The sequence below is a fragment of the Streptacidiphilus monticola genome (assembly GCF_042658505.1).
Classification (GTDB): domain Bacteria; phylum Actinomycetota; class Actinomycetes; order Streptomycetales; family Streptomycetaceae; genus Streptacidiphilus; species Streptacidiphilus monticola.
In genome coordinates this window covers 1-55,524 of the sequence record NZ_JBHSQJ010000064.1, presented here as the reverse complement: position 1 = coordinate 55,524, position 55,524 = coordinate 1, and the positions used below count along the sequence as shown (strand labels likewise).

General features: G+C 71.1%; 49 protein-coding genes and 4 pseudogenes (1 of these 53 only partly in view). 32 read left to right on the top strand and 21 right to left on the bottom strand.

Going from position 1 to position 55,524, the window contains the following annotated elements:
* A protein-coding gene (locus tag ACFP3V_RS15820) for a helix-turn-helix domain-containing protein (RefSeq protein ID WP_380583787.1) crosses the window boundary here: on the top strand, positions 1-865 show its 3' portion. 338 nt of this gene lie to the left of the window's left edge; 865 of the gene's 1,203 nt are visible here — the last part of the coding sequence; its start codon lies off the left edge, out of view; its stop codon occupies positions 863-865.
* Between the two features lie 474 nt (positions 866-1,339).
* Here ACFP3V_RS15820 and ACFP3V_RS15815 read toward each other — a convergent pair whose 3' ends face one another.
* Positions 1,340-2,218: an alpha/beta fold hydrolase gene (locus ACFP3V_RS15815; RefSeq protein WP_380583785.1), complete on the bottom strand. Its 879-nt coding sequence runs from the start codon at positions 2,216-2,218 to the stop codon at positions 1,340-1,342.
* A gap of 136 nt (positions 2,219-2,354) precedes the next feature.
* Here ACFP3V_RS15815 and ACFP3V_RS15810 point away from each other — a divergent pair, with 136 nt between their 5' ends.
* Positions 2,355-4,289: a BTAD domain-containing putative transcriptional regulator gene (locus ACFP3V_RS15810; RefSeq protein WP_380583783.1), complete on the top strand. Its 1,935-nt coding sequence runs from the start codon at positions 2,355-2,357 to the stop codon at positions 4,287-4,289.
* A 369-nt stretch (positions 4,290-4,658) separates the two neighbouring features.
* Positions 4,659-4,848 (top strand): annotated as a pseudogene (locus tag ACFP3V_RS15805) (hypothetical protein).
* A 201-nt stretch (positions 4,849-5,049) separates the two neighbouring features.
* Here the strand turns inward: ACFP3V_RS15805 and ACFP3V_RS15800 are convergent.
* Complete coding sequence (locus tag ACFP3V_RS15800) at positions 5,050-5,346, bottom strand: DUF1330 domain-containing protein (RefSeq protein WP_380583782.1); 297 nt, start codon at positions 5,344-5,346, stop codon at positions 5,050-5,052.
* Between the two features lie 143 nt (positions 5,347-5,489).
* Positions 5,490-6,050, bottom strand: a pseudogene (locus tag ACFP3V_RS15795) (carboxymuconolactone decarboxylase family protein).
* 131 nt (positions 6,051-6,181) lie between these two features.
* On the opposite strand from ACFP3V_RS15795, the gene ACFP3V_RS15790 reads away from it, so the two are divergent.
* The gene (locus ACFP3V_RS15790; RefSeq protein ID WP_465270100.1) at positions 6,182-6,475 is read left to right on the top strand and encodes a winged helix-turn-helix transcriptional regulator; all 294 of its coding nucleotides are present in this window, start codon (positions 6,182-6,184) and stop codon (positions 6,473-6,475) included.
* A 269-nt stretch (positions 6,476-6,744) separates the two neighbouring features.
* Here the strand turns inward: ACFP3V_RS15790 and ACFP3V_RS15785 are convergent, their stop codons facing one another.
* Positions 6,745-7,344 carry a TetR/AcrR family transcriptional regulator gene (locus ACFP3V_RS15785; RefSeq protein ID WP_380583778.1) on the bottom strand — a complete coding sequence of 200 codons (600 nt, stop codon included), beginning with the start codon at positions 7,342-7,344 and terminating at the stop codon, positions 6,745-6,747.
* 97 nt (positions 7,345-7,441) lie between these two features.
* Between ACFP3V_RS15785 and ACFP3V_RS15780 the strand changes: the two genes are divergently transcribed.
* Positions 7,442-8,605, top strand: coding sequence for an epoxide hydrolase family protein (locus tag ACFP3V_RS15780; RefSeq protein WP_380583776.1), 1,164 nt, complete (start codon positions 7,442-7,444; stop codon positions 8,603-8,605).
* Positions 8,606-8,842: 237 nt separating this feature from the next.
* The gene (locus tag ACFP3V_RS15775; RefSeq protein ID WP_380583774.1) at positions 8,843-10,573 is read left to right on the top strand and encodes a cation:proton antiporter; all 1,731 of its coding nucleotides are present in this window, start codon (positions 8,843-8,845) and stop codon (positions 10,571-10,573) included.
* A 91-nt stretch (positions 10,574-10,664) separates the two neighbouring features.
* Here ACFP3V_RS15775 and sigJ read toward each other — a convergent pair whose 3' ends face one another.
* Positions 10,665-11,597: an RNA polymerase sigma factor SigJ gene (gene sigJ / locus ACFP3V_RS15770; RefSeq protein WP_380583772.1), complete on the bottom strand. Its 933-nt coding sequence runs from the start codon at positions 11,595-11,597 to the stop codon at positions 10,665-10,667.
* Positions 11,598-11,759: 162 nt separating this feature from the next.
* Here sigJ and ACFP3V_RS15765 point away from each other — a divergent pair, with 162 nt between their 5' ends.
* From ACFP3V_RS15765 to ACFP3V_RS15755, 3 genes and pseudogenes are all read left to right on the top strand, one after another.
* The gene (locus ACFP3V_RS15765; RefSeq protein WP_380583770.1) at positions 11,760-12,389 is read left to right on the top strand and encodes an LUD domain-containing protein; all 630 of its coding nucleotides are present in this window, start codon (positions 11,760-11,762) and stop codon (positions 12,387-12,389) included.
* 108 nt (positions 12,390-12,497) lie between these two features.
* Positions 12,498-13,373, top strand: coding sequence for a ribonuclease BN (locus tag ACFP3V_RS15760; RefSeq protein ID WP_380583769.1), 876 nt, complete (start codon positions 12,498-12,500; stop codon positions 13,371-13,373).
* A gap of 57 nt (positions 13,374-13,430) precedes the next feature.
* A pseudogene (locus tag ACFP3V_RS15755) lies at positions 13,431-13,625 on the top strand (cupin domain-containing protein); the annotation flags it as partial.
* A 177-nt stretch (positions 13,626-13,802) separates the two neighbouring features.
* Here the strand turns inward: ACFP3V_RS15755 and ACFP3V_RS15750 are convergent.
* The 4 genes from ACFP3V_RS15750 to tnpA form a co-directional block, all read right to left on the bottom strand.
* Positions 13,803-14,258, bottom strand: a complete 456-nt coding sequence (locus ACFP3V_RS15750) for a hypothetical protein (protein ID WP_380583767.1) — start codon at positions 14,256-14,258, stop codon at positions 13,803-13,805.
* 69 nt (positions 14,259-14,327) lie between these two features.
* A complete protein-coding gene (locus ACFP3V_RS15745) occupies positions 14,328-15,899 on the bottom strand; it encodes a TROVE domain-containing protein (RefSeq protein WP_380583765.1) in 1,572 nt (523 codons plus the stop codon).
* 801 nt (positions 15,900-16,700) lie between these two features.
* A complete protein-coding gene (locus ACFP3V_RS15740; RefSeq protein ID WP_380583763.1) occupies positions 16,701-18,077 on the bottom strand; it encodes an IS1380 family transposase in 1,377 nt (458 codons plus the stop codon).
* 214 nt (positions 18,078-18,291) lie between these two features.
* A complete protein-coding gene (gene tnpA / locus ACFP3V_RS15735; RefSeq protein ID WP_380583761.1) occupies positions 18,292-18,720 on the bottom strand; it encodes an IS200/IS605 family transposase in 429 nt (142 codons plus the stop codon).
* A gap of 26 nt (positions 18,721-18,746) precedes the next feature.
* Here tnpA and ACFP3V_RS15730 point away from each other — a divergent pair, with 26 nt between their 5' ends.
* Together ACFP3V_RS15730 and ACFP3V_RS15725 are read left to right on the top strand one after the other, a co-directional pair.
* Entirely contained in the window at positions 18,747-19,904 is a 1,158-nt protein-coding gene (locus tag ACFP3V_RS15730; protein ID WP_380583759.1) for an RNA-guided endonuclease InsQ/TnpB family protein, read from the top strand.
* 223 nt (positions 19,905-20,127) lie between these two features.
* The gene (locus ACFP3V_RS15725) at positions 20,128-21,492 is read left to right on the top strand and encodes a nucleobase:cation symporter-2 family protein (RefSeq protein ID WP_380583757.1); all 1,365 of its coding nucleotides are present in this window, start codon (positions 20,128-20,130) and stop codon (positions 21,490-21,492) included.
* A 262-nt stretch (positions 21,493-21,754) separates the two neighbouring features.
* Here the strand turns inward: ACFP3V_RS15725 and ACFP3V_RS15720 are convergent, their stop codons facing one another.
* Positions 21,755-22,666 (bottom strand): helix-turn-helix domain-containing protein, encoded by a 912-nt coding sequence (locus ACFP3V_RS15720; RefSeq protein ID WP_380583755.1) that lies wholly within the window; start codon positions 22,664-22,666, stop codon positions 21,755-21,757.
* A gap of 222 nt (positions 22,667-22,888) precedes the next feature.
* Between ACFP3V_RS15720 and ACFP3V_RS15715 the strand changes: the two genes are divergently transcribed.
* The 4 genes from ACFP3V_RS15715 (at position 22,889) to ACFP3V_RS15700 (ending at position 25,917) form a co-directional block, all read left to right on the top strand.
* Positions 22,889-23,209: a carboxymuconolactone decarboxylase family protein gene (locus tag ACFP3V_RS15715; RefSeq protein ID WP_380583753.1), complete on the top strand. Its 321-nt coding sequence runs from the start codon at positions 22,889-22,891 to the stop codon at positions 23,207-23,209.
* Positions 23,210-23,536: 327 nt separating this feature from the next.
* Entirely contained in the window at positions 23,537-24,523 is a 987-nt protein-coding gene (locus tag ACFP3V_RS15710) for an aldo/keto reductase (RefSeq protein ID WP_380583751.1), read from the top strand.
* A 105-nt stretch (positions 24,524-24,628) separates the two neighbouring features.
* Complete coding sequence (locus tag ACFP3V_RS15705; protein ID WP_380583749.1) at positions 24,629-25,063, top strand: cupin domain-containing protein; 435 nt, start codon at positions 24,629-24,631, stop codon at positions 25,061-25,063.
* Positions 25,060-25,917 carry an aldo/keto reductase gene (locus ACFP3V_RS15700; RefSeq protein ID WP_380583747.1) on the top strand — a complete coding sequence of 286 codons (858 nt, stop codon included), beginning with the start codon at positions 25,060-25,062 and terminating at the stop codon, positions 25,915-25,917. Before ACFP3V_RS15705 ends, ACFP3V_RS15700 begins: the two co-directional genes overlap by 4 nt.
* Positions 25,918-26,334: 417 nt before the next feature.
* On the opposite strand, the gene ACFP3V_RS15695 is transcribed toward ACFP3V_RS15700, so the two are convergent.
* A complete protein-coding gene (locus tag ACFP3V_RS15695; protein WP_380583745.1) occupies positions 26,335-26,781 on the bottom strand; it encodes a MarR family winged helix-turn-helix transcriptional regulator in 447 nt (148 codons plus the stop codon).
* A 59-nt stretch (positions 26,782-26,840) separates the two neighbouring features.
* Between ACFP3V_RS15695 and ACFP3V_RS15690 the strand changes: the two genes are divergently transcribed.
* The 3 genes from ACFP3V_RS15690 (at position 26,841) to ACFP3V_RS15680 (ending at position 28,981) form a co-directional block, all read left to right on the top strand.
* Positions 26,841-27,191, top strand: coding sequence for a hypothetical protein (locus ACFP3V_RS15690; RefSeq protein WP_380583743.1), 351 nt, complete (start codon positions 26,841-26,843; stop codon positions 27,189-27,191).
* The gene (locus tag ACFP3V_RS15685; protein WP_380583741.1) at positions 27,188-27,460 is read left to right on the top strand and encodes a DUF2568 domain-containing protein; all 273 of its coding nucleotides are present in this window, start codon (positions 27,188-27,190) and stop codon (positions 27,458-27,460) included. The genes ACFP3V_RS15690 and ACFP3V_RS15685 overlap by 4 nt, the downstream gene beginning before the upstream one ends.
* A 240-nt stretch (positions 27,461-27,700) precedes the next feature.
* The gene (locus ACFP3V_RS15680) at positions 27,701-28,981 is read left to right on the top strand and encodes a low temperature requirement protein A (RefSeq protein WP_380583739.1); all 1,281 of its coding nucleotides are present in this window, start codon (positions 27,701-27,703) and stop codon (positions 28,979-28,981) included.
* Positions 28,982-29,458: 477 nt separating this feature from the next.
* Here ACFP3V_RS15680 and ACFP3V_RS15675 read toward each other — a convergent pair whose 3' ends face one another.
* Complete coding sequence (locus ACFP3V_RS15675) at positions 29,459-30,718, bottom strand: MFS transporter (protein ID WP_380583737.1); 1,260 nt, start codon at positions 30,716-30,718, stop codon at positions 29,459-29,461.
* A gap of 127 nt (positions 30,719-30,845) precedes the next feature.
* Between ACFP3V_RS15675 and ACFP3V_RS15670 the strand changes: the two genes are divergently transcribed.
* On the top strand, positions 30,846-31,454 hold the full coding sequence (locus tag ACFP3V_RS15670) for a CGNR zinc finger domain-containing protein (RefSeq protein ID WP_380583735.1): 609 nt from the start codon (positions 30,846-30,848) through the stop codon (positions 31,452-31,454).
* Positions 31,455-31,915: 461 nt separating this feature from the next.
* Here the strand turns inward: ACFP3V_RS15670 and ACFP3V_RS15665 are convergent, their stop codons facing one another.
* Complete coding sequence (locus ACFP3V_RS15665; protein WP_380583733.1) at positions 31,916-32,371, bottom strand: MarR family winged helix-turn-helix transcriptional regulator; 456 nt, start codon at positions 32,369-32,371, stop codon at positions 31,916-31,918.
* An 84-nt stretch (positions 32,372-32,455) separates the two neighbouring features.
* Between ACFP3V_RS15665 and ACFP3V_RS15660 the strand changes: the two genes are divergently transcribed.
* Entirely contained in the window at positions 32,456-33,022 is a 567-nt protein-coding gene (locus tag ACFP3V_RS15660; RefSeq protein ID WP_380583731.1) for a YbhB/YbcL family Raf kinase inhibitor-like protein, read from the top strand.
* A gap of 651 nt (positions 33,023-33,673) precedes the next feature.
* A pseudogene (locus ACFP3V_RS15655) lies at positions 33,674-35,146 on the top strand (glycoside hydrolase family 10 protein); the annotation flags it as partial.
* A gap of 307 nt (positions 35,147-35,453) precedes the next feature.
* On the opposite strand, the gene ACFP3V_RS15650 reads toward ACFP3V_RS15655, so the two are convergent.
* Positions 35,454-37,424, bottom strand: a complete 1,971-nt coding sequence (locus ACFP3V_RS15650) for a M13 family metallopeptidase (RefSeq protein WP_380583729.1) — start codon at positions 37,422-37,424, stop codon at positions 35,454-35,456.
* A 690-nt stretch (positions 37,425-38,114) separates the two neighbouring features.
* Here ACFP3V_RS15650 and ACFP3V_RS15645 point away from each other — a divergent pair.
* The 4 genes from ACFP3V_RS15645 (at position 38,115) to ACFP3V_RS15630 (ending at position 42,082) form a co-directional block, all read left to right on the top strand.
* Entirely contained in the window at positions 38,115-39,092 is a 978-nt protein-coding gene (locus ACFP3V_RS15645) for a heavy metal-binding domain-containing protein (RefSeq protein WP_380583727.1), read from the top strand.
* Between the two features lie 88 nt (positions 39,093-39,180).
* On the top strand, positions 39,181-40,011 hold the full coding sequence (locus ACFP3V_RS15640; RefSeq protein WP_380583725.1) for a heavy metal-binding domain-containing protein: 831 nt from the start codon (positions 39,181-39,183) through the stop codon (positions 40,009-40,011).
* Positions 40,012-40,499: 488 nt separating this feature from the next.
* On the top strand, positions 40,500-41,495 hold the full coding sequence (locus ACFP3V_RS15635) for a quinone oxidoreductase family protein (protein WP_380583723.1): 996 nt from the start codon (positions 40,500-40,502) through the stop codon (positions 41,493-41,495).
* 236 nt (positions 41,496-41,731) lie between these two features.
* Positions 41,732-42,082, top strand: coding sequence for a hypothetical protein (locus ACFP3V_RS15630; RefSeq protein WP_380583721.1), 351 nt, complete (start codon positions 41,732-41,734; stop codon positions 42,080-42,082).
* Between the two features lie 894 nt (positions 42,083-42,976).
* On the opposite strand, the gene ACFP3V_RS15625 is transcribed toward ACFP3V_RS15630, so the two are convergent.
* A complete protein-coding gene (locus ACFP3V_RS15625; protein ID WP_380583719.1) occupies positions 42,977-44,431 on the bottom strand; it encodes an MFS transporter in 1,455 nt (484 codons plus the stop codon).
* A gap of 329 nt (positions 44,432-44,760) precedes the next feature.
* On the opposite strand from ACFP3V_RS15625, the gene ACFP3V_RS15620 reads away from it, so the two are divergent.
* Positions 44,761-45,669, top strand: coding sequence for a helix-turn-helix transcriptional regulator (locus ACFP3V_RS15620; protein WP_380583717.1), 909 nt, complete (start codon positions 44,761-44,763; stop codon positions 45,667-45,669).
* Positions 45,670-45,871: 202 nt separating this feature from the next.
* On the opposite strand, the gene ACFP3V_RS15615 is transcribed toward ACFP3V_RS15620, so the two are convergent.
* Together ACFP3V_RS15615 and ACFP3V_RS15610 are read right to left on the bottom strand one after the other, a co-directional pair.
* A complete protein-coding gene (locus tag ACFP3V_RS15615; RefSeq protein WP_380583715.1) occupies positions 45,872-46,438 on the bottom strand; it encodes a CYTH domain-containing protein in 567 nt (188 codons plus the stop codon).
* A gap of 225 nt (positions 46,439-46,663) precedes the next feature.
* Positions 46,664-46,903, bottom strand: coding sequence for a hypothetical protein (locus ACFP3V_RS15610; RefSeq protein ID WP_380583714.1), 240 nt, complete (start codon positions 46,901-46,903; stop codon positions 46,664-46,666).
* A gap of 381 nt (positions 46,904-47,284) precedes the next feature.
* Between ACFP3V_RS15610 and ACFP3V_RS15605 the strand changes: the two genes are divergently transcribed.
* Positions 47,285-47,875 (top strand): hypothetical protein, encoded by a 591-nt coding sequence (locus ACFP3V_RS15605; RefSeq protein WP_380583713.1) that lies wholly within the window; start codon positions 47,285-47,287, stop codon positions 47,873-47,875.
* A gap of 216 nt (positions 47,876-48,091) precedes the next feature.
* Here ACFP3V_RS15605 and ACFP3V_RS15600 read toward each other — a convergent pair whose 3' ends face one another.
* The gene (locus ACFP3V_RS15600) at positions 48,092-48,970 is read right to left on the bottom strand and encodes a sigma-70 family RNA polymerase sigma factor (RefSeq protein ID WP_380583712.1); all 879 of its coding nucleotides are present in this window, start codon (positions 48,968-48,970) and stop codon (positions 48,092-48,094) included.
* Between the two features lie 83 nt (positions 48,971-49,053).
* On the opposite strand from ACFP3V_RS15600, the gene ACFP3V_RS15595 reads away from it, so the two are divergent.
* A complete protein-coding gene (locus ACFP3V_RS15595) occupies positions 49,054-49,503 on the top strand; it encodes a carboxymuconolactone decarboxylase family protein (RefSeq protein WP_380583710.1) in 450 nt (149 codons plus the stop codon).
* A gap of 516 nt (positions 49,504-50,019) precedes the next feature.
* Here the strand turns inward: ACFP3V_RS15595 and ACFP3V_RS15590 are convergent.
* A complete protein-coding gene (locus ACFP3V_RS15590) occupies positions 50,020-50,580 on the bottom strand; it encodes a hypothetical protein (protein ID WP_380583709.1) in 561 nt (186 codons plus the stop codon).
* 144 nt (positions 50,581-50,724) lie between these two features.
* Between ACFP3V_RS15590 and ACFP3V_RS15585 the strand changes: the two genes are divergently transcribed.
* Positions 50,725-51,249: a hypothetical protein gene (locus ACFP3V_RS15585; protein WP_380583708.1), complete on the top strand. Its 525-nt coding sequence runs from the start codon at positions 50,725-50,727 to the stop codon at positions 51,247-51,249.
* An 18-nt stretch (positions 51,250-51,267) separates the two neighbouring features.
* On the opposite strand, the gene ACFP3V_RS15580 is transcribed toward ACFP3V_RS15585, so the two are convergent.
* Both ACFP3V_RS15580 and ACFP3V_RS15575 read right to left on the bottom strand, forming a co-directional pair.
* Positions 51,268-51,651, bottom strand: a complete 384-nt coding sequence (locus ACFP3V_RS15580; RefSeq protein ID WP_380583707.1) for a LexA family protein — start codon at positions 51,649-51,651, stop codon at positions 51,268-51,270.
* 511 nt (positions 51,652-52,162) lie between these two features.
* Positions 52,163-53,134: a LuxR C-terminal-related transcriptional regulator gene (locus ACFP3V_RS15575; protein ID WP_380583705.1), complete on the bottom strand. Its 972-nt coding sequence runs from the start codon at positions 53,132-53,134 to the stop codon at positions 52,163-52,165.
* Positions 53,135-53,546: 412 nt separating this feature from the next.
* Here ACFP3V_RS15575 and ACFP3V_RS15570 point away from each other — a divergent pair, with 412 nt between their 5' ends.
* The 3 genes from ACFP3V_RS15570 to ACFP3V_RS15560 all read left to right on the top strand — a co-directional run.
* A complete protein-coding gene (locus ACFP3V_RS15570) occupies positions 53,547-53,735 on the top strand; it encodes a hypothetical protein (RefSeq protein WP_380583703.1) in 189 nt (62 codons plus the stop codon).
* Between the two features lie 8 nt (positions 53,736-53,743).
* The gene (locus ACFP3V_RS15565; protein ID WP_380583701.1) at positions 53,744-54,046 is read left to right on the top strand and encodes a hypothetical protein; all 303 of its coding nucleotides are present in this window, start codon (positions 53,744-53,746) and stop codon (positions 54,044-54,046) included.
* Between the two features lie 236 nt (positions 54,047-54,282).
* Positions 54,283-55,524 (top strand): CHAP domain-containing protein (locus ACFP3V_RS15560; protein ID WP_380583699.1); only part of this gene is annotated, 1,242 nt, incomplete at its 3' end.

Below are 55,524 nucleotides of genomic sequence, written 5' to 3'. Positions count from 1 at the left end.
TGCCGAGTGGCGCCGGCGGCGCCGGGAGTTCACCGAGCAGCGCGAGGCCCTGGACGAACTGGCCGCTCTCAGCGCCGCCGTCGGCCTGCCCGAACTCCAGGTCAGGACGCTGGCCGAACTGGCCCGGTGCATGCGCAACATGGGCCAGATCCACGACGCGGTGGCCACCGCGACCCGCGCCTACGAGCTGGCCACGAGCGAGAACCTGCCCGCACGGGTGCTGACCTCCGCGCTGCTGGCACTGGTCTCCGCCCTCGCCGAGAGCGGCCGCCTTCCCGACGCCGACCGCTACGCCGACGAACTCCTCGCCCTCGTCGAGGGGCAGTCCGGGGTCCGCTGGGCCGAGGCCCTGTGGACCGCCGCGGCCGTCCGCACCCGCCAGGGGGACCCGGAGGGCGCCGCGGTGCTCCTCGACCGCGCCATCGACGGCCTGAGCGGCCGTGACGACCTCACCCTGTGGATGCGCCTGCGCGTCAGCGCCGCCTGGACCGCGCTGCTGCGCACACCGCCTAGGACGGACGAGGTCGAGCAGCGCATCGAGGAACTGCAGGCCTGCATGTCCTTCGCCGGAACCCCGAGCCTGGAGCAGGAACTGCTGGCCCTGCGCGCCCGCGTGGCCGTCCTGCAGGAGCGCCCGGCCCAGGCGCGGGCGCTGCTGGAGCAGCTCGAGGAGTACGAGGCGCTGACGCCCTATCAGGAACGCCTCAGGCTCGACATGCTGCGCAACAAGGTCCGGCTCATGGAGGGCGAGCGCGAAGCGGCCGTCGCCGCGCTGCGGGCACTGGCCGAGGAGGCACAGGCCAGCGGCAACATGGACCTGGCCGCCGAGATCTGGCGCATGGTCGCCGACGCCGTGACACAGTGAGCCCGGCGGGGCTCAGGCCCCCTTGGCGGCTGACGGCCCGGGGCTCCGGCATCTCGGCACCCGGATCCCGCTGCCCCAGCCTGCGCGGGCCCGGGCATCGGTGCCTGGATCCCGCTGCACCAGCCTGCGCGAGCCCGGGGCTCGGGCTGCACGTGATCGCGCGGGGCGTCGGCACTGGCTGCTCCGGCGCCCGGCGGCCCCGACGCCCAGGGGAGCCGGCTGCCACCTTCGCCGCCGCCTCGCGGTAGCCAAGCACCAGCGGTGGCTGACCAGCCACCGCTGGGACAAGACCGCCGCTGTTCCTGCCCCGCACGCCCCCTCGGTGGCCCTGCTGGCGCCCGTGACGACCGGTCTGCCCGCTGGACGCCGTACCTGCTCCCGCCCGCCCCGGCCAGGGGCCGCGGGCCGGCGGGAGGGCCAGGTCGGCGGTTGCGATCGGCCGGGCCCGGTTCGCCCGCGGGTCGGTGGAGAGGTTCAGCGGCGCAGGAGGTCGCGGATCGCGCCGGTGATCTCGTCGGGTGCCTCCTCGGCCATGAAGTGCCCTGCCCGGGTCAGCCGGTGGTCCAGGTCCGGCGCCCACGCCTGCCACAACGCGGCCGCGTCGTAGCCCAGTTGAGCACCCCAGTCCTGCTGGACGACCGTCACCGGCATGGCGAGCTGGGATCCGGCATCCAGGTCCGCCTGGTCGTGGGTGACGTCGATGCCGGCCGAGGCGCGGTAGTCCGCGACGATCGACGGCACGGCGGCGGCGCTCGCTCGCAGGTACGCGGTCCGGACCGGTTCCGATACGGCGGCCGTGTCGCCAGCCCAGGCGTCGAGGAAGGAGCCGAAGAAGGCGTCCGCGCTGTTGGCGATCATCGTCTCGGGCAGCCCCGGCGGCTGGGCCATGAGCAAGAGGTGGTAGCCGACCGCCGCCGACACGCCGCGCAGGACGTTCCACATGTCCAGGGTCGGCACGATGTCGAGGATGCCCAGGTGGGTGAGCGTCTCGGGATGGTCCAGCCCCGCCCGGAAGGCGACCAGGGCTCCCCGGTCGTGGCCGACCAGGGCGAAGCGCTCGTGGCCGAGCGCCGCCGCCACGGCGACGACATCGGCGGCCATGGTGCGCTTGGAGTACACCTCGGGGCCGGTGGCGGCGGGCTTGTCGCTGGCGCCGTAGCCGCGCAGGTCAGGACAGATCACCGTGTGCTCGCCGGCGAGCCGCTCGGCGACGTGCCGCCACATCAGATGTGTCTGCGGAAAGCCGTGCAGCAGCACGATGGGGCTGCCGCTGCCGCCGACGGCGGCAGCCAGCTCCACCCCCTCCGCGCCGGGCAGGCGCACGAAGTCGAAACCAGGGATCGCGAGGGTCATGAGGGTTCCTTCCGGGGATCGGGGGACCGGCGAGCAGTGTGCTCCCAGGTCTGACGCGACCAGCGTCGGCGGCGGCGATCAGCAGCCGATCAGTACGCTTCGACGCCACCGCGCCGCGGCACGGAGGATGGAGGACATGCGCATCGACGTGCTCGGTCCCGTGCGGGCCCTCCGTGACGACGGCACCCCGGTCGACCTGGGCGGGCCCCGCCATCGCGAGGTGCTCGCCCGCCTCGTCGCCGCCGGTGGACGCATGGTCCCCACCGACACCCTCGTGGACGACCTGTGGGCGGCGCCGCCGGAGCGCGCGGTCGGTGCGCTGCGCACGTTCGTCGCCGCACTGCGCCGGTCCCTCGAACCCGACCGGCCGCCGCGCACCCCGCCGCGCGTCCTGGTCACCGAGGGCCCCGGTTACGCACTGCGACTGCCGCGCGAGAGCGTGGACGCGCACCGGTTCGAAGACGTGCTGGCCCGTGCCCGGCGCGCCTCACGTGCCCCGGCCGACCTCGACGCGGCCCTGGCGTCCTGGCGCGGCCCCGCCTACGCCGACGTCACCGGCTCGACCTGGGCCCAGCGCGAGCGGGCCCGCCTGGAGGAACTGCGGCTGGAGGCTGTGGAGTTGCGTGCCCGCCTCCTGCTGGACGCCGGCTCCGGAGCCGAGCTCGTGGCCGAACTGGGCGCGCACGTCACCGAGCACCCGTGGCGCGAGCCCGCCTGGGGGCTGCTGGCCCGCGCCCTGCACCGGGCCGGCCGCCAGGCAGACGCGCTGGCCACCCTCCGCCGCGCGCGCACGATGCTCGTGGACCAGCTCGGACTCGACCCCGGTGCCGAACTTCAGCGCCTGGAGCGGGACATCCTCCAGGGAGCCGTGACGCCGAGGCCGACGCGGACGCTGTGGACCGCCGGCGAGCGACTCGGCCCGCGCACCACCGTCGCGCTGGCCCGCACCCTCGCCCTGGCGGGCGGCGACGCTCTCACGCACTCACGACGCGACCGCCTGGCCGCCGCACAGGCGGCAGAGCGCACCGGTGACGTCACCCTGACCGCCCGCGTCATCGGCGCCTACGACGTACCCGCCCTGTGGAGCCGGGCCGACGATCCCGAGCAGTCCCGCGCCGTCGTCGCGGCGGCTGAGCGGACGCTCACCGCCCTCGGCCCCCAGGGCTCCGGCGAACTGCGCGCCCGCCTGCTGGCCACCGTCGCCGTCGAGAGCCGAAGCGCCGACCTGTCCGCCGACGAACACCATCGGGCGCGAGGGGCCGCCCGAGAGGCCGACGCGCTGGCCCGGGAGCTGGGCGATCCCGCCCTTCTGGTGTTCGCCCTGAACGCCGTGTTCCTCCACTCCTTCACGCGGCCCGGCCTGGCGGCGGCAAGGGACCTGATCGGCGCCGAGATCATCGACCTGGCCACCCGACACGAGCTGCCGGACTTCGCCGTGCTCGGCCGGCTCATCCGCCTTCAGTCCGCCTCCGCCCGCGGCGACCTCGCGGCCGCGACCGCACACGCCCGGACCGCCGAGCAACTCGCCGTCAGCACCGAGGCCTCCCTCGTCCCGGTCCTCACCAGCTGGTTCGGGGCGCGGGCCGCAGCCGCCCGCAGCACCGAGGTGGGTGGACCGTCCGCCGCGACAGCCGCCGCACGCTACCGCGCTGCCGAGAACGCCCTCGCCGAAGCCGGAATGCCGGGGCTGCACCGGGGCCTGTTCGCCCTCGCCCTCCTGGGCCTGCGCCGCCTGCACGGCCGTCCCGCGCCCACCGACCCCGCTCTCGACTGGGGCCCGTACCGTCCCTGGACGCAGCCCTTGGTGCTGCTCGCCCAGAACCGCATCGAACAGGCCCGCACCGCCCTGGCCCTGGCGCCCGAGCCACCCCTCGACCACATGCAGGAGGCACTGTGGTGCCTCACCGCCGACGCAGCCGCCCAGCTTGGCGAACGCGCGATCGCCGCCCGCGCCGCGACGGCGCTGCGCCTGGCCGCTGCGGAAGACGCGGGCGGCGCGAGCGGGATGCTGACGCTGGGGCCGGTGGCACGGTACCTGGCGCAGGCCGAGGCGTGCGCCGGCGCGCGATGACCGCGGTCCTCCGCCGACCCGCCCCTCCGGTGCCCCCGACCCGCCCCGGCTCAGGCGTCCGCACGGCCCACAGACGGCCCGACCATTGTCATGGAGGTGGTTTGCCGCCATCGTGATCGCCATGCCTGGACAGCGGAAAGGAAAGCGACAGCAACACCGGCCGGCAGAGCCATCGGCAGGTCATTGGCAGGTGATCTTCGAGACGCAGGACTACGAGGCATGGCGGAGCGGTCTCCGAAGGTATCGCTCTGAGAACCGGGGCATCGACTCGGCTCGACTGCGGATGGACACCTTGTGCGGGCGACTCGTGCAGCCCACCACCTATCGGCTGTCACTGTTCATTGCTGAGCAGACGTCAGATGGCCTGCTGTGAGCCGGCGGCGTTACGTAGCCAGGGGTGTCCCCTGGTGGCTACCGGATCTGGGACAACAAGGGCCGCCGGTGGTGGGGTGACCACTACGAACTCTGCCCCGATGGACTCGTGGCCGCGCTGAACGCCAAGGCGAGCTATGAGAGGATCACCGCACTCCTCAAGGAGCACAGAGCCACGAAGCGGTAGACACCGGACGTCCCACGGCCTCAAGAGGCGGACTTGGACCGCCACTTGAGGCCGTTGTGGGCAGCCCCCGCCTCCGTGCTCACACAGAGAGTCCTTCAACACCCTGCAGCCGGCCCGGCCCCGACAGCAGCGGCCGGATCAGTCCCTCTGTCTGAGGCTTGCGCCGCGACGAACCTCAGTGATGATGCGCCAGGATCTCGGTCAGTCGATGCCTTCGACGATGCGGAAGTCGCGCTCGGCGCTGTCGGCGAGGACGGCGAGTGCCTTCTGGTAGGCCGCGCTCTCGCGCGCCGCCACGGCCTGCTCGAAGCTGTCGAACTCGACCAGGACGGTGCGCTCGGCGATGCCGGTTTCGTACGCCACGACCCGACCGCCGCCACGGACGAAGGTCCGACCTCCTTCGGCTTTGACGGCCGCAGCGGCCAGGCTGTTGTAGGCGGCCAGCTTCTCGGGGTCGGAAACGGTGCGGTAGACGCTGACCCAGTAGCCCTTGGGCATGGAACCTCCAGGTGGGGACGAGTGCATCCGACGTACGGGTGAGTCTCGGACGCAGGTGCAGGTGGGCGGGCGGGGCTTGCCGGCGCTGCGATCGCGATGGAGCCGGTGCCGGCCGGTGCCGCGGTGGGTCGGGCAGGACGTGGTCATCGCGTCGGGGACGGGGCGCCCCAGGGTTCTTCTTCCAGGAGGAGCCCGTTGGCCACGTAACTGATGGTTCGGTACCAGCCCGTCAGGACGAGCAGCTCCAGGAGTTGAGGCTCGTCGTAGTGCAGGCGCAGGGCGTCCCAGGCGGACTGGGTGAGCTGGGCTGTGTCGTGCAGTTCGTCGACTGCGTGGAGCAGTGCCGTGTGGCGTGGCGACCACAGGGCGCCGGCTGTCGCGTCGGGCAGGGTGGTGGCCCGCAGTTGCTCCGGGCTGAGCCCGGCCTGCGGTGCCAGGGCCGCGGCGTGGACGCCTCATTCGTAAGCGCAGGCGCATCGTGCGGTCACGCGGGCGATGACGATCTCCCGGTCGAGGGCCGGCAGGAGGCCGTGGCCCAGCAGTCCGGAGCCGAGGGCGAACATGCGTGAGGCAAGCTCCGGGCTGCGGTGCAGGACGCGAAACAGGACGAGCGGATCGTGGGGCACCCCCGGCGGCATCCACCGGTGCAGCGCCCGGTCAACGTCGGCGTCGTAGGGTGGGGTGAGCGGCTCGATGCGTGGCATCGCGACACCTCCGGCTTCGATTTCCGAACCACTATGATGCTTCGAGAACCGAAGCGCAAGGAGTGAGTATGGGAGCCAGTGCGCCACGCCCGGGTATGCCGGTGCGGGGGTCCGAGTCGGGTCGCCCGGTGATGGCCGCACTCGACCTGCTCGGACGCCGTTGGACGATGCGGATCCTGTGGGAACTCAGTCAAACTCCGGCCGGCTTCCGCGAGTTGCAGCGCCGATGCGAGCAGATGTCCTCCAGCGTGCTCAGCACCCGGATCGAGGAACTGTCCGGCGCCCGCCTGCTCGCCCTGGACGCCGACGGCTACCGCCTCACTCAGCTGGGCCGGGACCTCGTCGAGGCACTTCGCCCACTGGACGCCTGGAGCCGGCGCTGGGCCGAGGAACTGGGCCCGGTGTCACCGGGAGAGCCGGAATGACCGCCACGTAGCCGCTCCGATCGGCAGCCCCGGGCTCCTGGCGCTGGGGGTGAACTGCGCACAGCTCTCTTGTCAGCGAACGGACTTCGGAGCCCTACGCCGGAAAGCCGGATCCGCTGACGTCCTTCTCCCCTTCCTGCGCCACCACAACGGCCATCGCTGCTCCCTCGCACCCCGGGCGGAGACCCCGGATCACCCGCGGATCGGCGTGTGGCGACGACGTCGCGTCCGGAGCAGGGAGTTCTGCGGCTCCGCCCGAGTGCTGCGGGTCAGGGCCGGCCGTCTGCGAGGGCGATCGCGCGGGTCTCGGGAACTCCCAGCATCAACAGGCTCGTGATCGTTGCTGCGCGGGCGCCGCGGGTCCCGTTCGACAGGTCGCTGTCCGCTATGGCGAACACGACGCCGTAGGCAAGCTGGCTCAGAACGCCCGGGGGCAGGTGCTGTGCGAACACGTCACTGTCCTGGCCCCGTTTCACGAGGTCGGCGAGGAGCTCGTCGACCGGCCCGAGCAGGCCGTGGATGGCCTCGCCGTACTCGCCGCGGCGCAGCGCCAGCAGCACGCGGTACCGGTGGGCCACCGGCCAGAGGCGGGCGATGAATTCGGCCCACGCCGCGTCCGCTTCTGCGCCGGAAGCGTTGACCTCGGTGAGTACGGCTGTCATCTCGGTGACGGCCCGTTCCGTGAGCGTCCGGACCAGGTCGAGGCGCGAGGGGAAGTGGCCATAGACGGTGCGGCGGACCACGCCGGCGGCAGCGGCGATGTCGCCCATGCCGGCCTCGGGGTTCTCTCCCAGCATGTCGAGGGCGACGTCGAGAATGCGATCGCGAGTCTCTTTCATCGCGCGCACACGGGCGGAGTCGGTGGCCACGACAGCAGTGTTGCACACCAGTGTGCAGTGACGTAGATTGCACACCGGTGTGCAACGGAGTGTTGCGCCGTGCTTCAACGCCCAGGAGAAGAAGGCCATGACCGCACCGACGCCGCCGTCCTCAGCCCTCGTCCGCCCGTTCACCGTCGCGATCCCGGATTCGGAGATCGACGACCTCAAGCAGCGACTGGCCAGGACCCGGTGGCCGGATCCGGAAACAGTGGGCGACTGGTCGCAAGGAGTTCGGGTGGAGAACGCCAGGGCCCTCGTCGACTACTGGGCGCGTGGCTACGACTGGCGGCGCTTCGAGGCCGAACTCAACCGCTTCCCCCAGTTCCTGACCGAGATCGACGGACTGGACATCCACTTCATCCACGTCAGGTCCAGGAATCCCCACGCGATGCCGCTGATCCTCACGCACGGATGGCCAGGCTCCATCATCGAGTTCCTGAAACTGATCGGCCCGCTGACCGATCCGGAATCGTACGGAGGAGACGCGGCCGATTCGTTCGACGTCGTCGTCCCCTCGCTCCCCGGATTCGGGTTCTCCCAGAAACCCACGGAGACCGGGTGGACTGCAGCGCGCATCGCGAGCGCCTGGGCCGAGCTGATGAAGCGCCTCGGCTACACGGAATGGGCCGCGCAAGGCGGCGATTGGGGTTCCGTCGTCACGACCGCCCTGGGGGCGATGCGACCTGAAGGGCTTCTCGGGGTGCATCTGAACACCCAGTACGCCTTTCCCGCACAGATACCCGACACCGTGTCGCCTGAGGAGCGCCACGCCGTGGAGAGCCTCGCCCGCTACACCGGTGATCTCGGTGGGTCGAACCACCTTCAGGGCACGAAGCCGGAGACGGTCGGTTTCGCGCTGGCGGACTCTCCCGCCGGTCAGGCGGCCTGGATCTACGAGAAGTTCCAGTCCAAGACCGACAACCACGGTCTCGCCGAGGACGCCCTCAGCATGGACGACATGCTCGACGCGATATCCCTCTACTGGTTCACCAACAGCGCCGCGTCCTCCGCCCGCATCTACTGGGAGAACAAGTCGGCCACTTTCGCCGGCCCGAAGCTGACGCTTCCGGTCGCGGTGACCGTCTTCCCCAAGGACATCCCACGCCTGCCGCGAAGCTGGATCGAAGACACCTACAGCAATCTGATCCACTACGGCGAGGCCGAAAAGGGCGGGCACTTCGCGGCCTTGGAACAGCCCGAGATCCTGGTCAGCGAAATCCGCACCGGCCTGAGGCCCCTTCGTTCCTGACGTCAGGGTCCGCTGCGCTGCATTCCGGGGCAAATTCCACCCGGATTCGCACGAGATCATTCACATCGCCGTTGGCACGGCAACCATCCTGCCGCCCAGTGGTCTCCGAGAGCGTCAGGTGCTCGCCCGATTTGGAGTTGGCCTTCGGCCACGAGTCGGCCCGGGGGAGCCCTGACTGTCCTGACGGCTACGGCGTGGAAGCGCACAGACCGTCAGATACCGCTTCACAATGTCGGAGTGACGTCCCAGCAGATCCTCGCCGGGGCGGGCCTCAGTATCGTTCTCGCCGTCGGCTCGCAGGTGCTGGCGGCGAGGCTGCGTCTGCCCGCCATCATCCTGCTGCTGCCGGTGGGTTTCACGGCCGGGGCGTTGGTGCCGCAGGTGCGGCCGTCCAACCTGATCGGGCCGTCCTTCGCGCCGATGGTCTCACTCGCGGTCGCGGTCATCCTCTACGACGCGGGACTGGAGCTGGACCTGCGCCGACTGACCGGGCCGCTGCGCCGGATCGTGGTCCGGCTGGTGACCGTGGGCACCTTGGTGACCTGGATCGGGGCGGCACTGGCCGCCGCGCCCCTGCTGGACCTGTCCGGGGACGCCGCCGCGATGCTGGGGGCGATCCTGGTGGTCTCCGGGCCCACGGTGGTCGGTCCGCTGCTGGCGTTCGTGCGGCCCGAGCGGCGGGTGAGACAGCTGCTGACCTGGGAAGGCTCACTGATCGACGTCGTCGGCGGCCTGCTCGGCGCGCTGGTGTTCCACGCCCTGTCCGGGCACGTCAACGCGGGGCTGTGGCACGCGCTGGGCAGTCTGCTGCTGAGCGCCTCGGTCGGCGTCGGCGGCGGGCTGCTGGGCATCGGGGTGCTGTGGCTCCTGCTGGTCCGCATGGATCTGGGCGAGATCCTCGGCACCACCGTGCAGCTGGCCGCGGTCGTGGGCATCGCGGGCGGCTGCGATGCGCTGCGCGAGGACGCCGGGCTGGTTTCGGCGAACCTCATGGGTGTGGCGGTGGCCAGCCTCCCGGCCTTCGCGGCCACCGTGCGACGGCCCTTCTTCCAGACGCTGGTGTCGCTCGTGGTCGGCCTGCTCTTCATCTCGATCTCCGCCTCGGTGACCCCCGCGTCCCTGCGGCACGTGGTGCTGCCCTCGCTCGCCCTGGTCGCGGTCCTGGTGCTGGCGCTCCGGCCGCTGGTGGCCCGACTGGCCACGCTGCGCACGGACCTGACGGGCGGCGAGTGGCGCTTCCTGGGGTGGATGGCGCCGCGCGGCATCGTCGCCGCCTCGACCGCGGCGACCTTTTCCACGGAACTGGCCGACAGGGGCGTCGCCGGTGCGGAGCGGATCCTGCCCGCCACCTTCGTGGTGATCGTCGCGACCGTGTGCGTCTACGGGCTGACCGCGGTGCCGGTGGCCCGGCGGCTGGGTGTGGTCCGACCGGCCGCGGCACGGCCGCTGCTGGTGGGCGACGCGCCCTGGGTGATCGGGCTTGCCTGCGCCATCCGGGAGACCGGGATCGAGCCGCTGTTGTGGAGCAGCTCACCGGAGCAGCATGCGCGCGCGGCCGAGCACGGCCTGGAGCTGCTGCCGGGAGACCTGCTGGGCGCGCTGGGCGAGGAGGAGGCCGAGGAGCTGGGCCTGACCGCGGTCTTGCTGCTGAGCGACCAAGCGGAGGTCAACGCGTTGGCGGCGACGCTTCTCGGAGAGGGGGGTCTTGCGGTCTTCCGGCTTCAGGACCCGCCCGGTGGACTGCCGGTGGCGCCCGCGCACACCGCTGGACGGCTGTTGTTCAGCCCGGGCGTGCGGGCCGGCATGCTGGCCGCGGGCCGCACGCTCGTCCAGCCCGCGGTGTCCCCGATGCCCCGTGCGGCGCGGCTGCTGTTCGCCGTGGACGGTGCGGGGCGGCTGCTGCCGGCCACCACGGACGGACCGCCGCCTCGCCTGGGGGAGGGGTGGGCGGTCATCCTGCTGCCCTGACCGCAGGAGCGCCTGAGGACGGCCGACGGCGGTCGTTGCTGAACGGCCTGTCGGCTCGGGTTGCGACCCCGGGGCGCCTGGACCTCTGGCGTCAGCTCATGGTCCAGGGCCGCAGCTTCTCCGGGTTGCGGATGACCCAGATGTGCCGGATCCGATCGTCGACGATGTCGAACGCGAACACCGTCACGACGACGCCGTCCTGCTCGGCGACCAGGCCGGGCTGGCCGTTGACGGTGCGCTCCAGCAGCGTCGTGCGGCCCGATGCCCGGTTGGCGATCTCGATCCAGCCGCGGGCGATCTGGTCCGCGCCCTTGATCGGGTCCAGGAAGGACAGAGCCAGGCCTCCGCTGTCGGCGACCGCGGTCGCGTCGGGGTCGAGCAGGCCGATCAGGGCAGCGATGTCCTTGGCCTGCCAGGCCGCCTTGAATTCGCGGACGATGCGGGCGCGCTGGGATGCCGGGCTCGATGAGCTCGGGAGGATGGCCGAGGTCCGCGTCGTGCTGACGCGGCGCCGGGCGGAGGAGGCCAGTTGGCGGCAGGCCGCCGGAGTACGGCCAGTGATCTCGGCGACCTCGGCGAAGGGATAGCCGAAGACGTCGTGCAGGACGAAGGCCACGCGCTCGGCCGGGGTCATGGAGTCGAGTACGACGAGGAACGCCATGGTGACTGACTCGTCCAAAGTCACCCGGTCAGCAGGGTCGGTGCTGGCGGGGGCGGACCAGCCGGCGCGGCCGGCGGGCCCGGGCAGCGGTTCGGGCAGCCACTCGCCCACATAGGTCTCGCGCCGGGCGCGCGCCGAGCCGAGCAGGTTCAGGCAGATGCGGGTGGCGACCGTGGTCAGCCATGCTCCGGGGGACTCCACGGCGCTGCGCTGTTGACCGGACATGGCGTACCAGCGGGTGTAGGTCTCCTGAACGGCGTCCTCGGCTTCCGCCAGTGAGCCCAGGAGCCGGTAGGTGAGGTTGATCAGCTGCCGCCGCTCACCCATGACGCGTTCCAGGTCCGGCTCGGGTTGGGTGGTCATGGCGGCACTGTCTCCTTCTCCTGAACCCGCTCTCGCTCTCGTGCATTCGACAGGACAGCGCACCGGAATGTGAGCCCGACCACCTCACCTCACATTTCGCGGGGCTGCCTTGTCGCCAGAGGAAGACGGCAACACCACCTTCTTGTGAGCGGGAGGCTCATCATGACCACCGATACTCCGGCACCGTCCTTCACCGACCCCGCCGCCGAGGAGCGCCTGCAGCGGGCGGCTGCTGCGCTGACCGACCACGGCTTCGTGGTCGAGATCGTCGACGACGCCGCTGCCGCGCGGGCGCGTGTCCAGCAGATCATCCCGGAAGGCGCCGCGGTGTTCACCGGGGCGAGCGAGACCCTCCGTCTCTCGGGTATCGACGACGACCTCAACACCAGCGGCCGTTACGACTCGGTCAAGGCCCGGGGCTGGACGATGGATCGGGCCACGCAGCGCAACGAGATCTGGACCGCGCTGTCGGTCCCGGACTTCATCGTGGGCAGCGTCGCCGCGGTCACCGAGACCGGGTCCCTGGTGGCAGGTTCGGCCAGTGGCAGCCAACTGCCGGGCTACGCCGGCGCCGCCGCCCGGGCGATCTGGGTCGTGGGAGCGCAGAAGATCGTCCCGGACCTGCCCACCGCGCTGCGGCGAGTGGAAGAGCACTGTCTGCCGTTGGAGAACGAGCGCACCCACCAGGTGTACGGGCAGCCCGCCGCGCTGAACCGGGTGCTCATCATGAACGCCGAAACCGAGCCCGGACGCGGCACCGTCCTCCTGCTCCGCGAGGCGATCGGCTTCTGACGGCACAGCTCGGTGGCCGGCCTGCCGCCTCGGCTGCCTCCCGCGGCGGCGTGGCTTCCTTGATGCGCGGTGCGCGCGCTGCAAGCGTTGGCCGTCGAGGACAGGTGCTTGCTGGAAGGCTTCGATGTGGCTGATGACGCCGACCCGGAATCGGCTGCCGGGGATCGGCCGCCAGCGGGCCCGGGGGAGGGGTGGTCGGGGCGGTGGCGCGGCAGCAGGCTCGGTCGGTTCGTGCGGGAGGCCGGTGAGCTCGATCTGATGCGGCGCTCGATGGTCTTCGCGGCGCAGGGCCTGGTCACCTTGCTTCCGCTGCTGCTGGTGGTCGCCGCGATCGATCCCTTCCGGGATCGGGCATTCGACAGCTGGCTCGTGGATGGCATGAGCCTGCAGCGCAGCAGCGCCACGCCGCTGGAGCGGCTCTTCGCGGGCCAGCACCAGATCGAGCACGCGGCCGGCGCCCTCAGTCTGGCCCTGCTGGCGCTTTTCGGTCTCGGCTTCGCCGCCGAGGTGCAAGGGGCCTACGAAAAGGACTGGCGTCTGCCTCCGCCGCGCTGGCGCCAGCTGTGGCGGCGGGCGGCATGGCTGGGGGCGTTGACCTTCTACCTGGCCGCGGAGGTCGAGAGCGGAGTGTGGCTGCGCCACGGACTCGTGCAGAGTGGTGAGCGGGTCCTCCTCCTGGGGGCGTCGGGGCTCTTGTTCTTCTGGTGGGGGCAGCGATTCCTGCTGGGCGGCCGGGTGAGCTGGCGGGCGCTGCTGCCGGGGACGGTGGCCACGCTCGTGGGTCTCGGTGGCCTGCGCGTGTTCTCCTGGCTGGTGTTCGATCCGATGATCGTCACCAATGCGGAGTCCTATGGCGGCGTCGGCATTGTGATCGTCGTCGAATCCTGGCTGATCGGAGTGGGGTTCGTCTTCTACGCGGGCGCACTGGCGGGGCGCCAGTTCCATGACCGCCGCGCCACCCCGGCGGACGGTTCCACCGTGTGATCCGAGCGGGCGACGTCGGCGGCTGACCATCGCGCGTTCGCTTCCGGAGCGGATCCGTGCGTCCTGTACGGGCGGCTCTGGCTCGCACTCGGCGATCGGGACCTCGTCCTGAGAGCCGGGGACATGGCCGAGTTCGACACCAGCAAGCCCCATGGGGTGGCGAACGTTGGCGCGGGCGGCCCGGTCGAGTACCTGATCATGTCCGGGCCGCAGGGAGAGCGCCTGCGACCGCGCACCCCGCCCGCCCCTGGGGCCCGGGGGCCGGTAGCAAACAGCGAACGAACGGCCGGACGTCACGGGTGCGCCCGGGATGTCCGGCCTCTTCCCCGTCGTCCCGTCGGCGGTGGAGATGGCCCAGGGAGGCATGGCGTTCCCTCGGTCGTCTCCGGGGGCACGGAGCTTCAAGGCCGCGTCCGCGCCGCGGAATGGTCAGTCCCCGAGTTCGGGGCCCGGATTCTGCGTTGCCGGCGCAGCCGCAGCGATACGGGCCAGGGCTTCCTGGAGGCAACGGACGGCATCTTCGGCCTCGGTGTACTGCTCCGGAGTCGATGGACGGGTGCCGAAGGTGGGGCCCCCGTCGGTGGGGAAGGCGCGCCACTGGAGGACGGGTTCGAGGGCGGTGAGGGCGCCCGAGAGGAACCAGGCCATGCGTCCGTGGATGCGGGCGAGGGAGACGGCCAGGACGGCGAGGGTTTCGCGCAGGTGTTCCAGCCGCTCGATCTCCGGGAGGGCCTCTTGAGCTTCCCGTGGGCCCACGGCCGCACGCAGGCCGGCTTCCGTCTGCTGCGCGAGGTCGCGTTCGGCGGATGTCAGTCGCCATGCGTGATCGCGGACCTGTCTTTCGGCTTCCCTGGCCAGATCCGCGATGATCGTCAGCACGTCCATGCGCCCACCTTATGCGGGGCTTGTGAAGCTTCCGCACCAGGTGGGCGCTTGGCCGGTCCCGGGAACAGGTCAGCTGCCTGCGCCGAACGGCCAGGTGGCGTTCCGTCCGGCTTCGAGGAGCGCGACCATGCGGAAGGCGTGGTCGGTCAGGCCGCCGAAGGTGTGGCGGTTCGCCGAGCCGGAGGGTCCGTGTCCGGGCCGGTAGCCGGCGAGGTTCCAGGTGTAGAGCGGGACGTGCGCCGGGACCTGGTCGGCCGGGGTGCCGAGGTGGCTGTAGGCCGCCTGCTCGTCGGTGACGATGAGGACGCGGTCGTGGCCCTTGTAGTGCTGCTGGACGGCCTGGGTGGTGTTGGTTCCGCCGAGGTCGTGGAAGCGCTCGAGGATCCGCAGAGCGGACTCGCCGCGCTGGAACGGCACCGAACGGCTGGTGGTGCCGAACTCGACGAGATCTGCGTGCTCGGCCCGGAGCGCGACGGCCGCGCCGAACACCGCGGCGCTGTCGGCCCGGTTCAGCTTGGTCTGCTCGCTGACGCCGCCGAACATCGAGCCGGAGCGGTCGACCAGGACCAGCGTGCGCCCGGGCAGTGCGGGCACGTGGGCGAGGGAGTGACCGAGGGCCTGCTCCAGCGCCCAGGCCCACCGCAGCGACGGCGCATGCCGGTACGCCCCGAGGAACCGGAACGGGAACTGGCGGGACTTCGCGACCTGCTCGGGGTCGGCCAGCCGCGCGGCGATGGTCTGCGCCACCTGGTCGCTGACGCCGGCCTCGTCGAGGTTCCGCAGGTTCCGCAGCAGGGCCATGTACCCCATGGACGGGATCACGGCCTCCCAGGCCTCGCGGTCCATCGGGCCCTGCAACCAGCCCGCCAGCGCCTCCCAGGTCATGCCGCCGAGCCGCAGCAGCTCCGGGTGCTCCCGCAGTACGGTGCGCCGGTCCTGGACGGGAGTGGCCAGCAACCGCTCCCGGGCGATGACCGTGCTCAAGCTCGCCGGGATCTCCGCGTCGCGGCCGTGGCGGCGGTCGAGGGCGTGCTTGAACAGGTCTCCCTGCCAGGACCGGTCGGCCGCCGGGGCGGCGTGGACCAACTCGAGGACGTCACCGAAGCGGTAGCCCTTGGACGCGGTGTCGTACGTGAGCAGGCCGCGCTCGGTGTACAGCCGCCGCACGGCGTCGGCCACGCCGCGCTTCACCGGCTTCGGCAGCGCCCGCCCGTAGCGGGTGGTCCAGTAGGCCAGGAACTCGCCCGGCTCGTCGGCACGCTGGAGGACGGCGTCGACCACCTGCCGCGAGTGCCCGGCCAGGCCGGCGTCGAGCCGGGCCTTGGTGAACTCGGCGGCGCCGACAAGAGACGCGGTCCGCATGCTGCCGTCGGTGCGCAGCCAGGTCAGCAGGGCCGCGGTCCACTCGTGGTCTTCGACCGCGAGCCGGCGGATGAGCTGGGTGTACCGGTCGTCGCGGTGGCCACCGCGCTCGTAGAAGGTGTCCTGGCCGACCATGTTGGTGACGGCGAGGAGGAACAGCTCGGACTTCGCGTCGCGGAGGTGGCCGGTGCCGCCCTGGTGGGTGACGGTCCGCCGGCCGGTGGTCATGACCGGGGAGACCGCAGAGGGCTTGGCGGTCTTGACGTTGAAGCGGGACATGGAAAACCCCCTGAATGAAGGTGTCAGGGGGAGGCGTGAGCATATGGGCGCCCGAGATCAGGAGTCGGCGGCGGTCCTGTGTCTGATGCTCTATCCGTTGAGCTACCTGCCGAACTGTGCCGGCCGGGGCGGGATTCGAACCCGCAACCGTCAGATCCGCTGAAGTATCCGCAGCCTGCGCACCGGGCGCCCCGGTGCTGATGCCTCCCGAGATCGAAGGTCGGCATTCCGGTTGGGATTCTTTTTCAGAGAGAAGTAACCGGGTGCCTGCGCACCGGGAGGTGCTTATGAAGTTGTGCCGCCCGAGGTCGAGTTGGTGACGCGAGCGCCCGCCTGCCGGGCAGCAGGCCCATGGGTCGGGCCTGCAAGGGATCGAACCTCGAAGAACGCGTTGCCTGCGCACCGGGCGGAAGTCTGAAGTTGTCGTCCAGAGATCAGAGTCGGCATTCGTGACGTAAGCGCTCTGGCCGCTGAGCTATCGGGGCTGGAAGCCCCGACCGGGAGTCGAACCCGGGACCTCTCCATTGGCAGTGGAAGTAACGAAGGCCTGCGCACCTGGACGTGAGAGACCATAGCTGCGAGCCGCCCGCTGCCGCTTCCTATTTTCTTGCGACGGAAGGGGTGTTCAGCATCATCTAGCCTCGAAGTTTCGTGACGGTCCGTCAGCTTTGCTGGCGGGCCGTTTCGGCTTCGTGGCGGCGTCGTGGGCAGGCCGGTGGTCCGGCTGTCGCGTCGGGTGGGCGCCGGTTTCCACGGGTCCGGGTGGGTGTCTGGTTCGTCGGGGCGGGGTGTTTCGGCTGGTCAGCCGGGTGCGGGCAGGGCTTGGAGGCGGTCGAAGGCGCTGGTGATCAGGTCGGTCCAGGGCCAGTGCCGGGCGAGGCGGAGCCAGCGGCGGCGGCCGGTGGTGACCAGGTGGGCCGCGGCGGAGAAAAGCCGCAGCCGCAGGCGCTTGGGCTCCCAGCGGCGGGCGTCGCCGGTCAGGGCGAGCATGGGTAGCCAGGCCAGCAAGTCCAGGGCGAGTTGGACGATCTCCAGCCAGATCCGGTTCTGCGCGGTGGCCTTCAACGGGAGGTTGCGCAGGCCGGTGTCGCGGGCCGCGCGGATGCGGTCCTCCGCGCGGGCCCGCTGGCGGTGCCGCAACTCCAGTGTTGCGATCGGCAGTTCGGGGGTGTTGGTGGCGAAGCAGGTGAGGCGCATGCCGTCGGCGTCGGTGATCCGCAGCTGGGCGCCGGGGTGCGGGCGCTCCTTGCGGACGATCAGCCGCATCCCGGCCGGCCAGCCCCGCATCACGTCGCCGGCCAGTTCGGCCACCCAGGCCCCGTCCCGCACCCGGCCGTCGGGCTCGATGGCGGGCGTCCAGGCCGAGGCGGGGATCTGCAGCACCGCGTGGTGGATCTGCTCGGTGATGACCATGCCGACCGAGTAGGACAGCCAGCGGCCCCGCCGGCTCAGCCAGCCCACGAACTCATGGGTGCCGCCGGCGGAGTCGGTGCGGATCAGGGTGCGGCGTCCGCGCCGGAACCGGGCCGGGAGCTGGGCCAGGGCCTGGCGGGCGACGGTGATGTGGTCGGCGGCGGTGTTGCTGCCCGCGTTGCCCGGCCGCAGCAGTGCGGCCACCGGTTCCCCGGAGCCTTGGCCGCCGTGGTCGACGAACGCGAACAGCGGGTGGTGCCCGTAGGTCTTCTTCCACGTGGGTTTGGCGTCCTCCTTGTCGGAGTGCGCCACCACCAGGACGCCGTCGATGTCCACGACCACCTGGCCGCTCGCGTGCGGGGCCCGGGGCCCGGCCAACTGCCAGACCCGGTCCCGCACTTCGGCGCTGGCACGGCGGATCGCCTCCAGGGCGCGGGGGCCGGCCTGCGCGAGGGTGTCGACCAGGCGCGAGACGGTGGGGTCGGAGGCGACCGGCCCGAACAGGCCGGGCTCGGCCCGCAGCATGCCGACGTCGGCCAGGCAGTCGCCGCCGAGGGCGACCGCGAGCGCGACGTCGAGCAGGGTCTTGCCCGGGTCGTGCACCGCCCGCGGCTTGCGCCACGGCCCCAACTCCCGCGACAGCGAGGTGTCCAGGCCGGTCCGGCGGACCGTCTCGACCAGCAGCACCGCCCCGGCCTGCGACACCACTGCCCGGCCATCGCCCTGCACGCGGACGCGCGGATAGGAACCGATACGCTTGCTCACCTGGGAAGTGCCTCCGACGGGTGCGGGAACGAGGGCCTCGACAATCCTCATTCTTGCTGGTCAGAGGCACTTTTCGCTTACACGACCACCTGCCGGACGGTCCGGCGCATGAAAGCACGAGGCTAGCGCGGAACCCCGGCCGTTCACGGCCGGGAGGAAGCGTTTATCAAGACAGGGGTGACCCGCACTGGAGCACGGGTCCGCACTGTTGACCTCAGCTGGGACGCTTCTGGTTCTCGATGTACTCCTTGATGATCGACAGCGGTGCGCCGCCGCATGAGGCGGCGAAGTAGGACGGGGACCAGAAGTGGTCTGCCCACAGGTACTTGCGGATGTGGCCGGGGAACTCCTGGCGGAGTCTGCGGGCGGAGACTCCCTTGAGGGAGCCGACCAATCGTGAGAGGGCGACCTTGGGCGGGTAGTGCACGAGCAGATGGACGTGATCGCGCTCGCCGTTGAACTCCACCAGCTCTGTTTCGAAGTCGGCGCAGACGGCCCGCATGATCTCCTCGCAGCGCGTGAGGATCTCGTCGGTGAACGGGCCGCGCCGGTACTTGGGTGTGAAGACCAAGTGCGCATGGAGGGTGTAGACGACCGTGCGACCCCTGCGGATATTGGGATTTGGCTCCCAGCGTGGTGACATAGATCAATGGTAGTACGATGCTCGGCATGAAGATCGTGACGCAGGTGAAGCTGATGCCGGATGCCGTACAGGCGTCCGCGCTGCGCTCCACCCTGCGCACGGTCAACGACCTGGCGTGCTGGGTGTCCGAGGTGGCGTTCGCCCATGGGGTGCCGCGTGAGTACGAGCTGCGCAAGCACACGTACGCCCACCTCAAAGCCTCCGGGCTTGGGGCGCAGGCGGCGCAGCACGTCATCAAGAAGGTCCGCGACGCGTACACCACGCTGCACGCCAACATCCGCGCCGGGAACCTCGGCAAGCCGAAGTCGAAGCGCCGGATCAAGGCCGAGTCGAAGCCGATCACGTTCCGGCCCGATGCCGCGCAGCCGTACGACGACCGGTGTGTGAGCTGGCAGTTGGACCAGCAGACCGTGTCCATCTGGACCACCGCCGGGCGTCTGAAGAACGTCCGCTTCGCCTGCTCCACGGACGCGCTCAAGGTGCTCCAGCAGTATCGCAAGGGCGAGTCCGACCTGATCGAGCGTGACGGGGCCTTCTACCTGATCGCCACGTGTGAGGTGCCCGAGGCCGAGCAGTACGAGCCGGACGGCTTCATCGGCGTCGATCTCGGTATCGTCAACATCGCCACCACCTCCACCGGCTACCAGGCCGCCGGGCGCGGCCTGAACCGCTATCGCAGGCGTCAGGTCGCCCTGCGGGCCAAGCTCCAGAAGAAGCGCACCAAGTCCGCCAAGCGGCGGTTGAAGGAGCGCTCCCGCCGCGAGCAACGGCATGTCAAGAACCAGAATCACATCATCGCCAAGACGATCGTGACCGAGGCTGAACGCACCGGGCGCGGCTTGTCCCTCGAAGAACTCAAGGGCATCCGCACCCGGGTACGGCTCCGCAAGCCCCAACGGGTCGCACTCCACTCCTGGGCCTTCGCCCAGCTCGGAGACTTCATCGTCTACAAGGCGCGTCGGGCCGGTGTCCCGCTCGTGTTCGTGGACCCGGCCTACTCCTCACGGGAGTGCGCGCAGTGCGGACACGTCGACCGGCTCAACCGCACGTCCCAAGCCACGTTCGCATGCCGGAGGTGCGGGGTCGTTGCCCACGCTGACCGGAACGCTTCCCGCGTCCTCGCCCGCAGGGGCGCGGACGCGTGGAATGCGGGGCGTGAGTCACGCGTCCCTGCCACCCCATAAGGGGTGTCTGGACGGAGGAGCCCACCCGGCAGCCAGTTGGGCGCTACCCCCAAGCCCGGCCCTTCAGGGCCGGGTCAAGTTGACGTCCTGTTGCAATCGTTACCTCCGCAACCAACGTGCGACGCCGGGGCAATCCGCGGGTAACAGCTTCAACAGATCGTTGACGCCAGCTCGTCGCATCCAGGTCCTCCCCGCCACCCACTTCCCGCCTTGGAGCACGCACATGGCCAACTCCGCATCCGCGGACACGAGTTCGAGGCATCCCGTGGACCAGGTCCTTCCCCTGCCCAGGCTGGGGCTGCTCGGTCTGCAGCACGTGCTGGTGATGTACACCGGCTGCGTCACCGTCCCCATCGTCTTCGGTGCGGCCGCCAGGCTCAGCACCTCCACCGTCGGACTGCTCGTCAGCGCCGACCTCTTGGTCGCCGGGCTGGTGACGCTCCTTCAGGCGCTCGGGGTCAGCCGATTCCTGGGCGTGCGCCTGCCGATCGTCGCGGGTGCGACGTTCGCCGGCGTCACGCCGATGATCATGATTGCCGGGCAGTACGGGATGCCCGCCGTCTACGGTTCGATGCTCGCCGCGGGCCTCTTCGGCCTGCTCATCGCCTGGCCCTTCGCCCGGGCGGTGCGCTTCTTCCCGCCGCTGGTCAGCGGCTCGGTCATCACCGTCATCGGGCTCTCCCTCATCGGCGTCGCCGCCGGCCTCATCGCCGGGAACGACCCCACCGCCAAGGACTACGCACAGCCCAGCCACCTCGCGCTCGCCGCGGGCATCGTCGTGCTGATCGTGGCGGTCAACCGGTTCGGCCGGGGCATTCTCACCCAGGTCGCCGTGCTGATCGGGCTGGCCGTCGGCACCGTCGTCGCGATCGCCATGGGCATCAGCGACTTCTCCTCCGTCGGCCATGCGGACTGGTTCGGCTTCCCCGACCCCTTCCACTTCGGTGCCCCGAAGTTCCCGGCCGCCGCCGTGATCTCCATGTGTGTGGTGATGCTGGTGACCTTCACCGAGTCCACCGCCGACATGCTGGCCGTCGCCGAGGCGACCGGCAAGGAACTGGCCCACGCCGACCTGGCCCGGGGCCTGGCCGCTGACGGTCTGTCAGGCGTACTCGGCGGGATCTTCAACTCGTTCCTCGACACGGCCTTCGCGCAGAACGTCGGCCTGGTCGAGATGACGAGGGTGCGCTCCCGCTATGTCACTGCGGTCTCCGGCGGACTCCTGGTTGTCCTGGGCCTGATCCCGAAGCTGGGCGCCCTGGTCGCCTCCCTCCCCGGGCCGGTGATCGGCGCGGCGGGTCTGGTCATGTTCGCCACGGTCACCGCCGTGGGCATCCGCACGCTGCGGAAGGTCGAGTTCGAGGGCACCAGCAACCTGCTGATCGTCGCCGTCGCGATCGGCGTGGGCATGCTGCCGGTGGTCGCCGGCTCGATCTACCACCGGCTGCCCGACTGGTTCCAGACGATCGCGGGCAGTGCCATCACCAGCACCACGCTGGCCGCCTTCACCCTGAACCTGCTCTTCAACCACGGGCCCCTGCGCGCCCCGAGGGCCGCGGTGCCCACCCCGGAATACATCAATTCCTGAGCGTCGGACACATGAGAGCGCCGGAGCGGCCAANGGAGCGGCCAAGCCGCTCCGGCGCTCGCGTGCCGCCCTCGGAGATCAGGACCAGTCGCCCACCCGCCGAGAAACCCGGTGCGCTGGATCGTGTCGTGGTCGCCGAGGGCTTGCCGAACCGCCTGCGGGGCGGCGGAGGTCCGCAGGTCCTCGGCGGGGAGCCGGCGACGGTCTGCGCGGTGGTGCCCGCTCGACCCGGCGGTCCGGAACCCTCGTGACTGCGGGTGGCTCAGCGCCTGTCGGGAGTGACGTCGGCTGACGACATGCCGGGGAGTACGTCCGGGCCTGACGGGTACTCGGTCGCGGCCCAGGTGGCGAGGAGTCGCAGGGCGTCGTGATCGCGCGTGCCGGGGGCGGCGCTGTAGGCGGTGAGGGTCAGGCCGGGCTGAGCCGGTAGTTCCATGGCGTCGAAGTCGAGGGTGATGTCGCCGACGGCTGGGTGGTGGAACGCCTTGCGGCCGGTGTGGTGCAGCCGGACGTTGTGCTTGGCCCAGGCGCTGCGGAACTCCTCGCTGTGGGTGACGAGTTCGCCGATCAGCCCGGTCAGTTCGGTGTCGTGCGGGGCGCGCCCGGCTTCGGTGCGAAGGAGGGCCACGGTGGTGTTGACGCCGACGTCCCAGTCCGGGAAGAAGTCCCGCCCGGCCGGGGTGAGGAACTGGGCGCGGGCGATGTTGGTGGTCTTCGCGGCAGAGTCCGGGAACAGGGGGGCGTAAAGGGCGCGGCCGAGGAGGTTGGTGGCGAGGACGTCCAGTCGGCCGTTGCGGATGAAGGCCGGGGAGTCGGTCATGGAGGCCAGGACACGCAGAACGCTGTCCGGGAGTGCTGCGGAGGGGCGCCGGGTGCGGCGGGTGGGGCGCTTGGCTGCGGCGCGGGCCAGGTCGAACAGGTGGGCCCGCTCGGCGTCGTCGAGTTGGAGGGCGCCTGCGACGGCGTCGAGGACCTCCTCGGAGGCTCCCGCGAGGTGGCCGCGCTCCAGGCGGACGTAGTAGTCGACGCTGACGCCGGCGAGCAGGGCGACTTCTTCGCGGCGCAGGCCGGGCACGCGCCGGTTGCCGCCGTAGGCGGGCAGCCCCGCCTGCTGCGGGGTGATCTTGGCCCGGCGGGAGGCCAGGAACGCGCGAATGTCGCTCTCGGTGGTCATGCCTTCCACGTTAGGCCGGACGGCAGAGACGTGGGGGGTCCTGTCAGTACCTGGAACAGCAGACCCTTCTCCGCCTCCTTGAGCTGGGGTTTCCTCGACACCAGAGACCGCCGGCACCGTCAGGCGCCACTCGGAGTCGGGTTGCGGCGGCTGCTGTGGAGCCCGGTCCGGCTCACCGTGGAACCGGTCCGGTCCAACCGTTCGATCAAGGAGGCGCCCGTCATGCCGAAGCAGTCCGCGCCCCAGGCGCTTGCCGCAATCGCCCCGAAGCTGGTCGACGTCACCAACGAGGTCCTCTTCAGTGACATCTGGGAGCGTCCCGGGCTGTCGCCTCGCGACCGGAGCCTGGTGACCGTGACCGTGCTGGCGGCGCTGTACCGCGGCGAGCAGCTCGGGTACCACCTCGGCGTCGCCCTGGACAACGGGCTGAGCGTGGAGGAGCTGTCCGAGGCGATCACGCATCTGGCGTTCTACGCCGGCTGGCCCAACGCGATGACCGCGATCACCCGGCTGAAGGACATCGCCGACCAACGCTCCGCCTGACAGTGCGGTATGCCGTCGCGGCCGAGCGAGCGGTGTTCGGGGCACCGGGGACGGCAATCCCTCACTGGCGCTTCGCGCCTTGGCGTGGGACCCGTGGGCCCCAGGCTCTTCGGGTACCAGTGAGGAGGTGGCGATGTTCGCGGACGTGAGCCCGGAGTACTGCGCCAGGATCGAGCGCGGCGAGCCGGCCGGCGTCTTCAACGCCGTCCCTCGAGTCGATCGCCCGCGCAGCCCTGCTGCTCGCGTGGCTCGCGTGGCTCGCCGTGACCTCCAACGTGCCGCGCTTGTGGCGGCGTCCAACCCGACCCCGACCCCGGAGGGATGATTATGCACGTCAGAACACTCGGACAGGGCCTACGGGTCTCCGCGATCGGGCTCGGCGCGATGGGCATGTCGCAGAGCTACGGACCCAACCCTGGCAGTCGCGAGGACATGATCGCGGTGCTGCGCTCCGCGGTCGAGGAGGGAGTGACCTTCTTCGACACCGCCGAGGTCTACGGGCCCTATGCGAACGAGGAGCTGGTCGGGGAAGCGCTCCTGCCGGTCCGCGACCAGGTCGTGATCGCCACCAAGTTCGGATGGGACATCCGAGACGGCCGCAGCGTCGGCCTCAACAGTCGTCCCGAGCAGATCCGCCGCGTCGCGCAGGAGTCCCTAAAGCGGCTGCGCACGGACGTCATCGACCTGTACTACCAGCACCGCGTCGACCCCGCCGTGCCGATCGAGGACGTCGCAGGCACCGTCGGCGAGCTGATCGCAGAGGGGAAGGTCAGGCACTTCGGGCTCTCCGAGGCCGCGGCCGCCACCATCCGTGCCGCACACGCCGTCCACCCGGTGACTGCGGTCCAGAGCGAGTACTCGCTGTGGACACGGGACCCCGAGGCCGAGGTGCTGCCCACGCTCGCCGAGCTCGGCATCGGGTTCGTGCCGTTCAGCCCCCTCGGCAAGGGTTTCCTCACCGGCACCGTCGACGACTCCACGACCTTCACCGACGGCGACATCCGCCACCGGGTCCCGCGCTTCCAGGCACAGAACCTGCGCGCGAACCAGGCGCTCGTCGACCACGTCCGGCAGCTCGCCGAAGCGAAGGGCGCGACGCCGGGGCAGATCGCCCTGGCATGGCTGCTCGCCCAGCAGCCATGGATCGTGCCGATCCCTGGTACCCGCCGCACGGCTCGCATCCGGGAGAACAACGCCGCGACCGCCCTGGCGCTGTCGGCGGACGAGGTCGCCGATCTCGACAGCCTGGCCCAGCGGGTCGGCGTCAGCGGCGATCGCTACAACGCGGAGCACATGGCCTACGTCAACCGCTAGCCGGCGCCCCGCGCAGCCCCCCGCGCAGCGCGCCGGCCGGCAGTACACGCGCACCGCTGCGCAGGCCCCCGGCGTGGGCGTGCCGACGACAGGAGGAGAACCGACATGACCGCAGGCGGATTCGACCAGATCTTCCCCCGCGGGGAGAAGAACAACGCCTACGCGCAGTACTTCACCGGCCAGAGCTACCTGGCGTCACTCGCCTCGGGGAGCGTCCCGGTCAGCAACGTCACCTTCGAGCCGGGCTGCCGCAACCACTGGCACATCCACCACGGCACGGGCGGGGGCGGTGACCAGATCCTGCTGTGCACGGCGGGCAGCGGCTGGTACCAGGCCCAGGGCGAGGACCCGGTCAGCATGGAGCCGGGAACGGTGGTCCGCGTCCCGGCGGGGACGAAGCACTGGCACGGCGCGAAGGCCGACTCGTGGTTCTCCCACGTCGCCTTCATCACGCCGGGCGAGAACGTCAGCAACGAATGGCTGGAGCCCGTCACCGACGAGGTGTACGGGCAGCTGCCGAAGAACGGAGCGAACGCATGAGCATCCTCGACGAGACCTGCACGCTGGCGAACGGCGTCGAGATCCCCCGGCTGGGGCTCGGCACCTGGTTCATCGACGACGACAAGGCGGCCGAGGCGGTCCGCGCAGCCGTCCGGATCGGCTACCGCAACATCGACACCGCCCAGGCATACGGCAACGAGCGCGGCGTCGGCGAGGGCGTGCGCACCTCGGGGGTGCCCCGCGACGAGCTGTTCGTCTCGACCAAGCTCGCCGCGGAGATCAAGGACTACGACCAGGCACTCGCCGCGATCGACGGCTCCCTGGCGAAGCTGGGCCTGGACCGCGTCGACCTGATGCTGATCCACAGCCCGCAGCCGTGGGACGACTTCCGCGGCGGCGACTACGCCCAGGGCAACCGCGAAGCGTGGCGTGCCCTGGAGGACGCCCACCGGGCCGGCAAGATCCGATCCATCGGCGTGTCCAACTTCCAGCAGCACGACCTGGAGAACATCCTTGAGGGCGCGAGCGTCGTCCCGCACGTGAACCAACTGCTCGTCCACGCCGGCAACACCCCCGCCGACCTGCTGGCCTACTGCGAGAGCAAGCAGATCCTCGTCCAGGCGTACTCGCCGATCGCCCACGGCGCGATCCTGAAGCACGCCGAAGTCCGGGCGATGGCGGAGAAGTACGGCGTGTCCGTCCCGCAGCTATGCATCCGCTACACCCTGCAACTGGGCACGGTGTCGCTGCCGAAGACTGCGAACCCCGAGCACATGCGCTCCAACACCGAGGTCGACTTCCAGATCTCCCGCGACGACATGGACGTCCTGCGCAACCTGCACGACGTCGACTACGGCGAGCACAGCGCCTTCCCCGTCTACAGCGGCAAGTGACGCCAGGCCAACGCCACTTCGCGCCGGCGCGGGGCGGCCACGACACACCCGCCCGGATCGCGCGCCGCACCCTCAAGACCCTGCTGAGCCTCGTCCAGCAGTCACGGATGCTCGACGGTCACGAGCCTCTTCCCTTGACGGCGGCTTCGGTGCCGGGGCAGGGAGGCGCGGTGCGGAGACTCCCTGGTCAGCGGAGGCCACGCCCATCGGCGAAAGGGCGGAACCGGCGACGCCGCACCCATCAACGCGGAACCGGGCTGGCTGGGGCCGGGCGTCGTGGGCAGCCACGGTGTAGTCGTCGGGCCTGCCTCGCCGAGGAGTTGACCTGATTCGCGCGGGCCCGACTGCACGGTGCGCGCCGCGGCGGCGGTGTCGGCGTCCTCGCCGACGCGAGCCGGGTCGCGCGACGAGGAGGTGTCAGCGGGGGAGTCGCTGTTCGCCGAGGGCACGCAGGCCGCGCTCCAGTGACGTGCGCTGCGCCTGGCTGAGTCCTGCGGTCAGTTCCGCGTCGACGGCCTGGGCGGCGCTGACGCAGCGGGCCAGCAGCTGCCGGCCCTGCGCGGTGAGGCTGAGCATCTGACGGCGCCGGTCGTCCGGGTCCCGTACCCGCTCCACCGCGCCCAGCTCCTGCAGCTGGTCGGCGAGCGCCACGATCAGGCTCGGTGCCACTGCGAGGCGGGTGGCGAGTTCCTGCTGCGAGGCCGCGGCTTCGGCATCCAGCGCCGCCAGCAGGCCGGCGTGCTTGGGCTTGAGCCCCAGCGCCTCGATCTGTGCCGCGAAGCGTTCGGACGCGAGGGCGCCGAGGGTGCCCAGATTGAAGACGACCGTGGCCCGCAGTGCCGCGGCTCCCTTGACATCGCTCACATGAAGAATGGTACCGTCCTCATATCGTTCACAGCTCGAATGATTCAGGGGGATACGCAATGCAGGTGCTGCTTGCCGCCAATGCCGTGGCGGCGATCGTGAGCGCGGGATCGAGCGTGGCGGGGGTCCTGCGGCCGGGGCTCGGGCTGCCGGCGGGTGAGCCGGTCACGGCGGGAGTGGACGTGTACGCCCGCGCTTATGCTGCGCGAGCGCTGCCCCTGGGGGTCGCCGCGGCCGCGGTGCTGTGGGCGGGCGAGCGGGTCGCGGCCTGGCCGATGCTGGTGGTGGCGGGGCTGGCCCAGGCCGGCGACTCGGCCATCGGCGTGCGGTGGCGCAACGCCGGGATGGCCCTCGGCGCGGGTGCGTTCGCCGTGCTGCACCTCGTCTCGGCGTGGTGGCTGGCCCCATGAACCTACTGGTCGACGTCCTGGCGTTCGGGGCGGAGTTGGCCGTTTACGCGGCGGCGGGATGGTGGGCCTGGACCCGGCCCGGTCGGCGTGGGGCGCGGCTGGGCGTCGCCGTGATCGCAGTGGCTCTTCTCGCCCTGGCCTGGGGCGCGTTCGCCGCCCCCGCGGCGGCCCGCCCACTGCACGGCCTCGCGCGTGGTCTCTTCGAAGCCTGCTGGTTCGGCGCGGGAGGGCTGGCGGCGCTCCGCGCATTCGGAGCGCGCCGCAGATGAGGCCACTGTCGACGCGGCCGAACGGTGCTCCCCGCTGGGGCCGGTGGTAAGCCTGGACCTGGCAGGTGGGCTCCGTGTGCCGATGTCCGGCGGTCGCCTCCTGCGGCAGCTGCTGGCCTGCGGGCCCGGCTGCGAAGTGGCGCAGTCGGCCGCGTACGGTGTTGCCGCCGGTCCCGAGTGGATCAGGTGCTGCCGGCTGCGGTGACGGCTGCCGGGGGAATCCGTTACGGGGGAGTGGGTATGACGGGCCGTCAGGACGAGGGGAGCGAGCGCAGGGTGACCACCCTGGAGCTGTTCTTCGACCTCGTCTTCGTCTTCACCATCACACAGCTGACGGTGCTGCTGGCGCACGACCTGTCCTTGGCGCAGGTCGGCCGGACGCTGGTGATCTTCGCGGTGCTGTTCTGGATGTACGGCGCCTACGCCTACCTGACCAACCAGGTGCCTCCGGAGACGACCGGTCGCAGGGTGCCGCTGCTCCTGGGCATGTGCGGCTTCATGACCTGCGCCCTGGCCCTGCCCGGCGTCTTCGGCGACAACGGGGTGGCCTTCGGGCTCGGCTTCCTGCTCGTGGTGCTGGTGCACAGTGCGCTCTACGCGCTGCTGCACGGTCGCAACGTGCTGAGCTTCGCGCTCACCAACATCCTGGCCGCGCTCTGTGTCACCGCGGCGGGGGTGGTCGACGACAGCCTGGCCGCGGACGGGCTGTGGGTCGCCGCGCTGCTGCTGCAGACGGTCACTCCCGTGCTCGCCAGCCGGGTCCGCGTCGGGGCGGCGCAGACCCCGGTCACCGAGCGGGTCGGCGAACTCGATCCGGCGCACTTCGTGGAGCGCCACGGCCTGCTGCTGCTCATCGTCTTCGGTGAGTCGGTCATCGCCATCGGGGCAGGCGTCGGGGACGCGACGCTGGACTGGGGGACCTTCGGCGGGATCGCACTGGCACTCGCGCTGGCGGCTGCCCTGTGGTGGTCCTACTTCCTGCACGACGAGGCGGCGGCGGAGGCCGCGCTGCGCCGGGTGAGCGGGCTTCCGCGGTTCCGGCTGACGATGCGGGCCTACTACTACAGCTTCATCCCCATGCTGGTCGGCGTGGCTGTGCTGGCCGCAGGCGTGAAGCTGTCGATCGGGCACCTGCCGCAGCATCTGCCCACTGCCGTGGCGGTCGCCGTGGCCGGCGGCGTCTCGCTCTACCTGTCCGGCAGCGTGTGCTTCCGGGTTTCACTGGGACTGCGCCCGCTGCTGCTGCGCTCCGCGGCGGCCGCGCTGGCCTGGGCGGCGGTCCCTGCGGGGACCCGGGTCAGCGCGCTGGCCGAGTTCCTGGGCCTGGTGCTGCTGCTCACCGCGATGCTGCGCGCCGAGTCGGGCCGCAGCCGGGCACGTGCGGCGGGCGGACGGCCGGAGCCGGGGCGCCTTGCGCAGGGCCCCGCTGCTGCCGGTGCACGTCGGGGCCGGATGCGGGCCACGGATGAGGTCTTGGCCGCTGACGCCGAGCGTGGTCAACAGCAGAGGTCCGGCGACTGACTGCCGCAGGAGGCTGGTCTGCGATCAGCGAATCCCCCTGCTGTGCCCGCCGTGGTGACGGTCAGGGCGGGCAGAGCATGGAGGTATGTGCACCGGTGGAGCTGTAGGGACGATGCACCCGGCACACTCCGAAGCCAGGGCGGCGGGACCGCGTGCGCCTGGTCGCCCTGCTGTCGCGGGTTCCGTCCTCCGGCGTTCTCGCACGTCGTCCTTGGGGCGCTCGGATGGGCGGAGGGCCGCCAACAACCTTGGTGTCGAGGGTCCTTGGGGTTGGGGGTGCATTGCGGCTGGCCTCTTTGTCAGGGGGTTTCCTGACGGGTTAGCGTGGAGGTAGCCAGAGCTCTTCACCCCCGTGGCGTCCACGAGGTGGCGTCACCGGGGCCGGTCGAGAGTGCGGGGCGTAGTTGGCCCGAGCGGTGAGGTCGAAGGCGCGGCGGGGCGGTGGTGGCTGCGCGGGCGGTGGCCGCGGGGGGCGATTCAGCGGGCGGCGGGCACGCCGTCCTTGGCTGCGGGCGTCTGGGCCATGGCCTCGGTGGTAGCGGTGTCGCGGCCGCGCAGCAGGTGCCGCAGCAGGGCGAGGACGGCCAAGAGCACGACCAGGGCGCAGACCCCGTTCCAGCCGAACGCGGAGTAGGCGCGCACTCCCAGCCAGGAGCCGGCGCTGCCGCCCAGGAACGCGCAGGTCATGTAGGCGGTGTTCAGGCGTGCGCGGGCCTGGGGGTTCAGGGCGAAGATGCGGGCCTGGTTGGCGACCTGGCCCGACTGCACGGCCACGTCGAGCAGCAGCATTCCGGCGCCCAGGCCCACCAGGCCGAGGGCTCCGCCGAGGTGCCCGGTCAGCAGCAGGGTTCCGGCGGCGATGGCGCCGACCATGCAGACCAGGTTGACGGCGTCCGGGCCGCGCTGGTCGGTGCGGCGTCCGGCGATCGGGGTGGCGAACATGCTGGCTGCGCCGACCAAAGCGAGGACGCCCACGGCGGGCGTGCCCAGGTGGTAGTGGGGGCCGGTGATGAACAGGGCGAGCGCGGTCCAGGCGGCGCTGAAGGCGGCGAACACCAGGAACTGGTACTGGCAGGAGCGTCGCAGCAGGGGCTCGGTGCGCAGCAGGTGCGCGGAGGCTGCCAGGAGTGCGGGGTAGCGCTGGTCGGTGCTGGGCCGGGTGTGCGGGAGCGCGGTGGCCAGGGCCGCGGTGAGGAGGAGGGCGAGAGCGGCCGCCACCAGGTAGGGGGTACGCCAGCCCAGCCACTGTCCCAGGGTTCCGGAGAAGGTGCGGGCGAGGAGGATGCCGCCGATCAGGCCGGAGAGCAGGGTGCCGGTGACCTGGCCGCGGCGCTCGGGTTCGGCGAGTCCCGCGGCCATGGGGATGAGGATCTGGGGGACCACGGTGGTCAGGCCCACCAGCGCGCTGGCGGCGGCGAGGACGGGCAGCGAGGAAGCGGTGCCCGCCAGGCCCAGTCCGGCGCCGGTGGCCAGGAGCAGGGTGGTGATCAGGCCGCGGTGGCGCAGCCGGTCGCCCAGGGGGACCAGTAGGAAGATCCCTGCCGCGTAGCCGAGTTGGGCGCAGGTGACGACGGCGGCCGCGGAGGCGGGGGCGGTGTGCAGGTCCTTGGCGATCAGCGGGCTGATCGCCTGGGGGAAGTAGATGTTGGCGACCGCGACGCCGCATGCGACGGACAGCAGCAGGGTCAGGGGCCGGCCAAGGGCCGGCGAGGTTGCGGAAGGAGGGCCAGCAGGCACGACACACCCCTCGACCAGGTGACGAAAGGACGGACAGGGCAATGCGGGTGGCGCACCACCACCGGGACCGGTTTAACCGGTTCCACGAAGGTACCAGTAAAACCGGTTCCGCCGTAGGGTGGTGGGCATGACGGTCACCCCTGCGACCCCCACGGGCCAGCGCTTCCGCAGCGGCTCCGGCCGGCTCTGCCTCGACTTCATGCGCACCTTGCGGCTGCGTGGCACGGCTGCGGCCATCGAGGAGCTGGACACTCCGCAGGCGCTTGGTGCGTGGGTCGCCCAGCTGGGTCCCTATCCCGACGACCAGGCCGTCCCGGTGCCGACGCCGGCCGTGCTGCGGCAGGCCCAGCAGGTGCGGGAGGCGGTCCACACGCTGCTGGCGGCGGCCCGCAGCGACAGCGGGCCCGCTGGCTGCCCCGCGGATGCCCGCGCGGTGCTGAACCGGGCCGCCGCCGCACCGCCCCCGGTGCCGGTGCTCGACGCGCACGGCACTCTGATCTACACCGCGGCCGATCCGGTTGGCGCGGTTCTCGCCGCTGTCGCCCGCGACGCGCTCGACCTGGCGACGTCGCCCGCGCTGGAACGGGTACGGGCCTGCTCCGGGCCCAACTGCGCCGCGTGGTTCCTGGACATCTCGCGTCCGGGGAACCGGCGTTGGTGCTCGATGGACACGTGCGGCAACCAGGCCAAGAAGAGCACGTGGCGCACCAAGCAGGCGTCCGCAGCCAGGTCCTGAGCGCCTGGTCACCGGGCGGCCCGGCCGATCGCGTCCCGGATGCGCGCGCACTCGACCGCATCGTCGGGCCCCGGAGCGGCTGCGTGTCCTGGCATGGTTCGGGTGCCCAGTGGGTGGCGAGGAAGGGCGTGGTGGCGTCGCCGGCCGGGAAGCGGCCGGCCCGGCGCAGGGCCTGGGCGCAGCCCAGGAACATCGCCACCCGCCACCGGGCCGGCGCCCGCGAGGGCGTGCGCGGCCGCGGATTGTCTGCGTGGCGGTGGCCACGAGTGGCTTCGCGGCCAACTCCCGCGAAGCGTCGACCCGGTAGAACCGGTCCGCTCCGCGACCGCGCCGCTCTGCCACCGAGCGCTCGTCCCCGGCGAGGCACCTGACGGCCGCAGCGCGCGCCGCGCCGCCGCGGCAGCCTTGCTCGCCGCCCGCGCCGGCCTGCTCGACGGCGCTGCTTCGAACAGTTGAGGCGCTCAGGAGTCGGCGATGGCCTCCAGCAACTCCGCGGCGCGGGCGAGGATGGCGCGGTCCTCGGGGGAGAGCGCGCGCAAGCGCTCGTCCAGCCAGGCGTTGCGCTTGGCCCGGGCGGCGCGGGCGACCGCGTGGCCCGAGTCCGTCGCGCTCAGCAGCACCTTGCGGCGGTCCTCCGCGTCGCGAGTGCGGACGGCGTAGCCGGCCGAGGTCAGGCGGTTGACGGTCTGGCTCATGGACGCAGGGGAGACGCGGTCGATGCCGCTGAGCGCGGTGAGGGTCTGCGGTCCGTGCTTGTGCAGGCGGGTGAGGACGGCGAGGGCGGCGTCGCCCAGCTCTCCGTCGGGGCGCTCGCTGCGGAAGCGGCGGTAGAGGCGTCCCACAGCGGCACGCAGCAGCCCGCCGAGCTCGTCCTCCTCCGCCGTGCCGGGCAGTTGGCCGATTGCTTCGATCCTCACGGGTCTTTAGTATACCTAAAAGTATCGACAGCTTCGACAGGCCTTGACGGGCCGTCGCCACCCCTCCCAGGAGGTCCAGTCGCCATGCCCGCGAACCCTCTCGGCGTCGCCCTACGCAAGCGGCGCGCCGGTCACGCGGCCCTGGTCTGGGCCCGACCTGACACCCAGGCCCCGGAGAACTTCACCCTGACCAGCCCGGCCTTCGCGCCCGGCAGTCCGATACCCGCCCGGTACCGCGGCAGGCTGTTCGGCGCGAACCTCTCGCCCGCGCTCGCCTGGACGCAGCCCCCGGCCGGGACGGCCGAACTCGTGCTGATCGCCCAGGACCCCGACGTGCCGCTGAGCCGGCCGGCCGTCCACGCGCTCACCGTCGGCATCGACCCCGCGCTCGGCGCGCTCCCGGAGAACGCGCTGGCCGAGCCGAGCCCCGTCCCCGGCCTGCGCCACGGCAAGGGCCCGCTCGGGCGCCGCGGTTGGGCCGGGCCCATGCCGATCCGATCGCACGGCCCGCACGCCTACGTCTTCCAGCTCTTCGCCGTGGACCAGGCCCTGGAGCTGCCCGCCGCCTTCACGCTGGACCAGGCCGTCGCCGCGATGGCCGGCCGCATCCTCGGCCGGGCCCGGCTGGACGGAACCTACGAGATCCGCTGACCGCCGGGGTCGTTCCGCGGGACGACGACTCGCGCTGCCGGCAGGCCAGGCGCTCCATGGCCTGTTCCATGAAGTCCATCCGGTCGAACAATCGGCAGGAACGCCTGAACAAGCCGATCGGGCGGCGACCTCGTCGGCGCGGTCCTGGCCGAGCAGAGCGACGCACGGGCCGTCAGGCCGGCACTGTGGAAGTTACACGCACCGCCCCGGCCCTGGGAGTGGCCGCGGCCGACCCGGCGTCGAACCGGTCGGCGGCCGCGGCCAGGCCTGATGAACGGCTGGTCAAGCACTCCCCAGGGGCCGCTCGGCCGCACGGAGAGAAGCTTGCTGAGCGTCCGCTCCGCCGCTGCAGCTACCGAGCTGGAGCCTTGACACACTGCCCGACCTGATGCAGCGTCTCTCCCGCGATGCATCCCATGTCATATCCGCGCCAACCGCAGTCCCTTTGCGATGGCTCACCAGTGGCCTTCAGGGACAAGGACGGCATCCACCTTCCCCGCGAAGGGTTCGCCCCAGCTGACTGGGCATGTCACGGGCTCTGGACAGCAGGTGGCCGCCCCGCGGAGAGGCGTATCCGTCGCGTGGAGCCGGCTCCCCGAACGCCCCACCTCCTACAAGAGATCCCACCACTCAGGCAGGAGAAGATCCCCGATGCGCTGGCTCAACAAGCAGGCCCGGCGTCGCAAGATGCTGACGACGGCTACCGGAATGGCGATCGGCACAGTCCTGGCGGTGGCCATGAGCCCTGCCGCCCAGGCCGCCGGCGGCAGCACGCTTGGCTCGGCAGCTGCCGGCAGCGGTCGCTACTTCGGTACCGCTGTGGCCGCCGGCAGGCTCGGTGACTCGACGTACTCCACGATTCTCGACCGGGAATTCAACATGATCACCCCGGAGAACGAGATGAAGTGGGACACCACCGAGCCGTCCAGAGGCAGCTTCAACTTCGGCCCGGCCGACCAGATCGTCGCCCACGCCTCGGCCCACGGACAGCGGATGCGCGGCCACACCCTGGTCTGGCACTCCCAACTGCCCAGCTGGGTCAGCTCGATCAGCGACGCAGCGACGCTGCGCAGTGTGATGGAGAATCACATCACCACCGAGATGAGCCACTTCAAGGGCAAGATCTACGCCTGGGACGTGGTCAACGAGGCCTTCGCCGACGGCTCCAGCCAGCACAGGAGCTCGGTGTTCCAGAACGTGCTGGGCAACGGCTTCATCGAGGACGCCTTCCGCACCGCCCGCAACGCCGACCCCTCGGCCAAGCTCTGCTACAACGACTACAACATCGAGAACTGGTCCGACGCCAAGACCCAGGGCGTCTACGCCATGGTCAAGGACTTCAAGTCCCGCGGCGTCCCCATCGACTGCGTCGGCTTCCAAAGCCACTTCGGCACCAGCGGCCCGCCGGCGAGCTTCCAGACCACGCTGTCGAACTTCGCCGCGCTCGGCGTCGACGTGCAGATCACCGAACTCGACATCGCCCAGGCACCCCCGACCGCCTACGCCAGCACCGTCCAGGACTGCCTCAACGTCCCTCGCTGCACCGGCATCACCGTGTGGGGCATCCGCGACAGCGACTCCTGGCGCAGCGCCGACAGCCCGCTGCTGTTCGACAGCAGCGGCAACCCCAAGCCCGCCTACAACGCCGTGCTCACCACCCTGGGCGGCAGCGGCTCGGGTGGCAGCACCGGAGGCGGAGGCATCGTCCCAGGCACGGTGTACCACCTGCTGAACGCCGCCAGCGGCCGCGCACTCGACGAGCCGAGCGGCCAGAACGCAAACGGCACCTTCCTCCAGGTCTACGACTCCTGGAACGGCAACAACCAGCTGTGGCGCGCCACCCTCAACAGTGACGGCACCTACACGTTCACCAACATCGCCAGCGGCCGAGTCCTGGACGAGCCCGGCGGCCAGACGGCCAACGGCACACGCATCGAGGTCTGGGACGCCAACGGCGGCGCCAACCAGCACTGGCGCGCAACCCGCGGCAGCGACGGCTCGTACACGTTGGTCAACGCGGCTTCCGGCAGGGCGCTGGAGATCCCCGGCGGCCAGACCGCCAACGGCACCCAAGTCGAGGTCTGGGACGTCAACGGCGGCAGCAACCAGCACTGGAACCTCCAGTGAGCTCCCACGCGCGGGGCCGCACGCGTACGCCGAGCCGCGTTCGGCTCCCCGAGCAGATTCCGCCCCGCTCGGCCTGACCGGCGACTCGAACTGCCCGGCACCCCACCTCCTCACTGACATGTAAACGGTCCCTGTGCGCGGCCGACCGCCGCGCAGCGCGACCACCGAGGACAGGTGAGAGCCGTNCGCACCGCCTGGCGGGGGTGCGGGCCCGACAAAAGAGGCGCTGGCCGGGCCCACCCGATTCAGCCGGGCTGTGGCTGGGCGGGTCCTGCGGCTGTTGGGCCGAAACCGGCCTGGCGGGTCACCAGATCCTGACGCGGTCCTCCGGGGCCAGCCAGAGGCCGTCGCCTTCGGCAGTGGCGAAGGCGTGGTGGAACTCGTCCAGGTTGCGCACGATGTTCGCGCGGAACTCGGCGGGGGCGTGCGGGTCGATGGTCAGCCGCTGCTCGGCCTGCTCCTTGCGGGCCTTGAAGCGCCAGCAGTAGGCCCAGTTGCTGAACAGGGTGCGCGAGTCGGCCGGGTCCAGGCCGGTGCTGCCGTTGGCGTCGAGGCCTCGGAAGATCCGGTAGGCCTTGTGACCGATGGTCAGGCCGCCCAGGTCGCCGATGTTCTCGCCGACGGTCAGCGCGCCGTTGACGTGCTGTCCGGGCAGGTCGCGCGGGGAGAAGGCGTTGTACTGCTCGATCAGCGCCTTGGACTTGTGCTCGAAGGCAGCCTTGTCCGCGGCCGTCCACCAGTCGTTGAGGTTGCCCGCGCCGTCGTACTGTGCGCCCTGGTCGTCGAAGCCGTGGCCGATCTCGTGGCCGATGACCGCGCCGATGCCGCCGTAGTTCTCGGCGGGGTCGGCGTCGGGGGAGAAGAAGGGCTCTTGGAGGATGCCGGCGGGGAAGCAGATCTCGTTGGTGCCGGGGTTGTAGTAGGCGTTGACGGTCTGGGGCAGCATGAACCACTCGTCGTGGTCGACCGGGGCGCCGATCTTGGCCAGCTCGCGGTCGGTCTCGAAGGCCGAGGCCGCGGCGGCGTTGCCCAGGAGGTCGCCGGGGGTGACCTGGAGGGCGGAGTAGTCGCGGAAGCGGACCGGGTAGCCGATCTTGGGCCGGAAGGTGTCCAGCTTGAGGAAGGCCTGTTGCTTGGTCTGTTCGGTCATCCAGTCCAGCTGGGCGATCGAGGCGCGGTACGCGGCGAGGAGGTTGGCCACCAGTTCGTCCATCATCGCCTTGGAGGCGGGCGGGAAGTGCCGGGCCACGTACTCCTCGCCGACGGCCTCGCCGATCGCGCGTTCGACGAAGGACACGGCGCGCTTCCAGCGGGGGCGCAGCTCGGGGGTGCCGGCCAGGGTGCGCTCGTAGAAGTTGAAGTGCGCGCGGACGAAGGCGTGGGACAGGAACGGCGCGGCGGAGCTGAGGACCCGGGCCGTGGCCCAGTGCCGCCACTGTTCCAGGGGGATCTGGGCCAGCAGCGTGGACAGGTGGGTGAAGTAGGAGGGCTCGCGCACCAGCGTCTCGGCCAGGACTGCGGTCGTGTCCTGGGCCCCGCCGCTGAGGGCGGTCACGTACCGGTCCCAGTCGAACTCGGGTGTGAGAGCGGTCAGTTCGTCGCGGGTGGTGAGGTTGTAGGTCTTCTGGACGTCGCGGGTGGAGACCCGGTCCCAGTGGCCCGCCGCCAGTCGGGTCTCCAGCTCCAGGACGGACGCGGCCCGGGCGGCCGGCTCCTCCAGCTGGGCCAGGGTGAACAGTTCGGTGAGGTAGGCCGCGTACTTCTCGCGGATCTCGGCGAACTTCTCCTCGCGGTAGTACGACTCGTCCGGCAGACCGAGGCCGCCCTGGACCAGGTTGACCAGGTAGCGGTCCGAGTCACGGTCGTCGGTGTTGACGTAGAGGCCGAACAGGCCGGACCCGCCGGCGCGCTCGAACCCGCCCAGGAAGGCGGCCAGTTCACTGGTGTCACCAAGGGCAGCGACGGCCTCCAACTGCGGACGCACCGGCTCCAGACCCAGGGCCTCCACGGTCTCCTCGTCCATGAAGGAGGAGTACAGCGCAGCGATCTTCTGTGCGTTCTCGCCGTGCGCGATGGGCTCGGCGGCCAGGTCCTGGATGATCTCGCGCACCCGCTGCTCGGAACGCTCGGCCAGCTCGGCGAAGGGACCCCAGGAAGCCCGGTCGGCCGGGATCTCCGCCGTGTCCAGCCAGGTGCCGTTGATATGCCCGAAAAGGTCGTCCTGCGGTCGGATGTCGGGGTTCATACCCGCTTTGGCGTCGTCGAGAATGCTCATTGCCGGAGCCTACGACACCCGGCCCGACCGCCGTGGACTTCCCGTCGCTGAGCCGTCCCGCTGTGCGGCTGCCGCCGCCGAGGCGTGGACGACCCCGAAACCCGTCGTCGGCGACGGCGCGATGGGCCTGGAAGGCACCGCGGGACCACTGCGACGTCAACGAACTGTGCATCCTGCTGCCCGTGTTCGGGGCCGGCCGCGTCGCCCTGGTCGCGGTGGCGTTCGAGTCGGCGGTGCCGGAGTCGGCCGGATCAGCCCTGGCGCGCCCGGCGTGCTGGACGGCGCTCACCCGACCTCGGTGGCTGTCTCCGCTCGCTGCTGTGGGAGGGCGGGGGCCGAGGTGTCCCTCAGCAGGAGGGAGACGAGCGCCGCGATGACGCTGATCGCGGCAACGGAGAGGGTCAGGGGGCGGGCCGCGCGATGGAGCGGCAGGTGGAACAGGCCGAGGCGTTCCCGCGGCGGCTGCGCGACCTGGACGGAGGCCGAAACGCGTCGATGAGGGCACTTGCTGTTGCTTCGGGCTCCGCCGGATGTTCCTGTGCTGCGCGGAACAGCTTCCGCCTGACGGGTGAAGTCCCGGGCCCTGTCGAGGCCGACCGGTCACGCGTAGGGTGTTTGCTGGGGATGAGATGGGAATGCCTACGCCCGCAACGGAGTTGGGCGTGCGCGCGGAGGCGGGGGACGGGGCGCATGACGGAGGCATGGAACGGCGCTGGGCTGCCGCCTGTGGCCGCGGCGCGGGTCGCCGAGGCGAGATATCGGGGCAACTGGTCGTCGGCGTTGTCGGCCGGCGAGTTCGCGGCGCTCAGATCCGTCGGCTTCGAGCCGGTCGGGCTGGTCATGGGGTCGGCCGTGCACCGCGTCGCCTTCGGGGGGCAGGACGCAGACTACTTCGACTGCATGTACGCAGGCGCCGGACGGTACGGCAGCGTCGGGTACTTTCCGTCCGATGTGGCCCTCTCGGGCACCGGCGCCCCTGCCGCCGGTCTGGTGCAGGTGCTGGACACGGCGCGGCGCACCGCTATCGGCCGGATGGCCGCCGAGTGCGCCGCCCTCGGCGGCGACGGCGTGGTGGCGGCGCAGTTGACGATGCATCCGTTCCCGACCGCGCCGAACTGCCTGGAGTTCAAGGTGATCGGGACCGCGGTACGCGCCGCCGGCCCGGTCCGGCCTCCGTGGCCGTTCACCTCGCACCTGAACGGGGCGGGCTTCGCCAAACTCGTCGCGGCCGGCTGGGTTCCAGTGCAACTGCTGGTCGGCATGTCCGTCGCAGTACGCCACGACGACTACCGGACCCTGCAGCAGAAGCGTTCCCCGGACAACGCGGAGATGAGCGGCTGGTCCCAGCTGCTCCGCCGGGTCCGCGCAGACGCCCGGACCCAACTATCCCTCCAGACAGCCGGATACGGCGGGGACGGCGCGATCCTGGCCGACGCCCCTCTGCGCCACTGGGAGCAGCTCTGCCCGCGTGTACGAGGGGAGGAGGAACAGGTCGACCACATCGCGGACTGCATCATGATCGGCACGGCCGTCGCCCGCTTCGCGACCGCATCGTCCGCACCCCGCACGCTCTCCGTCCTGTCGCTGAAAAGGGACGACAGTGACGTCAAGGCCGACCAGCTCCGCCGTCGACTGGCGCAGGCCGCGGCCGACGGCCAGCCGCACTGAACGGCCGACCGGCCCACCGGCCGACGGGACCAGGCCTGACCCGAAGCGGGCTGACCGGACATCAACACTCTCAAGGGGGACGAGACAGATGAGCACCTTTGATCCGACCACACAGGGCATCCCCGCAGACGCGATGCGGCGGCTGGCGGAACTGCAGCCGGGCAGGCCCGGTTCGATCTTCACCAGCGACCTGTCGGTGAACGAGTTCCTGCTCGTGCGCGAGGCCGGGTTCAAGCCGATCGGACTGGTGCTGGGCAGCTCGATCTACCACGTGGGCATGCAGATGAGCCGCTGGAGCCAGAACCAGGAGCTGGGGACGCTCAGCCAGGCCATGTACCACGCACGCGAGTTGGCGATGTCCCGGATGCAGGCCGAAGCCGCCGCGTTGAACGCGGACGGCATCGTCGGCGTCCGACTCAGCGTCGAGGCACGGGAGTTCGGAGCGGACGTCGTGGAGTTCATCGCCATCGGCACGGCCGTGAAGGCGGACGCGCCGACGCCGGATGGCGGGAGCTGGCGCAACAACAAGGGCCAGCCGTTCACCTCCGACCTCTCCGGCCAGGACTTCTGGACCCTGATCCGCGCGGGCTACGCACCGCTGGGCATGACCATGGGCACCTGCGTGTACCACATCGCACACCAGAGGATGAGTTCGGTCCTGTCGAACATCGGTCGGAACGTGGAGATCGAGCAGTTCACTCAAGCGCTCTACGACGCACGCGAGTTGGCGATGGCGCGGATGCAGGCGGAGGCCGAGGCGCTGCACGCCGAGGGCATCGTCGGGGTGCAGCTGAGCGCACACAACCACCGCTGGGGCCACCACACCACGGAGTTCTTCGCGATCGGCACGGCGGTGCGCCCGCTGCGCCCCGACCACACGATCGAACGCCCGACGATGGTGCTGAGCCTCGACGGCTGACCGTCCCGACCGCCCTGCCCTCTGGCCTTGACCCAGAGGTCCACGTGATCGCCACACGGAGCACCCAGCACCATGACCGACCACGCCGAACGCCGGGAGGCGGCAGCTGAGCGTGCCGAGCGCAGCAGCGACCGGCTACGTCGTCCTGACGCTTCGGCTGTGTGAGGCTGCGACGGCCAGGGGCGGATGGATGGAAGCCCGCAACGCGAGCAGGAAGTGCTCGTGGGGGCTGGCTGCTTGTCACCGGACTGCTGATCGCCGGGGTCGTCTACTTCGGTCGCAGGGCGCCGACGAGGGTGACGCCCGGCGCGGAGCCGCCGCGGTGCCGGGATCAGGACCCTCGTGCCGGCCGGCGGAGCACGCGCCTCTGGTCGGCGCAGGGCGCGGACGTAGGTGGACGGGCGGCGGGAATGCCAAGATCCGCAGCTGAGTTGCTGCTCCCGTATGGCCCACTGCCGCACGGGCCGGGACGAGGAGGGGTGCGTCGCATGAGGGCAGTCGGATTCCGGGCCAACGGAGGCGCCGAGGTACTGGAGGACTTGGAGCTGCCCGAGCCGGTGCCGGCCGGCGGCCAGGTCGCTGTGCGCGTCGCCTTCGCCGGCGTCAACTTCGCTGAAATCCAGCACCGCCGGGGTGAGTTCGGGGCACCGGACGGTCCCGGGGGAGTAGACGTTCCCGGCCTGGAAGTGGCCGGGGTGGTCCTCGCACTCGGCGCGGGAGTGAGCGGGCTGAGGATCGGTGAGCCTGTCGCCGCGTACCTCCCCGACTTCGGCGGCTACGCCGAGGTCGTCACCGCCGACGCGCGGTTCGTCAGGTCGCTGCGGACGGCGGCGGGAGAGGCGGACCCGGCCGAGGCGGCGGGGCTGCCCTGCGTCTATCCCACCGCTTTCGGCGTACTCAACGACGCCGGTAGGTTGCGGGAGGGCGAGGACGTGCTGATCCACTCCGCGGCCGGAGGTGTGGGCTCCGCAGCCGCCCAGTTGGCGCGGGAGTTGGGGGCGAGCAGGGTGTACGGGACGGTCGGCTCGTCGCAGAAGACCGCGTATGCCGCCGGGCTGGGTTACGACGACGTCTTCGTGCGCGAAGGCTTCGCGGAACGTCTGACCGAGGTGACCGCCGGCCGGGGCGTGGACCTAGTCCTCGACCCCGTCGGCGGTCCGGTCAGGGAACAGAGCCTGACGGTGCTCCAACCGTTCGGCCGCGTGGTGGCCTACGGTGACCTCGGTCGGCACGAGCAGTGGACCACCTCGGTCCGGGACCTGTGGAAGAGCAACCGGACCGTCGCGGGGTTCAACATCGGCGACGTCGCCCGCCGATCTCCCGAGCGGATCGGGGAGTACCTGGACCGCGCCCTCCGGTTGCTCGCGGCGGGACGCATCCGGTCCGGGGTGACGCGCATACTGCCCCTGGCCGAGGCGGCGAAGGCACACCAGCTCCTCGAGACGGGCGAGGCCCGCGGCAAGCTCCTTCTCTCGTTCGCCTGAGCCCGGCCGGCGCGGCCTGCGGCGGGGGCCACGCCGGGCGGGCCCGTTCGTGGTCGGTCGACCGCGACGGCCTGCTCGGCGACGCCGCGCACGCGACGACCCGAACCTCGGCCGGAACGCTTGCCACCCCTGGGCCTGGCGGTCGGCGGCGCGTCGGCCCTTCCTGCTGAGGACCGCCTGCGGCCGTTGCACTCACACCGGGAACTGGAACCCTTCGCTTGATCGTCACAGCTGGCATGTCGTCAGTTCTCATCCTTGGAATCGATCCACTCACCATTCCCGGCATGGACGGAGCGGCCGTCCGGGCGGCCCTCGAGCAGGAGTTGACGCGGTTCGGCGACCATGCGATCGAGGCGTCCATGGCCCTGATCGCCCTGGACGAGTCGGCCGAGACCACGATGGTGACCGCGCTGTCGGAGCGTGAGTGGGACGTCGTCGTGATCGGCGGCGGCATCCGCAAGCCGGAGCCACTGCTGGAGCTGTTCGAGCAGGTCGTGAACCTCGTCCGGCGCCACGCGCCGAAGGCCGCGATCGCGTTCAACAGCAGCGGAGGCGACAGCGTCGAAGCGGCCAAGCGCTGGCTGTGAACGGGTTCGGGGCTGGGAGCTGAAGCTGCCTGGGCGCTCGCTGGATCAGGGGGCCGGCGCCGACTGCTCCGCCAGAGTTGGGGCTGCCTCGCCGAAGGGTGCGAAGGTCGGCTGTCGCGCCTTCGGCGAGCCATACAGGGCCCCAGTCGACCGGCGGGGCATCCGCGAGACGGGGTTATGAGCCGTCATGGACCTTCCTGGCGGGACAAGCCGACACCGATCCGTCGACCATAGGCGACGCCCCTGACCCGGCCCAGAGCAACCGCAACCGCCCCCGCCAAGCAGCCTCGCCCGCCAGCGACCACACCGGCACGCCACCGCGCAGGCCACCGACTTCGCCGCCGCCCCTCCCCCGCCGCCGACCCACCGCCATCGCGATCCCCGCGATGCGACTGGTACCGGCCCACCATGCGGCAGCACGCAGTGACCGCCACCGGCAGGAGGCTCCTGCGAGCGCACCGCAAGCCGAGAAGCCGAGCACCCCATCCATCCGCCGATGCGGCCGCGCCAGTCGGTCGGGGAGCTGCCGGCCGCGAAGAACACGCAGCCGATCCGCAGCCTCGACGGCCTGCGGGCTGACACCTTCGAGCCGGGCCAGGAACTGGACGGGTTCCTGGCCCTCATCCACGACCGGCGCCAGCGCGACGCCGCCTGGGTCCGCCGCCGTGCAACCAGTCGTCCTGGACACCGACCATCACGTCCCTGAGCCACAGCACAAAGGCAGGCTGGCCGTCCGGTCGCCGCCGGCCTGGTCAGCAGCAGGCCGGTGACCACCTTCGCCGCCTCGCCAACGACCTCCCGCCCGCGGCCCCGGCCCTGGAAGGCCGCCGGGACGCAAAGGGCCCGCCGCCGGGTGGGGGCCCGGCGGCGGGAGATGTGTGGGGTGGTTCGGGGTCAGTGCGCGCGGGCGCGGTCGCTGCGCAGGAAGATCGCGCTGGTGAGGAGGCCGAGGACGACGATCGCGGCGTTCACGCCGATCGCGACCCGCAGGCCGCCGAGGATGGCCGCGGCGCCGGTGCCGGCGGCCGCGGTGACCACGGCGCTCATGATCGGGGTGCCCATGGTGATACCGACCTGCTGCGTCATCGTGGCCAGGCCGGTGGCCAGGCCCTGCTCGTGGTCGGCCAGTCCCGAGGTGGCGGTGACCATGAAGCCGACGATGACGAGCATGTTCCCGACGCCGCCGAAGAAGCTGGCGCCCAGCATCAGCCACAGCCACACGCGATCGTCGCCCAGGCCCATCAGGGCCGCGGTGAACACCGCCTGCAGCAGGCCGCCCACGATCAGGGTCCGCTTGCTGCCGAGCTTGGCGATGAACTTCGGCGCGGTGACGCCGCCGGTGACCGTGCCCAGGCCGAGGACACCGAAGGACAGGCCCGCCGCCAGCGGGGAGAAGCCGAGCACGTCCTGCAGGTACAGGGTCAGCGGGAACACCAGCGAGCACTCGGTGAGGAACGCGACCAGGCCGGCGACGTTGCCCCAGGCCACCGAGCGCTTGCCCAGGACACTGAGCGGCACCAGCGGTGCGGAGACCTTGCGTTCCACAGCCCAGAACAGCACGAGCAGCAGGACACCGGCGGCCAGCGACAGCAAGGTGGCAGCCGCAGTCCAGCCCTTCTCGCCGGCCTGGGTGAGGCCGAAGATGATGGCCAGCAGGCCGAGGGTCACGGTGACGGCGCCGGGCAGGTCGAGCTTGGGCCGCTCCTGGAGACGGGACTCCTTGATGACCGTCGGGGCGATCAGCAGCACCGCGGCGGCGACGGGCAGGTTGATGAAGAACGCCCAGCGCCACGACAACAGGTCGGTCAGCACACCGCCGAGGATGGCGCCGGTGGTGAAGCCACTGGACATCAGCGCTCCGTTGAGGCCGAGCGCCTTCTGCCGCAGCGGGCCCTCGGGGAACGAGGTCGTCATGAGCGAGAGCGCGGCCGGGGTGACGGCCGCGGTGGCCAGACCCTGCAGCACGCGGGCAATGATCAGCATCTGGGGGTTCTGGGCCAGGCCGCCCATCAGCGAGCCCCCGGCCAGCACGACCAGCCCTGCGAGGAACAGCCGGCGTCGGCCGAACAGGTCGGCGACGCGGCCGAAGAGCAGCGTGAAGCCCGCCGCGCACAGCGCGAACGTCGTCCCGATCCACTGCAGGTTCCCCAGCGAGAAGCCCAGGCCCTTGCCGATCACGGGCAGCGCCACGTTCAAAATGGCGAAGTCCACGGCCAGCATGAACTGCGTGGCCAGCAACAGGACCAGGATCAGCCGCAGCCGAGGAGTCAGTACGGACGGGGCCGCCGCTGCGGCGGCGTCGGCACCGGGCGCCGCGGCGCCGGCCGCCTGCGTATCAGTGACAGACATGACGTCGAGTCCCCTTTTTCCCTCAGGGTTGATGCACGGGCCGCCCGACGGCGGCACCTGCACGGACGAGAGAGAGCATCGTCGGCGCCCAACTGCCGAGCCAGAACCCTGCGTTGCCCAGCCAGGGCGAGGGTGGTCATCGCATGTCCACCCTCACGGCTGCCGCCGGCGGCCGGCTCGACGAGCACCGGTTCGGGCAGCGGTGAGGGTAGTCATCACAGCACCACCCTCACCGCTTCCGGCGGTCACAGCCGACAGGCATCATGGAAGGCCGGTGACCGCAGCACACCGGGGACTTCCACCACGCCGACGACCAGGGAAGCACACGTATGGACGCCGCGCCCGAACTCGGAGACTTCCTCAAGTCGCGCCGCGCCGCACTGCGCCCCGAGGACGTGGGCCTGACCGCGCACCCGGGCCGCCGCCGGGTTGCCGGGTTGCGTCGTGAGGAACTGGCGGCGCTCGCGAACGTCAGCCTCACTCACTACACCCGCCTTGAGCAGGGGCGGGCCGTCGGCGTCTCCGAGGGCCTGCTGGAAGCGATCGCCCGTACCCTGCGGCTGACCGAGGACGAGACGGCCCACCTGAAGGACCTCGCCCGCCCTGCCGCGCTGATGCCCCGTCCCGCCTCGCTGCGGGTCTCCCACGCCAGCGCCTCGGCGCGGCAGTTGCTGAGGGCCATGACCGACGTGCCGGCCCTGGTCATGGACCGGCGCAACGACGTACTGGCCTGGAACCACCTGGGCCACGCGCTGCTCGCCGGGCACCTGCCGCCCGACAGCCCCGATTCACCCGCCGCCCGTCCCAACATGACCCGGATGCTGTTCCTCGACGAGCAGTACCGGCGGCTCTACACCAACTGGCACGACCAGGCGCAACTCGCCGTGGCCGCACTGCGGCTGGTCGCGGGCCGCCACCCCGACGACCGGTCCCTGGCCGAGCTGATCGGGCAACTGACCATGAACAGCGACGAGTTCGCCACCCTGTGGGCCCGCCACCCGGTGCGCACCTGCACCTCGGGGGTGAAGCAGCTGCGTCACCCCCTGGTCGGCGCCATGGAACTGAGCTTCGAGAACCTGGTCATCCCCGGCTCCGCAGGCCAGCACCTGATCGCCTACACCGCCGAGCCCGGCTCCCCGTCGGAGGCCGCCCTGCGCCTCCTCGGCAGCGCCACCGCCCCCGTCCTGCAGGACCCCGCCGCGGCCCGTCACGAGCTGACCGAGCCCGCCGGACGCTGAATCTCGCCTGTGAGCCCGTGAGCCCGTGGGCCCGTGGGCCCGTGGGCCGGTGTGCGGGGTGGGGCGAGACGGTGCGGTACCCGGCCGCCGCAGGCCCACGTGGCGGGACGTAGGGGGCGGTGTGCCCCGCTGCGACGGAGGCGTCCGATGGCGCTCTCTTCCAGTGGGTGGCGTGGGACCGACCGTGGACCCAACATCGGGGTCAGGGTCCCTCGGGATCGAGCCCGTACTCCGCCAGCCACCCGAGCAAATCCTGGCGGGAGGTCTCGACGAGCCGTCCTCCGGTGAAGCGAACGTCGTTGGTCACCTCGGACACGCACTGGGGCGGGGGAACGAAGGACTGCGCCTCCTCGTCCGTGGTGAACTCGGCCTCGGCAAGGACCAGGCCCTGCAGGGGACCGCTGAAGACATCGACGCCCAGGGGAGGCACGCTGAAACGCGTCTTGGACAGCACCGCGGCCCGCAGCGAGGCGAGCAGGTCGTACTCGGCCGGCGACAAGTAGGTGTTGGTGATCAGACCCTGAACACCGCCGGGGCGGGGGATCGGCACTTTCTGCGTGAGCTTGCGTTCACAGCCGCCGTCTGAGAAATCGGCACGTCGCAGCCGCAGCCGTGTTCCCACCAGATACCGGTCGGTGATCACACGGGTGGCCGTCACCGTTGACGGTGTCGGTGGTTCGGCCAGGAGGAACCGTCTCTCTCGCTCAACGCGTGCGTATTTTCCCGGGCACACCGACTGACCTTGAACCCCAGCAGCCTTGTCCGTCATCTGGACAGCTTCTCAGACACGTCTCCCCACTCGCCTCACCTCGCCCAGCAGCTCGGTGTCTGCGGCTGCTGCGGCATTGGGATCGCCGACCCGGGCAAGGCCGCTGCTGTGCGCTGTGATCGAAGTCTGGCAAGGCCTGTGCGCGGCTGGGACGGTGATGGTGTGGGCGGCCGGTTCTGATGGCCCGCTCGCGGCCGGTGGCGGGGGGTCGTCTGGCCGCGGATGTCAGGATGCGTCGTCGCCGGAACGGGGTGGCTGCTGGGCTGTGCTCGTCGGTCGCTCGGGGTGCTGCTGCGGGACTTCCACCGGGAAGTGGATCGGGCTGAGCAGGTACTGTGCCCGCTGGCGGGTGGGCGAGTTGGCCAGCCTTGGCGCGATGGCTGCGCGCAGCTCGCTGATCAGCTCCGCCAGTTCCGTCGGGCTGAGCCGGAGGGCATGCTGCCGGTAGCCCACCTGGTCGGGCACGGGGTCGGCTTCCTCGCGGTCGCTGTCCCGGGCCGACGTCCGAGCCCACAGCGGTCCCCGTCCGGACAACCGCACCCGGCGAGGGGAATCCCCGGAGGCCGCGGTCATGAGGACGAGCAGTCCCCGGTGCGGAAGTGGCCGGCGTGCGGGGTACGTGATCTGCCGGCGATCTGGGCGAGGGGGCGGGGCGTGCCCGCGGACGACCCTCACCGCCGCACTGGGAAGGGGGAGCCAGCGGGAAGTGGACCCGGGCCGTGGGCGGGAAGACCACCCCGCGGCTGACAGGCGGGGGGCTCATGGCAGCCCCCGCCTGGGGCTGCAGGCGGCGAACCGCAGGGCTGCTGGTTAGACTCCCGGCCACATGACACCGGGAGGGGAAGCATGACCTGGATGCGAACAGCGGCGGCAGCAGCGGCAGTTGCGGTTGCAGGAAGCCTCATCGCGCTGCCCGGGCAGGCGCACGCGGTGACCGCGGCCGACTGCAAGGACGGCTCGTTGGCGAGCAAGTTCAACGGCACCGTACCCGTCGCGCGCAAGCCGGGACAGAAGGCCGACAACTTCCTGGGCTTCACCAACACCCGGCCGCACGCCACCGGGCCGGTGAACATGATGGTCGTGGTGACCCCCGGGACCGTCCGCGTGGGCCCTGCTCCCACCCTGTGGTGGCGGGTCGACCACGGCTCCTGGCACCGCGCGGCCTTCACCTTCCAACGCGGCGGCACCCGGGCGGCGTCCGAGTGGTACATCAGCGGCGTGAACATCGGCTCCTTCGCAGCCCACCAGAAGCGGACCGTCGAACTGTCCTGGAGCTTCAGCGCCAAGGCCCAGCGCACCTGGTGGTGGGGCTACGTCGCCCTGGGCACCGCGGCCTGCCAGAAGGCCAACCTCTACGAACAGGGCTTCAGCTCCTACACCGTCGTGTACGACACCTCCAAAGCGCTGACCCACCCCCACCCGGCGCAGCGTCGATGACACCTCGCCCACGGGCCCGCGGCCGAGGTCATCTCCCTTGGGCGGCCGGCGATTCCCCGGTGATTGGTCCCCACCGGCGGCCAGTTGCCCTCCCCGGCAGCGGATTCCCGCTACCGGGTGTGAGTACGGGGGCGGTAGCGGGCGGTGACCCGCACCGCCCGGTTCGAGATCGGTGTCCTGGTCGGGCATCACGGGCAGGCGGCGTGACGGGACCGCTCACACTGGATCCGGCAGGTCCATCTGCGCGAGCTTGGCCGGGTCGACCACGGCCGTGATCGCGGTGATCTGGCCGTCGGCGACGGTGAATGCCATAACCGAGAGCGCGGTGCCGTCCTCGCGCCAGGAGACGACTCCGGGAAGGCCACCCACGAGTGCCGCCCGGCCCAGGGTGGCCGCGCTGGCGGCCAGCCGCGCGCCGGCGGCGACCTTGGTGGCGCCGAGGGTGACGACCACGCCACCGGCGGTATCGACGGTGAGCCTCACCTCGGGGTCGAGGACGCGCAGCAACCCCTCGAAGTCCCCACCACGGGCCGCCGCCAGGAAGGCATCGACGACCTCGCGCTGCTCCCGGCCCGCGCGGGTCGGCCGTTCGGTCGCCTGGACCTTCCGGCGGGCGCGGCTCGCGAGCATCTTGGTGGCGTCGGTGGACTTGCCGAGGATGCGGCCGATCTCGTCGAACGGCACCGCGAACAGGTCGTGCAGCACGAACGCCAGCCGCTCGCTGGGCCGCAGCGAATCGAGGACGACGAGAAGCGCGAGCCCGACCGAGTCGGCGAGCACCGCGTCGTCGTCCGGGGCGGGAGCGTCGTCGAGTGTCACCACCAATTCGGGCAGACGGTCGTCGTAGGAGGCCTCGGGGCGAGTCCGGCGCGAACGCAGGACATCGAGGCTGATCCGGCCGACCACGGTGGTCAGCCAACCCGCGAGGTTCTCGATGGACGCCGTCTCCTGGCGGGAGAGCCGCAGCCAGGCCTCCTGGACCACGTCCTCGGCATCGGCGTGGGATCCGAGCATGCGGTAGGCGACCGCGCGCAGCCGGTCGCGCTGGGACTCGAACACCTCGGCCACCGGGTCCGTCGAGCCGGTCTCGAACATGTTGTTACCTTCCCCGAATCCGCTCCGTCATGGGTGATGACGGGCCCGGACGGGTCCAGGTAACCGCTGAAGGAGCAGGACTGATGGAACCACGCCTCAAGGGTGCGATGAGCCCCGACCTGATGACCGCGATCCAGCACCTCCACAAGGCGATAGCCGCAGGGGGTGTCGACCGGCGGCTGCTGTCGCTGGTCCACCTGCGCGCCAGTCAGATCAACGGCTGTGCGCCGTGCGTCTTCGCCACTGTCTCGGGTGCGAAGAAGGCCGGTGAGACGGACGAGCGGCTGCACCACGTGGTCGCGTGGCGCGAGACGCCCTTCTTCACCGAGGAGGAGCGCGCGGCGCTCGCACTGACCGAGGCCGCCACCCGCATCCAGGACGGCGGCCCCGGCGTGACCGACGAGGTCTGGGATGCCGCTGCCGACCACTTCACCGGGGAGCAGCTGGGCGCGATCACCCTGGAGATCGCCATGACCAACTTCTTCAACCGGATCAACCACACGATCCGGGAACAGGCAGGCAAGACCTGGTGAGCCGACTGGGGCGTCATCCACGACGGATGGCGCCCCTCCAGCCGGCACACCGAGCACAGGCCCCCGCGGCATGCAGGGCGTGTTCTCCGCAGCTCTCGCGACAGTCAGGCCGATCCTCAGGACGCGTTGTTCCTCACCCGGTCCGTCGACTTCTACCTCACGCAGGCCCGACGCAAGGCGACCTCCCAAGGCTCTTGAGACGCAGCCGCGTTCGTCGCTGTCAGGTGGATTGGGCCGCCGGACCCCACCACGCGGCGTACACCCCTGACCTCTTCGTCTCGAAGCCTCTCCGCGTGCCAGGTGAACAGCGGCCAGAGCCTGCGTGGCCTGGGGGAGCGATCCCCGAGCGGCCGTGCTCCGCCACCGCAGTACGCGGCGGTTGTAGCGCAGTTAGACACTCAGCCGGTCAGCGCGGTCAGCGTGCCGCGTTCGTAGTGGCGGACCTGCTCGCCGAGCAGTCCACTCACGTTCCGGGCCAGGGTGCCGGCCCCCTCGACCTACTCGCAGCGGGAGAGTTCAGGAGGCCGTGACCGGCGTGGCGGCGTGCGGTGCCGCCTCGACCAGGGATGCGAGCGCGGCATGTGATTCGGGCGTGAGGCGGTAGAACCCCTGGAGACCGACCGAGTGCTCCAGCATGCCGTCGACCACATACTTCAGTCCCCGGGTGACGCCCCGGCGGTTGCGCCACGTCAGTTCGCCGAGCAGGTCCCCCGGAAGCGGCAGGTCGAACCGGACGGGAGTGGCGTCGACATGGACGGCGGTGGCACCGCATCCGCCGGCCCCCAGCATCCACCAGTCGTGGTGTCCCGGATGGGACGGGTCCCGCCACGACTCCGGCGCGGCCCCGCAGCACTCGCCGCGCTGCTTGTCGAGAATACGCATGCGGGAGACCACGTAGACGACGCGCCGGTTGACGTGCAGGGAGAACACCTCGTCGCCCGGCTTGGCGCTGGACCAACTGGGCAACGAGGAGTGGACCCCACTGAACGCGACGGGCGGCCGCAGGCCGGCCCGCTTCTCCTTGCGCAGGGCGTGGCAGGTGTCGTGCGTCCATAGGACCGTAAAGGCGTCAGGCATGTCCCGGATCGTAGGGGCCGGCTCCGACAAAGCCGATCAAGTTTCCGGGGTCCCGCATGGCCCCCGGCAGAACGTGGCCCTAACGCCGTGCGCGCCGTTCCCGGGCGGCTCTATGATCAGCGCTCACCCAAGGGGAGGGACACAATGAAGAAGTTCGTCAAGGCGGCCGTGGCGGCCGCACTGACGGCTGCCGCGCTCGCGAGCGTGCCGGGGACGGCCGGGGCGGCGACGCCGCAGTTCTCGATGCCGTTCGTCAGCGCCACGCCGACCGCGTTGCACGCGGGACAGAAGGTCGACGGCTACTACAAGATCATCAACAAGAGTGGTGTCACGGTCACCGGAACGACCTGGGACCTCTTCATCGACCAGCTTGGCCTGACGAAGTCGCAGCCGCCCATGATCTGGTGGCGCATCGACAAGGGCCACTGGCACCTGATCCACTTCGGCTGGGCCCCGCCGCCGGTCAAGGGCAGCGAACCGCAGTGGCAGGCCTTCGGCATGCCCTTCGGCACCTTCAAGCCCCACCAGACCCACACCCTGGAACTGTCCTGGAGCTTCTCCCAGAAGGCCCACCTCGGCATCTACCCGGCATGGGCTGACCTGCGGGACCACACGGGCGGGACCATCTACTGCCAGAACCGGGTCACCGCCGACTTCTACCACAGGTAGCCGCCCACCACCCTGGTCCTACAGGACCCGCATCACCGCGACGACCCGGCCGAGCACGATGGCGTGCTCGCCGGGGATCGGGTCGTGCACGGGGCTGTCGGGCATCAGCCGCACCCGGCCGTTCTTGCGCTTGAGGCGCTTGACGGTGGCTTCGTCCTCGAGGAGCGCGGTGATGATGTCGCCGTCGCCTGCGGCCTGCTGACGGCGAACCACCACGAAGTCCTCGTCGAGAATCTGCCCTGGGCCGGCCATGGAGTCGCCGCGCGACTTCAGGACGAACACGTCGGCCGGGTCGACGGAGCCGACCAGCTGCGCCGGTACGGCCAGGATGTCCTCGACCATCTCCTCCGCCAGCGGCGAGGTTCCGGCGGCGATCTGCCGGGGCGGCGGTGCACTGATCACGCTCGCGTCCGGCTGGTACCGGGTCCTCTCCTCGGGTTTGCGGTCTGCCGGGGTAAGGCAGTAGGCGGGGCGTGGCCGGCGAGGATCGCGGGCCAGTAACCGAGCTTCTCCAGCCGGCCGACCTGGTGGTGCACCGAGCGGGGGCGGAGGTCAACTCCACGGCGGCGCCGAGGTGCCGTCCCGGGCCGACATGGCGACGCCGGGGTGGCACTCGGCGTGATCCTTAGGTGGCATCAGGACCACCACCATGAGGACGTCAGCGAGGAGGTCGCTGCCGCCCGCCTGCACCACGAGGCACGCCTGCGTGCTTACGCCGGCTGACGGACATCGGCCGTCGCGCCGTCCGTGCCGACCGCGCCGACCGTGCCGGCAGGGTGGCCCGCCGCCGGCGCCGAGCCGGCGGCGGACGCCGGGGGGAGAAGCCGGAACCGGACCGCCTCCTCGCAGTGCACGACCACCATGAGACGCGCCCCGCCCACCCCGCCCACGGCAGATGGCCGGGCCGATGGGGTCACAACCACCCGCGCTGGGCGGCCTTGATGCCGGCTTCGAAGCGGCTGGCCGCGCCGAGGCGTTCCATGATGGAGGCCACTTGTCGGCGGATCGTGCGATCGGTGAGGCCGAGCCGCTGGCCGACCGCCTCGTCGGTGAGGCCGGTGCCGAGCAGGCGCAGCAGTTCGCGTTCGTGGTCGGTGAGGCCGGTGCGCGGGTCCTCGGGGCGGGCTGCGCCGAGCGGGACGGCGGTGTTCCAGGCCTGCTCGAACAGCTCGAACAGGGCGGCCACGATGCCGGGTTCGGTGACGTGCAGGGCGCCCTTGCGGGTGTTGGCAGGGTCGATCGGCACGAGGGCGTGGCTGCGGTCGACGATGACCAGGCGCTGCGGGATGGTCGGCGCGGTGCGTACCTCCCCGCCATGACTGAGCAGGGTGTGGCCGTAGGCCACGATGTGGGCGTGGCCGCGGGCGATGTCCTGGTACAGGGTACGCATGGCGACACCGCGCCCGAGGGCGGCGAGGTCGTGGTCGCGTCCGGCGTTGAGGTCCTCCTGCTGTTGGATGCCCGGTTGGACGCCGATGATCTCGGTCTGCGCGGCGCGGCACAGGCGTTCCAGCCGGTCCTGGATGGCGTCCATGCCGAGCAGGCGCTCGCCGTGGCCGGCGCGGTGCTCGGCGCGGTCGGCGACCATGCGGGTGACCGCAGCGCGTGAGGCGGCCAACTGGGCCTGCCGGGCGGCGAGTTCGGCCTCCTGGCGGGCGACCATGTCGGCCAGGCCGATCTCCGGATCGACGGCCCGCAGCCGGCCGGGGTGGTCGCGGGAGGCCCGGACCAGCATCAGCTGTCCGAGCTCGTCGAGACAGGCATGGACCTGCGCGGAAGTGAGACGACAGGTGGCGGCGATCCCGTCGACGCCATGGCCGGGGTGGTCGAGCATCACCTGGTAGACCGCCGTGGCGTCGGGGCTCAGCCCGAGTGTTTGCAGCATGGTCCGCTGGTCCCCTCCCCGCACTGCGCCCCCGGCCGTGCCTCGCGTCAGGATGGCAGTCCCGCCGCCCCCCTTCAAGATCTTTTTGAGGTGTTCATGCAGGTGGGGGCATATGCGCGGAGACTCCCACCTGTGCTGATTGATCCTTTCGTCCACGTTCGGTCGGGAGCGAAGCGAGGGCGAAGCCGACTTTCGTACGCAATACCTGACGGTCTGTGGACGACGGGATGTCCGCATCAGGACAGGCCCTGTTCAGGACCACCGAAAGCCCTTCCAAGATCGCTGGTCTGCGGCGAAGCTGATCTCGCCAGCACGGCACGCCGCCGGGGTGGCAGCCGGACGAGGCGTCGACCGCGGGACGCCGTATCGGATCCGGATTGCCCGTCCACTGCAACCGAGAGGAACAGTCACCATGATCCGCACCTGTGTCGTCCAGGCCGCCGCGGTCGCCGCCCTCGCGCTCGCCACGGTCGTCCTGCCCTCCGTGGCCGTCGCCGCCACGTCCGCCGCCACGCCTGCCGCCACCGCGGCCGGGACCCCGCAGGCCGCCCAGCCCTCCGTCACCGCCACGGCCTCGCCGGACAGCGGTACTTGGGGCTGAAGCGGCTCATGGACCTCGTCCGTGCGAGCCTCTACCGCCGCCTCGTGTCCGGCCTGTCCCCGCCGGGTGAGAACGCGGAGGTGCTCGGGGCCCTGTGGGCTCACGCCGTCCCGGAGGACGGGCTCGAACATGTCTTCTGTCGACCTGAGGCGGACCGCGTCGACCTGCTCCTCTTCCTGCTCACCCGCTCGGCCGGCGACCCTGACGGCCGCAGTGCCCTCGACCGGGCCGAGGGGCTGCTCCACCGGAGCCATCAGGCATCTCCCGTGCTGCGAAGCCGCTTTCTGCCCCCGCAGGTGACGGCAGCCTGACCCGGGCCGCGCGGCTGCGGCAGCCGACTCCTCCAAACGACCGCTGCTTCTGCAGGGCGGCCCTCCTCCAGGCGCGCACAGCCCCGGCGCGGGAGCCCGTCGCCCCGAGACCGCCTGAGTCCACCGCCTCCTCCGAACGCGCCGCTTCCCACCTTCAGTTGGGGACCACCCATCCCTCGCACCCTTCGTGGTGCGCCCACGAGAACAGGTATGTCATGCTCACGATTAACCAGCGAATGAAGAAGACCGCGGTCGCCACCGCCGTCGCCGCGGCTGCCGTCTCCGGCCTGACAGTCCTGCCCGCCCACGCGGACACCCGGACCGCCCACCGCGTCGCCGCGCAGCGGATGGCGATCACCCTCGACCACGTCACGCTCGACGTCAGCAGCCGCGACATTCCCGCCGGCAAGCCCTACGTCGCCGCCCCGGGCGCCGGCGTGCAGGTCGCCTCGGTCGGCGACCTCAAGCCCGCCTACCAGTACTTGTCCGTCATGGCCGTCCCGTTCGGGGAGACGCTGCCGCAGTCCGTGTACCCGTTCCCGGTGTCGGAAGCGGGCGACACCGCCGCCTGGGCCCGAGCCCTCCATGGGACCCAGAACGGTCCGGTGGCCACGGTCTTCGGGCAGCGGGTCCGCGGCATCGTCGTCCACTCCCACGGCGACCTGACCGGCCGGAAGGGGGCGCGCACCGACATCGAGGCCATCGAGTGGATCGTCGACGCCGGCGGCCGCACCTGGGTCGTCAACCTCCAGCACGACCAGGCCCACCTGCCCAAGGGCTTCGGCGCCGGACTCACCGTCACCAGCCGCAACACCAACGTCCGCACCACCGTCGACCCGCACCGGACCACCCCCGTGACAGCCCCGGCCACGGGCCGGATCCACCCCGCCGACGTGGCGCTGAGCGGCAGCCTGGGCCGTCCCTCGTGGTGGAGCGCCACCTGCGACGGCAACGGCAGCACGCTCTCCAGCAGCGGCACGTTCATGGGCCTGCAGGTGTGCACCAACGGCGGTAACGCCATCGACCACGTCCCGGGCGTCGCCCAACTTGAGTGGCAGTGCGCTGACCTGAGCGACCGTTACCTGGTCCAGCGCTACGGCCTGAACGGCCCCGGCGGCAACGGCAACCAGGAGGCCGCGAACTGGTACAACAGCTACCCCAGCAAGTTCCAGCTCCACTCCAACGGCGACGGCGCGAAGACCGCGCCGGTCCCCGGGGACGTCCTCAGCTTCGCCGTGGGCTCCTCCGCGGCCGGCCACACCGGCGTCGTGTACAAGTCCACTGTCGACTCCTCCGGCAACGGCACCGTCTACTTCGTCGACCAGAACTGGACCGGCGACGGCGGTTACAACAGCGCCTCCGTGAGCAACTGGAACGTCACGGAGATCACTGGTGAGGGCGGATCCGTCCAGTGGCTCCACAACCCCGCCGACACCCCTTCCAGTGCGCCGATGACGAATCTGGCGGCGGGTCGTCTG

Excerpts from the sequence above, each read along its gene's own strand:
- ACFP3V_RS15705 (WP_380583749.1), top strand. The coding sequence starts at position 24,629 with ATGACCGCAGGCGGATTCGACCAGATCTTCCCCCGCGGGGAGAAGAAC.
- ACFP3V_RS15700 (WP_380583747.1), top strand. The coding sequence starts at position 25,060 with ATGAGCATCCTCGACGAGACCTGCACGCTGGCGAACGGCGTCGAGATC.
- ACFP3V_RS15670 (WP_380583735.1), top strand. The coding sequence starts at position 30,846 with ATGACGGTCACCCCTGCGACCCCCACGGGCCAGCGCTTCCGCAGCGGC.
- ACFP3V_RS15645 (WP_380583727.1), top strand. The coding sequence starts at position 38,115 with ATGACGGAGGCATGGAACGGCGCTGGGCTGCCGCCTGTGGCCGCGGCG.
- ACFP3V_RS15575 (WP_380583705.1), bottom strand. The coding sequence starts at position 53,134 with ATGCTGCAAACACTCGGGCTGAGCCCCGACGCCACGGCGGTCTACCAG.
- ACFP3V_RS15780 (WP_380583776.1), top strand. The coding sequence starts at position 7,442 with ATGACCGCACCGACGCCGCCGTCCTCAGCCCTCGTCCGCCCGTTCACC.
- ACFP3V_RS15565 (WP_380583701.1), top strand. The coding sequence starts at position 53,744 with ATGGACCTCGTCCGTGCGAGCCTCTACCGCCGCCTCGTGTCCGGCCTG.
- ACFP3V_RS15800 (WP_380583782.1), bottom strand. The coding sequence starts at position 5,346 with ATGCCCAAGGGCTACTGGGTCAGCGTCTACCGCACCGTTTCCGACCCC.
- ACFP3V_RS15765 (WP_380583770.1), top strand. The coding sequence starts at position 11,760 with ATGACCACCGATACTCCGGCACCGTCCTTCACCGACCCCGCCGCCGAG.
- ACFP3V_RS15615 (WP_380583715.1), bottom strand. The coding sequence starts at position 46,438 with ATGACGGACAAGGCTGCTGGGGTTCAAGGTCAGTCGGTGTGCCCGGGA.
- ACFP3V_RS15815 (WP_380583785.1), bottom strand. The coding sequence starts at position 2,218 with ATGACCCTCGCGATCCCTGGTTTCGACTTCGTGCGCCTGCCCGGCGCG.
- ACFP3V_RS15690 (WP_380583743.1), top strand. The coding sequence starts at position 26,841 with ATGCAGGTGCTGCTTGCCGCCAATGCCGTGGCGGCGATCGTGAGCGCG.
- ACFP3V_RS15620 (WP_380583717.1), top strand. The coding sequence starts at position 44,761 with ATGGACGCCGCGCCCGAACTCGGAGACTTCCTCAAGTCGCGCCGCGCC.
- ACFP3V_RS15680 (WP_380583739.1), top strand. The coding sequence starts at position 27,701 with ATGACGGGCCGTCAGGACGAGGGGAGCGAGCGCAGGGTGACCACCCTG.
- ACFP3V_RS15600 (WP_380583712.1), bottom strand. The coding sequence starts at position 48,970 with ATGTTCGAGACCGGCTCGACGGACCCGGTGGCCGAGGTGTTCGAGTCC.
- ACFP3V_RS15635 (WP_380583723.1), top strand. The coding sequence starts at position 40,500 with ATGAGGGCAGTCGGATTCCGGGCCAACGGAGGCGCCGAGGTACTGGAG.
- ACFP3V_RS15640 (WP_380583725.1), top strand. The coding sequence starts at position 39,181 with ATGAGCACCTTTGATCCGACCACACAGGGCATCCCCGCAGACGCGATG.
- ACFP3V_RS15725 (WP_380583757.1), top strand. The coding sequence starts at position 20,128 with ATGGCCAACTCCGCATCCGCGGACACGAGTTCGAGGCATCCCGTGGAC.
- ACFP3V_RS15790 (WP_465270100.1), top strand. The coding sequence starts at position 6,182 with ATGGCCGCACTCGACCTGCTCGGACGCCGTTGGACGATGCGGATCCTG.
- ACFP3V_RS15590 (WP_380583709.1), bottom strand. The coding sequence starts at position 50,580 with ATGCCTGACGCCTTTACGGTCCTATGGACGCACGACACCTGCCACGCC.
- ACFP3V_RS15650 (WP_380583729.1), bottom strand. The coding sequence starts at position 37,424 with ATGAGCATTCTCGACGACGCCAAAGCGGGTATGAACCCCGACATCCGA.
- ACFP3V_RS15745 (WP_380583765.1), bottom strand. The coding sequence starts at position 15,899 with ATGTCCCGCTTCAACGTCAAGACCGCCAAGCCCTCTGCGGTCTCCCCG.
- ACFP3V_RS15625 (WP_380583719.1), bottom strand. The coding sequence starts at position 44,431 with ATGTCTGTCACTGATACGCAGGCGGCCGGCGCCGCGGCGCCCGGTGCC.
- ACFP3V_RS15585 (WP_380583708.1), top strand. The coding sequence starts at position 50,725 with ATGAAGAAGTTCGTCAAGGCGGCCGTGGCGGCCGCACTGACGGCTGCC.
- ACFP3V_RS15715 (WP_380583753.1), top strand. The coding sequence starts at position 22,889 with ATGCCGAAGCAGTCCGCGCCCCAGGCGCTTGCCGCAATCGCCCCGAAG.
- ACFP3V_RS15710 (WP_380583751.1), top strand. The coding sequence starts at position 23,537 with ATGCACGTCAGAACACTCGGACAGGGCCTACGGGTCTCCGCGATCGGG.
- ACFP3V_RS15750 (WP_380583767.1), bottom strand. The coding sequence starts at position 14,258 with ATGGACGTGCTGACGATCATCGCGGATCTGGCCAGGGAAGCCGAAAGA.
- ACFP3V_RS15660 (WP_380583731.1), top strand. The coding sequence starts at position 32,456 with ATGCCCGCGAACCCTCTCGGCGTCGCCCTACGCAAGCGGCGCGCCGGT.
- ACFP3V_RS15605 (WP_380583713.1), top strand. The coding sequence starts at position 47,285 with ATGACCTGGATGCGAACAGCGGCGGCAGCAGCGGCAGTTGCGGTTGCA.
- ACFP3V_RS15720 (WP_380583755.1), bottom strand. The coding sequence starts at position 22,666 with ATGACCACCGAGAGCGACATTCGCGCGTTCCTGGCCTCCCGCCGGGCC.
- ACFP3V_RS15810 (WP_380583783.1), top strand. The coding sequence starts at position 2,355 with ATGCGCATCGACGTGCTCGGTCCCGTGCGGGCCCTCCGTGACGACGGC.
- ACFP3V_RS15570 (WP_380583703.1), top strand. The coding sequence starts at position 53,547 with ATGATCCGCACCTGTGTCGTCCAGGCCGCCGCGGTCGCCGCCCTCGCG.
- ACFP3V_RS15630 (WP_380583721.1), top strand. The coding sequence starts at position 41,732 with ATGTCGTCAGTTCTCATCCTTGGAATCGATCCACTCACCATTCCCGGC.
- ACFP3V_RS15685 (WP_380583741.1), top strand. The coding sequence starts at position 27,188 with ATGAACCTACTGGTCGACGTCCTGGCGTTCGGGGCGGAGTTGGCCGTT.
- tnpA (WP_380583761.1), bottom strand. The coding sequence starts at position 18,720 with ATGTCACCACGCTGGGAGCCAAATCCCAATATCCGCAGGGGTCGCACG.
- ACFP3V_RS15595 (WP_380583710.1), top strand. The coding sequence starts at position 49,054 with ATGGAACCACGCCTCAAGGGTGCGATGAGCCCCGACCTGATGACCGCG.
- sigJ (WP_380583772.1), bottom strand. The coding sequence starts at position 11,597 with ATGACCACCCAACCCGAGCCGGACCTGGAACGCGTCATGGGTGAGCGG.
- ACFP3V_RS15730 (WP_380583759.1), top strand. The coding sequence starts at position 18,747 with ATGAAGATCGTGACGCAGGTGAAGCTGATGCCGGATGCCGTACAGGCG.